At 64.9% G+C, this 57,671-nt stretch carries 47 protein-coding genes and 1 tRNA gene; 15 read left to right on the top strand and 33 right to left on the bottom strand.

Annotation, left to right across the window (positions count from 1 at the left end; genetic code table 11):
* Window positions 1–233: 233 nt before the first annotated feature.
* From RBA41_RS02590 to RBA41_RS02495, 20 genes are all read right to left on the bottom strand, one after another.
* Window positions 234–686, bottom strand: coding sequence for an excinuclease ATPase subunit (locus tag RBA41_RS02590; RefSeq protein ID WP_306620746.1), 453 nt, complete (start codon window positions 684–686; stop codon window positions 234–236).
* Window positions 687–704: 18 nt separating this feature from the next.
* Complete coding sequence (locus RBA41_RS02585; RefSeq protein ID WP_306620744.1) at window positions 705–1,934, bottom strand: beta-ketoacyl-ACP synthase; 1,230 nt, start codon at window positions 1,932–1,934, stop codon at window positions 705–707.
* Window positions 1,931–2,674, bottom strand: a complete 744-nt coding sequence (locus RBA41_RS02580) for a 3-ketoacyl-ACP reductase FabG2 (RefSeq protein WP_306620742.1) — start codon at window positions 2,672–2,674, stop codon at window positions 1,931–1,933. Before RBA41_RS02580 ends, RBA41_RS02585 begins: the two co-directional genes overlap by 4 nt.
* Window positions 2,675–3,151 (bottom strand): hotdog family protein, encoded by a 477-nt coding sequence (locus RBA41_RS02575; RefSeq protein WP_306620740.1) that lies wholly within the window; start codon window positions 3,149–3,151, stop codon window positions 2,675–2,677.
* Window positions 3,148–4,329 (bottom strand): beta-ketoacyl-ACP synthase, encoded by a 1,182-nt coding sequence (locus RBA41_RS02570; RefSeq protein WP_306620738.1) that lies wholly within the window; start codon window positions 4,327–4,329, stop codon window positions 3,148–3,150. Before RBA41_RS02570 ends, RBA41_RS02575 begins: the two co-directional genes overlap by 4 nt.
* Before the next feature lie 4 nt (window positions 4,330–4,333).
* A complete protein-coding gene (locus RBA41_RS02565) occupies window positions 4,334–4,882 on the bottom strand; it encodes a DUF3261 domain-containing protein (RefSeq protein WP_306620736.1) in 549 nt (182 codons plus the stop codon).
* On the bottom strand, window positions 4,875–7,238 hold the full coding sequence (locus RBA41_RS02560) for an MMPL family transporter (RefSeq protein WP_306620734.1): 2,364 nt from the start codon (window positions 7,236–7,238) through the stop codon (window positions 4,875–4,877). Before RBA41_RS02560 ends, RBA41_RS02565 begins: the two co-directional genes overlap by 8 nt.
* Entirely contained in the window at window positions 7,235–7,837 is a 603-nt protein-coding gene (locus RBA41_RS02555; protein WP_306620732.1) for an outer membrane lipoprotein carrier protein LolA, read from the bottom strand. The genes RBA41_RS02560 and RBA41_RS02555 overlap by 4 nt, the downstream gene beginning before the upstream one ends.
* Window positions 7,834–8,268 carry an acyl-CoA thioesterase gene (locus RBA41_RS02550; RefSeq protein WP_306620729.1) on the bottom strand — a complete coding sequence of 145 codons (435 nt, stop codon included), beginning with the start codon at window positions 8,266–8,268 and terminating at the stop codon, window positions 7,834–7,836. Before RBA41_RS02550 ends, RBA41_RS02555 begins: the two co-directional genes overlap by 4 nt.
* On the bottom strand, window positions 8,261–9,817 hold the full coding sequence (locus RBA41_RS02545) for an HAL/PAL/TAL family ammonia-lyase (protein WP_306620727.1): 1,557 nt from the start codon (window positions 9,815–9,817) through the stop codon (window positions 8,261–8,263). Before RBA41_RS02545 ends, RBA41_RS02550 begins: the two co-directional genes overlap by 8 nt.
* Window positions 9,804–10,751: a lysophospholipid acyltransferase family protein gene (locus tag RBA41_RS02540; RefSeq protein WP_306620725.1), complete on the bottom strand. Its 948-nt coding sequence runs from the start codon at window positions 10,749–10,751 to the stop codon at window positions 9,804–9,806. Before RBA41_RS02540 ends, RBA41_RS02545 begins: the two co-directional genes overlap by 14 nt.
* Entirely contained in the window at window positions 10,748–11,491 is a 744-nt protein-coding gene (locus RBA41_RS02535) for a glycosyltransferase family 2 protein (RefSeq protein ID WP_306620723.1), read from the bottom strand. Before RBA41_RS02535 ends, RBA41_RS02540 begins: the two co-directional genes overlap by 4 nt.
* Before the next feature lie 3 nt (window positions 11,492–11,494).
* Window positions 11,495–12,571, bottom strand: a complete 1,077-nt coding sequence (locus RBA41_RS02530; protein WP_306620721.1) for a class I SAM-dependent methyltransferase — start codon at window positions 12,569–12,571, stop codon at window positions 11,495–11,497.
* Window positions 12,572–12,584: 13 nt separating this feature from the next.
* Complete coding sequence (locus tag RBA41_RS02525) at window positions 12,585–14,318, bottom strand: ApeI family dehydratase (RefSeq protein ID WP_306620719.1); 1,734 nt, start codon at window positions 14,316–14,318, stop codon at window positions 12,585–12,587.
* Window positions 14,311–14,871: a COG4648 family protein gene (locus RBA41_RS02520; RefSeq protein WP_306620717.1), complete on the bottom strand. Its 561-nt coding sequence runs from the start codon at window positions 14,869–14,871 to the stop codon at window positions 14,311–14,313. Before RBA41_RS02520 ends, RBA41_RS02525 begins: the two co-directional genes overlap by 8 nt.
* 2 nt (window positions 14,872–14,873) lie before the next feature.
* On the bottom strand, window positions 14,874–15,146 hold the full coding sequence (locus RBA41_RS02515; protein WP_306620715.1) for an acyl carrier protein: 273 nt from the start codon (window positions 15,144–15,146) through the stop codon (window positions 14,874–14,876).
* Window positions 15,147–15,155: 9 nt separating this feature from the next.
* Window positions 15,156–15,410, bottom strand: a complete 255-nt coding sequence (locus tag RBA41_RS02510) for a phosphopantetheine-binding protein (protein ID WP_099877909.1) — start codon at window positions 15,408–15,410, stop codon at window positions 15,156–15,158.
* Entirely contained in the window at window positions 15,403–16,176 is a 774-nt protein-coding gene (locus RBA41_RS02505) for a lysophospholipid acyltransferase family protein (RefSeq protein WP_306620712.1), read from the bottom strand. The genes RBA41_RS02510 and RBA41_RS02505 overlap by 8 nt, the downstream gene beginning before the upstream one ends.
* The gene (locus tag RBA41_RS02500) at window positions 16,169–16,927 is read right to left on the bottom strand and encodes a beta-ketoacyl synthase chain length factor (protein WP_306620710.1); all 759 of its coding nucleotides are present in this window, start codon (window positions 16,925–16,927) and stop codon (window positions 16,169–16,171) included. The genes RBA41_RS02505 and RBA41_RS02500 overlap by 8 nt, the downstream gene beginning before the upstream one ends.
* A gap of 414 nt (window positions 16,928–17,341) precedes the next feature.
* Window positions 17,342–18,118, bottom strand: a complete 777-nt coding sequence (locus RBA41_RS02495) for an SDR family oxidoreductase (RefSeq protein WP_054263022.1) — start codon at window positions 18,116–18,118, stop codon at window positions 17,342–17,344.
* A gap of 162 nt (window positions 18,119–18,280) precedes the next feature.
* On the opposite strand from RBA41_RS02495, the gene RBA41_RS02490 reads away from it, so the two are divergent.
* On the top strand, window positions 18,281–19,957 hold the full coding sequence (locus tag RBA41_RS02490) for an electron transfer flavoprotein-ubiquinone oxidoreductase (RefSeq protein ID WP_306620704.1): 1,677 nt from the start codon (window positions 18,281–18,283) through the stop codon (window positions 19,955–19,957).
* Between the two features lie 59 nt (window positions 19,958–20,016).
* On the opposite strand, the gene RBA41_RS02485 is transcribed toward RBA41_RS02490, so the two are convergent.
* The 4 genes from RBA41_RS02485 to RBA41_RS02470 form a co-directional block, all read right to left on the bottom strand.
* Window positions 20,017–22,254 carry a putative bifunctional diguanylate cyclase/phosphodiesterase gene (locus RBA41_RS02485; protein WP_306620702.1) on the bottom strand — a complete coding sequence of 746 codons (2,238 nt, stop codon included), beginning with the start codon at window positions 22,252–22,254 and terminating at the stop codon, window positions 20,017–20,019.
* Window positions 22,255–22,433: 179 nt separating this feature from the next.
* Window positions 22,434–23,099, bottom strand: coding sequence for an amino acid ABC transporter permease (locus RBA41_RS02480; protein ID WP_208640280.1), 666 nt, complete (start codon window positions 23,097–23,099; stop codon window positions 22,434–22,436).
* Window positions 23,100–23,114: 15 nt separating this feature from the next.
* Window positions 23,115–23,921, bottom strand: coding sequence for a transporter substrate-binding domain-containing protein (locus tag RBA41_RS02475; protein WP_306620700.1), 807 nt, complete (start codon window positions 23,919–23,921; stop codon window positions 23,115–23,117).
* Between the two features lie 33 nt (window positions 23,922–23,954).
* Window positions 23,955–24,377, bottom strand: a complete 423-nt coding sequence (locus RBA41_RS02470) for a hypothetical protein (RefSeq protein ID WP_306620698.1) — start codon at window positions 24,375–24,377, stop codon at window positions 23,955–23,957.
* 111 nt (window positions 24,378–24,488) lie between these two features.
* On the opposite strand from RBA41_RS02470, the gene RBA41_RS02465 reads away from it, so the two are divergent.
* The 4 genes from RBA41_RS02465 (at window position 24,489) to RBA41_RS02450 (ending at window position 26,420) form a co-directional block, all read left to right on the top strand.
* Entirely contained in the window at window positions 24,489–24,701 is a 213-nt protein-coding gene (locus RBA41_RS02465; RefSeq protein WP_306620696.1) for a DUF3460 family protein, read from the top strand.
* Between the two features lie 63 nt (window positions 24,702–24,764).
* A tRNA-OTHER gene (locus RBA41_RS02460) sits at window positions 24,765–24,849 on the top strand.
* 416 nt (window positions 24,850–25,265) lie between these two features.
* Complete coding sequence (locus RBA41_RS02455; protein WP_306620694.1) at window positions 25,266–25,844, top strand: RHS repeat domain-containing protein; 579 nt, start codon at window positions 25,266–25,268, stop codon at window positions 25,842–25,844.
* 141 nt (window positions 25,845–25,985) lie between these two features.
* Window positions 25,986–26,420 (top strand): TrmO family methyltransferase domain-containing protein, encoded by a 435-nt coding sequence (locus RBA41_RS02450; RefSeq protein WP_306620692.1) that lies wholly within the window; start codon window positions 25,986–25,988, stop codon window positions 26,418–26,420.
* 99 nt (window positions 26,421–26,519) lie between these two features.
* On the opposite strand, the gene RBA41_RS02445 is transcribed toward RBA41_RS02450, so the two are convergent.
* Together RBA41_RS02445 and RBA41_RS02440 are read right to left on the bottom strand one after the other, a co-directional pair.
* Window positions 26,520–27,194 (bottom strand): YcbK family protein, encoded by a 675-nt coding sequence (locus tag RBA41_RS02445; protein WP_306620690.1) that lies wholly within the window; start codon window positions 27,192–27,194, stop codon window positions 26,520–26,522.
* Between the two features lie 122 nt (window positions 27,195–27,316).
* Window positions 27,317–27,844, bottom strand: coding sequence for a GNAT family N-acetyltransferase (locus RBA41_RS02440; protein ID WP_306620688.1), 528 nt, complete (start codon window positions 27,842–27,844; stop codon window positions 27,317–27,319).
* 282 nt (window positions 27,845–28,126) lie between these two features.
* Here RBA41_RS02440 and RBA41_RS02435 point away from each other — a divergent pair, with 282 nt between their 5' ends.
* Both RBA41_RS02435 and RBA41_RS02430 read left to right on the top strand, forming a co-directional pair.
* On the top strand, window positions 28,127–29,143 hold the full coding sequence (locus RBA41_RS02435; RefSeq protein WP_374709473.1) for a sulfate ABC transporter substrate-binding protein: 1,017 nt from the start codon (window positions 28,127–28,129) through the stop codon (window positions 29,141–29,143).
* Window positions 29,144–29,481: 338 nt separating this feature from the next.
* Entirely contained in the window at window positions 29,482–30,495 is a 1,014-nt protein-coding gene (locus tag RBA41_RS02430) for a serine hydrolase (protein ID WP_306620686.1), read from the top strand.
* 69 nt (window positions 30,496–30,564) lie between these two features.
* Here RBA41_RS02430 and recD read toward each other — a convergent pair whose 3' ends face one another.
* The 4 genes from recD to RBA41_RS02410 form a co-directional block, all read right to left on the bottom strand.
* A complete protein-coding gene (gene recD, locus RBA41_RS02425) occupies window positions 30,565–32,493 on the bottom strand; it encodes an exodeoxyribonuclease V subunit alpha (protein ID WP_306620684.1) in 1,929 nt (642 codons plus the stop codon).
* The gene (gene recB, locus RBA41_RS02420) at window positions 32,490–36,134 is read right to left on the bottom strand and encodes an exodeoxyribonuclease V subunit beta (protein ID WP_306620682.1); all 3,645 of its coding nucleotides are present in this window, start codon (window positions 36,132–36,134) and stop codon (window positions 32,490–32,492) included. The genes recD and recB overlap by 4 nt, the downstream gene beginning before the upstream one ends.
* Entirely contained in the window at window positions 36,131–39,544 is a 3,414-nt protein-coding gene (recC, locus tag RBA41_RS02415) for an exodeoxyribonuclease V subunit gamma (protein WP_306620680.1), read from the bottom strand. The genes recB and recC overlap by 4 nt, the downstream gene beginning before the upstream one ends.
* A gap of 144 nt (window positions 39,545–39,688) precedes the next feature.
* Window positions 39,689–42,733 (bottom strand): CHASE domain-containing hybrid sensor histidine kinase/response regulator family protein, encoded by a 3,045-nt coding sequence (locus RBA41_RS02410; RefSeq protein WP_306620678.1) that lies wholly within the window; start codon window positions 42,731–42,733, stop codon window positions 39,689–39,691.
* A 210-nt stretch (window positions 42,734–42,943) separates the two neighbouring features.
* Between RBA41_RS02410 and RBA41_RS02405 the strand changes: the two genes are divergently transcribed.
* Both RBA41_RS02405 and RBA41_RS02400 read left to right on the top strand, forming a co-directional pair.
* Window positions 42,944–45,019 carry a prolyl oligopeptidase family serine peptidase gene (locus tag RBA41_RS02405; protein WP_306620676.1) on the top strand — a complete coding sequence of 692 codons (2,076 nt, stop codon included), beginning with the start codon at window positions 42,944–42,946 and terminating at the stop codon, window positions 45,017–45,019.
* Window positions 45,020–45,312: 293 nt separating this feature from the next.
* Window positions 45,313–46,335 (top strand): hypothetical protein, encoded by a 1,023-nt coding sequence (locus RBA41_RS02400; protein ID WP_306620674.1) that lies wholly within the window; start codon window positions 45,313–45,315, stop codon window positions 46,333–46,335.
* 15 nt (window positions 46,336–46,350) lie between these two features.
* Here RBA41_RS02400 and RBA41_RS02395 read toward each other — a convergent pair whose 3' ends face one another.
* Complete coding sequence (locus RBA41_RS02395) at window positions 46,351–46,938, bottom strand: acyl-homoserine-lactone synthase (RefSeq protein ID WP_306620672.1); 588 nt, start codon at window positions 46,936–46,938, stop codon at window positions 46,351–46,353.
* A 141-nt stretch (window positions 46,939–47,079) separates the two neighbouring features.
* Here RBA41_RS02395 and RBA41_RS02390 point away from each other — a divergent pair, with 141 nt between their 5' ends.
* Entirely contained in the window at window positions 47,080–47,370 is a 291-nt protein-coding gene (locus tag RBA41_RS02390) for a helix-turn-helix domain-containing protein (RefSeq protein WP_306620670.1), read from the top strand.
* Here the strand turns inward: RBA41_RS02390 and RBA41_RS02385 are convergent.
* On the bottom strand, window positions 47,345–48,061 hold the full coding sequence (locus RBA41_RS02385) for a helix-turn-helix transcriptional regulator (RefSeq protein WP_306620668.1): 717 nt from the start codon (window positions 48,059–48,061) through the stop codon (window positions 47,345–47,347). The two genes, RBA41_RS02390 and RBA41_RS02385, sit on opposite strands and share 26 nt — an antisense overlap.
* 474 nt (window positions 48,062–48,535) lie before the next feature.
* Between RBA41_RS02385 and RBA41_RS02380 the strand changes: the two genes are divergently transcribed.
* From RBA41_RS02380 to RBA41_RS02370, 3 genes are read left to right on the top strand one after another with little or no spacing between them, the layout of a single operon-like run.
* Complete coding sequence (locus RBA41_RS02380) at window positions 48,536–50,437, top strand: putative bifunctional diguanylate cyclase/phosphodiesterase (protein ID WP_306620666.1); 1,902 nt, start codon at window positions 48,536–48,538, stop codon at window positions 50,435–50,437.
* Entirely contained in the window at window positions 50,434–55,335 is a 4,902-nt protein-coding gene (locus tag RBA41_RS02375) for a hybrid sensor histidine kinase/response regulator (protein WP_306620664.1), read from the top strand. Before RBA41_RS02380 ends, RBA41_RS02375 begins: the two co-directional genes overlap by 4 nt.
* A 23-nt stretch (window positions 55,336–55,358) precedes the next feature.
* Window positions 55,359–56,174, top strand: a complete 816-nt coding sequence (locus RBA41_RS02370) for a CheR family methyltransferase (RefSeq protein ID WP_306620662.1) — start codon at window positions 55,359–55,361, stop codon at window positions 56,172–56,174.
* Here RBA41_RS02370 and RBA41_RS02365 read toward each other — a convergent pair.
* On the bottom strand, window positions 56,171–56,776 hold the full coding sequence (locus RBA41_RS02365) for a hypothetical protein (protein ID WP_306620660.1): 606 nt from the start codon (window positions 56,774–56,776) through the stop codon (window positions 56,171–56,173). The genes RBA41_RS02370 and RBA41_RS02365 overlap by 4 nt on opposite strands.
* A gap of 121 nt (window positions 56,777–56,897) precedes the next feature.
* Here RBA41_RS02365 and RBA41_RS02360 point away from each other — a divergent pair, with 121 nt between their 5' ends.
* Both RBA41_RS02360 and RBA41_RS02355 read left to right on the top strand, forming a co-directional pair.
* Complete coding sequence (locus RBA41_RS02360; protein ID WP_306620658.1) at window positions 56,898–57,347, top strand: antitoxin PaaA2 family protein; 450 nt, start codon at window positions 56,898–56,900, stop codon at window positions 57,345–57,347.
* Window positions 57,334–57,618 (top strand): type II toxin-antitoxin system RelE/ParE family toxin, encoded by a 285-nt coding sequence (locus RBA41_RS02355; protein ID WP_306620656.1) that lies wholly within the window; start codon window positions 57,334–57,336, stop codon window positions 57,616–57,618. Before RBA41_RS02360 ends, RBA41_RS02355 begins: the two co-directional genes overlap by 14 nt.
* Window positions 57,619–57,671: the final 53 nt, after the last annotated feature.

Below are 57,671 nucleotides of genomic sequence, written 5' to 3'. Positions count from 1 at the left end.
CGTGATAACGCCCGATTCCCATCATTCTGATTTTCTTGATGTCATGCAAAGTGAGGCCGTTGAAAAGTGGAAAGCACTTCAACAGTTTTTTGCGGATTGTGCCGCCCCAATAGACCAGCTGAGAGGCGCGGAAAGGACAATCACGGAGCTGGTCGACCAGCGGTACCCTAGCGTGGCCGGGTCGTGACGGAAAGCGCGGCCCGCGATCGGGCCGCGCTTGAGGGCTTGACGGCTTACTTCTTGCCGTCGGCCAGGCGCACGAAGTCGCCTTTCAGGGCGACGCCGCCGACGATATTACCGACGTGGCACTCAAAGTCGGTCTCGCTCGAATACGTGACGTTCTTGTAGTTGCTGGTGATATTGATGACCGCATTCGCGCCGACTTCCTGGGCGCGCTTCTGCAGTGCCAGCATGGCCGACAGGAAGGCCCAATGGCACACTGCCGTGTCGGTCTTGCTGAAGGCGTTGGTCTTCTGGCTGGTCTGGTCGGAGCCGCGCTTTTCCAGTACCTTCGGCGTCTTCTGCGCACCATAATAGAATGCGATCGAGTCGCCCAGGCGTTCCTTGGCACCGTTGTCTGCCAGTGCACCGGCGAACGGCAACACCACTTTCTTGTCGGCCGCGTGGGCCGGAACTGCGCTACCGATAACTGCCAGAACTGCCATCGTCGAGAGGATTTTTTTCATTCGTGTATATCTCCAGGTTTAGCCATACTTCTTAAAAATCAGCGACGTGTTAATGCCGCCGAACGCAAAATTGTTGGTCATGATGTAGTCGGTGTCGATTCGCCGGCCCTCGGTGTGGATGTAGTCGAGCGGCGCGCAGCGCGGGTCGACCTGTTCCAGGTTGATGGTCGGCGCAAACCAGCCTTCGCGCATCATCTCGATGCTGATCCACGCTTCCAGCGCGCCGCACGCGCCCAGGGTGTGGCCCATGTAGCTTTTCAGTGAACTGATCGGCACGCGCGCGCCGAACATCGCGGCCGTGGCCTGCGTTTCGGCGATGTCGCCCTGCTCCGTGGCGGTGCCGTGCGCATTCACATAGCCGATGGCTTCGGGCGCCAGCCCGGCGTCGGCCAGGGCCAGTTCCATCGCAATCTTCATCGTCGCCGCATTCGGCTGCGTGACGTGGCAGCCGTCGCTGTTGGTGCCGAAACCGACCAGCTCGGCGTGGATGGTGGCGCCGCGCGCCAGCGCGTGCTCGAGCTCTTCGAGGATCAGGCAACCGGCGCCCTCGCCGATCACCAGGCCGTCGCGCGCGCTGTCGAAGGGCCGCGGCGTGACGGCCGGCGTGTCGTTGCGCGTGCTGGTGGCGAACAGGGTGTCGAACACCGCCGCTTCGGTCGCGCACAGTTCCTCGGCGCCGCCCGCCACCATGGCGGTCTGCTGGCCGTTGCGGATCGCTTCGTACGCGTAGCCGATGCCCTGGCTGCCCGAGGTGCAGGCCGACGACGTCGTGATCACGCGCCCGGTCAGGCCGAAGAACACGCCGATGTTCACCGGCGCGGTGTGCGCCATCATCTTGATGTAGGTGGTGGCGTTGATGCCGCGCGTGCTGCGCTCTTCCATCATGCGGCCAAAGTCGCCGATCGCGCTCGGCGTGCCGGCCGAGGAACCGAAGGACACGCCCATGCGCCCGCTCTTGAGCAGCGGATGCTCCAGCAGGCCGGCATGGGCCAGCGCCATTTCGCTGGCGCGCGTGGCCATCAGCGCCACCCGTCCCATGCTGCGCATCGCCTTGCGGTGAAAGCGCTCGCCCAGCTCGAAGGGCGCGGCCGGCGCGCCCAGTTTGGTGTTCAGGCCTTCGTAATCGGCCCACTCCTGCATCGGCACGATGGCGTTGCGGTACTCGCCCAGGCGCGTGCGGATCGCGGCCCAGTCGTTGCCCAGGGGGCTGATGCCGGCCATGCCGGTGACGACGACGCGGTGCTTCATACCATGCCTCCGTTGACAGAAATAACCTGACGCGTGATGTACGAAGCATCGGCGCCGATCAGGAAGCTGACCGCGGCGGCCACTTCCTCGGGTTTGCCGACCCGCTTGGCCGGAATCATCTTGAGCGCTTCTTCCATCGGCACGTCGCTGATCATGTCGGTTTCGATCAGGCCCGGCGCGACGCAATTGACGGTGATGGCGCGCTTGGCCAGCTCGATCGCCAGCGCCTTGGTGGCGCCGATGATGCCGGCCTTGGCGGCGCTGTAATTGACCTGCCCGCGATTGCCCGCCAGCCCGGAGACCGAAGCCATGGTGACGATGCGTCCGGCCTTGCGGCGCTGGACCATCGGCATCACGAGGGGATTGAGCACGTTATAAAAACCGTCGAGATTGGTCTTGAGGACGATATCCCAGTCCTCGCCGCTCATTGCCGGAAACGCATTGTCGCGCGCCACGCCGGCGTTGCACACCACGCCGTAATAGCAGCCATGCTGCTCGATGTCGGCCAGCAGGGCCGCGGCCGCGACGTCGCGCTCGCCGATGTCGAACTGCAGCACGCGCGCGCGGCGGCCCATCGCCTCGATTTCGCGCGCGACCGCGTCCGCCTCGGCGCGCTGGCTGCGGCAATGAACGACGATATCGTAGCCGTCGCGCGCCAGGCGCAGCGCAACCGCCTTGCCGATGCCGCGCGACGAACCCGTCACCAATACTGTCTCGTTGATACTGCTCTGGCTACTCATTTAAAAACTCCGCTGCAAAAATTCGTTAACGTTATCGGGCTGGAAGACCGTGATGGTGGCATTGGCCAGATTGGCCGCGCTGGCGCCATCGTCGATGCGGCAGTCGAACGCGCCCAGGCCGTTCTCGCCCTGCAGCACGTGCTGCACGTGCACGTGCAGCACGCTGCCCAGCGCGAACAGGGGCACGCTGGTCTGGTAGCGCCGCGCGCCGAGCAGAAAGCCCACGCGCACCGCGTCGCCGCGCAGGCGCGCCAAAAATCCGGCGTGGGCGGCGATCGCCTGCGCCATGTACTCGATGCCGACCCAGGAACCGACGCCCGCCTCTACTCCTGTTGCGTCGAAAAACACGCTGTGCTGGCCGATCGTCACTTCCGCGCACAGGGTGCTGGTGCCGGCCGTGAGCACGCGGTCGAGAAACACCATCTCGCCTTCATGCGGGACCAGCGCGCGGATATCGGGGTAGCTGTCACTGTTCATCGGGTCCGTCCCAACACCAGGGTGGCGTTCGAGCCGCCGAACGCAAACGAGTTACTCAACGCCCAGTCGAGCGGGCGCCCGAGGCGCGCACCCGGTGCGGCCACGTTCAGCGCCGGCAGCGCCGGATCGGGCACGCCATCCCACAGGTGCGGGGGCAGCAGCCCTTGCGGATTATCGTCCTGCATGGCCAGCCAGATCAGCGCCGCCTCCAGCGCCGCCGCCGCGCCCAGCGCGTGGCCGGTAAAGCCCTTGGTCGAGCTGACCGGCACCGCTGGCCCGAACAGGTCGTGCACCACGCGCGACTCCATCGCATCGTTCTGGATGGTCGCCGTGCCGTGCAGGTTGATATAGTCTATCTGCGCCGCGTCAATACCGGCGCGCGCGAGCGCTTCGGTAATCGCCAGGCGTGCGCCGCTGCCGGCCGGATCGGGCGCCGACATGTGGTGCCCGTCGGACGCCTCGCCCCAGCCGCACAGGGCGACCGCGGCCGGCTCGCGCGTCATCAGGAACAGTGCCGCGCCCTCGCCGATGTTGATGCCCTCGCGGTTGGCGCTCAATGGATTGCAGCGCGCCGCGCTGACCGATTCGAGTGCCGAAAACCCCGCAACCGTAAATCCGCACAGGGTGTCCACGCCACCAGTGATGACGGCGTCGCACAGGCCCATGCGAATCAGGCGCGCGGCGCTGGCCAGGGCCTTGGCGCCGGATGCGCAAGCGCTCGAATGGGCGTAGGCCGGGCCGGTGACCTTCAATTCATGGGCCAGCATGGCGGCGGGCGAACCCATCTCCTGCTGCGCGTAATGAAAATCGTCCGGCAGCGGCGCACCCGTGAAGTGTGCCTGCAGGGCCGCTTCGGTTTCGGCGATGCCCGAGGTGCTGGTGCCGATCACGATGCCGATCCGGTTGGACCCGTAGCGCAGCACGGCCGCGTCGACCGCGGCGCGAATCTGCGCCAGCGCGGCCAGGGCCAGCCGGTTGTTTCGGCTGCGCTGGCCGAGCGGCAGCGCCGCATCGTCGGGCAGCGCGGTGAGCACGCGCCCAAGGGGCAGCACGCGGCCGGGCGACCAGGCGTCGGTCGGCGCGATGCCGCTCTGGCCGGCGAACAGGGCGCGTTTGACTTGTTCGTGCGAGTCGCCCAGCGCGCAGACGATCCCGCATTCGTTTAGATACAGCTTCATATTCTTATGGCGCCGACTCGATGGTCAGGCGGTAATCGTAACGCAGGTTGTCGAGGGTCACAGTGCCAGTCCAGCGCGGCATCTGCGTGTAGGTAATCGTGGCCACCACCGCGCCATCGAGGGTCAGGGTGCGGCGCAGGCCGGCGTCTTCGATGCGCCAGCCCTGCGGCAGGCTGCGCGCGATCGCGTCGGCCGGCCACAAGGTGAGCTGCAGGTCTTCGAGCACGTCTTCGGCGCGCACCTGCTTGGGCAGCATCATGTGGCGCCACGACGTCAGTTCCTTGCCATCATAGCTCAGGCTCAGGACGCGCTGGCCGAAAGCCAGGCCAACCATCTGTACCTGCTGCGGGTCGATTTCGACCGCGGCATCGAGTTCGTCGATGCGGCCCTTGCGCTCGACCTTGAGGTGCTGCTGCACGCTGATGGTCGACTCCAGCGCCTGCGGCGCCAGCTTGATGCCGAGCCGCGCGATGGGCGCCGGCGGCGTGGCGCAGGCGGCCAGCAGCACTGCGGCCAGCAGCGGCGCAGCCAGGTGGAGGCGGGAATCACGCATGTTCATTTTCCTTGGTATTCGCAAAATAAGGGACCAGCAGCCACGCCAGCGTGGTCCCGATCAGCATCGTCAGCCCGAACGCCTGCAGCGCAGGGGTTCGGCTCAGGCCAAGCAAGCCGAAAGCCAGAATCGTATTGGCCGCCGACAGGCCGACGGCCAGCCATGGGGTGGTATCGCGCCGGCCCGGGTGCTCCTGCATGAAGATGCCGTAGTCGACAACGACGCCGAGCAGCAGCATCAGTGCCAGCACGTGGAACAGTTGCAGCGCCTGGCCGGTGAGGCCGAGCACCGCCAGGGTAGCGATGCTCGCTACCGCTGTCGGCGCCAGCACACGCCAGGCGTTGCCGCGATAGCGCGGGTAGAGCAGCGCGAACACTACCGCGTACGCCCCCAGGACCACCCAGCCCATGTACTGGCGGTAGCGCCCCAGCACCGATGAAATCTCGGCCACCTTGTCGACCCACTGCACACCTTCCATGCCCTCGCCGGCGCGGCGCAACTCCGGCAGCGCGGCCATGCTCATGCCGCGCAGCGCGACGATGCTGGCGTGGACGCCGTCGATGTCGCCCAGCCACAGGTGGCGCCAAGGTTCGCTCGGCGGGGTTTTCAGGAATTCCGCGGGCGTGAGGGGCGCGCGCGGCGCCATCAGGTGCGCGCGCGTGGCGGCGCTCCAGGCGCTGTCTTCTTCAATCGCCTTGGCCACGGCGTCGAGCGGACCGCCCGGTGCCAGCAGCTTGCTGTCGACCAGGGCGCGCCGTTCGAGCTGGGTGCGCACCGACGGTACCCAGTTCGACATCGCCTGGTAGCCGCCGATGCGTTTGGCGGCGATCAGCGGGTCGAGGCGGCGCTTGAGTTCCTCTTCACGCTGCAGCACGATTTCGGCGCTGGCGCCGCGCACCAGGAAGTACTGGACGGGCGTCGGCGCATCCAACAACTTGCCCAATTTGATCTGGTCGTCGATCAGATGCTTGGGCGGGGTTTGCAGCGAACGGATGTCATCGTTGACGCCAAGGCGCGACCAGCCGAAACCCGCCACCAACAAGAACAACGCCGCGATGACGAGCGTTGGCGCATTCATGCGCGCGCGCGGCCAGTGGGCCAGCGTGGCGCCGTAACGCTGCGCCAATGCACCGGTTGTCAAAGTGCCGCCGGAAACGAGCAGCGGGAACCAGCAAGTTACCGTCAACCAGGCGAACACCAGCCCGACGGCGGAAAACACGGCCATGTGACGCAGGCCGGGAAACGGCGTGAAGCCGAGGCCCATGTAGCCGATCACCGCGGCCAGCAGCGTCAGGCACAGTCCCGGCAGCAGGCGCTTGAGCAGGCGCACCGAACCCTCGGCCGGATCGGCGCTCAGGCGGTTGCACAGGAAATAGATGCCGTAATCCTGGGCCACGCCGATCAGGCTTGCCCCGAATACGAGCGTGAGCAGGTGAATGCGGCCGAACAGCAGCCAGCACACCGACAGCGAACCGAGAAAGCCGATCCCGATCGACAGCAGCACCAGCGCGATCGGCCGCAGCGAGCGGAAGGTGAACCATGTCAGCAGCACGATGCCGGCCAGCGAGCCGAGGCCGATGGTGGACATTTCGCCTTCGGCCTGGCTGCTGGCGGCCGACGCATGCAGCACCACGCCGGCGGTGATCACCTTCGCCTGCGGGGCGGCCTTGAGCGCGGCCTGTTTGGCCCGTTCGAGCAGCGGCACCACGGTTTGCTGGGCCGTCATCGAGAACGCCGGCGCGCGCATGGTCAGCGGCATGAGCACGTACTGGCGCTCGCCGTCGGCCACGAACAGCTTGTCGTCGCGCGGACGCACCGGGGTTTCCTGCGCGCGTTCCTGGACCCAGCCGGAAAACAGGCCGAACGGATCGTCGCGGAAGGCGCCCAGTTTCGGACCGGAGAATGCGGAGTACAGCTTGGCCAGGGCGGCGTCGGTCCAGAATTGCGGGCTCTCGCTGCGCAGCTGCGCTTCCTGCTGCGCGGTGAGCAAAGCCACGCTGTGCTTCTGGAATGGCGCCAGCCAGTCGCCCTGGGTTTCGTCGGACAGCTTGACCGCTTCGAGCACGCCCGGCTGGCTGGCCAGTACCGCATTGTAGGCGTCGGCGGCGCGCCTGGCGTCATCCCACTCGGCGGCGCCGACCAGCACGATCACGCGCTGCTGCGCCGCGTCGACCATGTGGGCGAACGACTCCTGCAGAACGCGGTCGCGCTCCTGCACCGGCAGCAAGGCCATGATGTCGGTGTCCGGCACGATGCGCTGGACCACCCACAGATAGGCGTTATGTCCCAGCAGGGCGCAGACCACCAGCGCCCAGAGCCAGGCCAGCCACTTGTGCCGTTTTACCTCGGGATTCACAGCAGCGCCGCCTCCTCAAGGGTAATCGCGCCCTCGCCTGTCTTGATCTCGGAGAAGACGATGAAGGTTTTATCTCCGCTGGCCTCGACGATCTGGATATTCTTCACGTACGCGCCGCCGTCGAGCGAAATGGCGCCGATGGCCTTGGCCAGCGCCGGCTGGCGCGCCTTGAGCGCGACGTTCCAGGTGCTGCCGTCGACATTGCCGTCGACCTCGAACAGGGTCTCGAGCTGGCCCAGGTCGCCCGACAGCAGCGAGAACAGTACGCTGTTAATCATGCGCACCGTCGGTTCCTGCTTCGCTTCGAGGCGCATCGCCACGCGCTCGCCCTGGAAGCTGACGATTTCGTCGCGCGTCAGGCGCAGGGTGTTCGGGAACGGTTTCAGGGTACGCCACAACACGCCCTTGCCCGCCACGACGCAAAAACGGCCATTCGAGGCGAGTGGTTTTTTCATGCCGGCCAGGTGCTTGGTCTGGTCGAAGCGGCCGCACAGGACCGTCGGCTTGGCCAGCAAAGCCTGGATTTTGGCGATCGGCGCGCTGGCGCCGGCAACAGCGCAGGCGGCGCCGATGGCGAGGGCGAAGATCAGACGTTTCATGCGGGGCTTACTCCTAATTTTTCGAACAGCACGGGCGGCGACATGAAACACATTTCGCCACTGGCGATATCGACGGCCACCTGGGTGGTGCTGGCGCGGTTCAGGCGCTTGCCGCTGGCCGCATCGCTGATCAGGTAATCGATCTTCAGGCGGTTTTCGTATTCGACAATTTCAGCGCGCAGGGTCAGGCGCTGGCCGAACACGGCCGGCCCGATATAGCGCAGGTTCATGTCGATCACCGGCCAGGCGAAGCCGGACGCCTTCATCTGCTCGTAGTTGTAGTCGATCTTGTCGAGCAGCGTACAGCGCGCCACTTCGAGGTATTTGACGTAGTTGCCGTGCCAGACGATCTGCATCGGGTCCAGGTCGAAGAACTGGACCTGCATCTCGGTCTCGGCGAACCAGCGGCTCGGCAGCGCGCCCCTACGCATACAGGGTCCAGGCTTGCTCGCGCAGGCGCGCGATCAGCACGCGCAGCTCGGGCTCCAGGCGCCGGTCTTCGGCCACCGGAGCCACGTCTTCGCCCAGCTTGTCCATCATGTCCTGCAGCGCTTGCGGCGCCGGGTTTTCCGGATTGACGCGCAGGCGCAGCCACACGCCCTGGCGCACCGTGATCAAGAGCGCGGCGACAACCTGCTCGGTCAGTTCCAGCACGCGCAGGCAGTCGCGCGCGGCGATGGTGCCCATGCTGACCTTGTCCTGGTTGTGGCACTCGGTCGAACGCGAGAACACCGACGCTGGCATGGTCAGTTTCAGCGCTTCCGCAGTCCACGCCGAAGAACTGATCTGCAAGGCCTTCAGGCCGTGGTTGATGGCCGCGCGCGGCCCTTCGGCGCCCGACAGGTTGGCCGGCAGGCCGTGGTTGTAGCGGCTGTCGACCAGCAGCGCCATCTGGCGGTCCAGCAGGTCGGCCAGGTTGGCCACCGCGTTCTTCATGCCATCCATCGCAAAGGCGATATGGCCGCCGTAGAAATGCCCGCCGTGCAGCACGCGTTCGCCTTCGGCATCGATGATCGGATTGTCGTTGGCGCTATTGAGTTCATTTTCGATCGACTGGCGGAAGAACGGCAGCGCGTCGGCCAGCACGCCGATGACGTGCGGCGCGCAGCGGATCGAGTAGCGGTCCTGCAGGCGCTTGCCGTTGCGTTCCGCCTCGCCGACGTGCAGGTCCTGGCGCAGCCACGCGGCCACGCCCTGCATGCCGGCGTGCGGCTTGACCGAGAACAGGGTTTCGTCGAAGTGGTGCGCGTTGCCGTCCAGCGCGAACGAGGCCATGGCGGTGATGCGGGTGCACATGCGCGTCAGGTACTCGGCGCGGTCGTAGGCCAGGCAGGCCAGCGCGGTCATGACGGCGGTGCCGTTCATGATCGCCAGCCCTTCTTTCGGGCGCAGGCGCAGCGGCGTGATGCCGGCTTCCTTCAAGGCCTGGGCGGCCGGAACCTGCACGCCGTCGCGCCACACTTCACGCTCGCCGCACAGTACCGCCGCCAGGTAGGATAGCGGGGTCAGGTCGCCGCTGGCGCCGACCGAGCCTTCGCTCGGGATCAGCGGCAACAGGCCGGCGTCGAGCAGGCGCGCGATCTGTTCCAGCAGTTCGACGCTCACGCCCGAAAAGCCCTTGGAGAGCGACGCCAGGCGCGTGGCCATCACCGCGCGCGTTTGCGCCGGCGTGAGGTACTCGCCCAGGCCGCAGCCGTGATAGGTATACAGGTGGTGCGGCAGTTCGGCCACCAGGTCGGGCGGAATCGATACCGTGCACGAGTCGCCGTAACCGGTGGTGACGCCGTAAATGGTGCCGTCCTCGCGCAGCAGGCGGTCGAGGAAGTCGGCGCCGCGCGCGATGGCCGCGCGGAACACCGGATCGGGCGAGAGCACGGCGCTGGCGGTGCCGCGCGCGATATCGACGATATCTTCGATCGTCAGACGTTCGCGGTCGAATTGGACGGCGCGGCGGGTAGTGGTCAGGTCAGGGTGCATCATTCTTGTCCAGATGGGGTAAATGCCAAAAATCGTAAAAGTTGAACCACTCGAGCGGGGAACGGACGCAGTGGTGCTGCAGGCGCGCCGCGAAGTCGCCGGCCACCTGGGCCAGTACTTCGTCGCGGCCCTTGCGCGGCAGGCGCACCGATTCGCGCAGCAGTTCGAAGTTCACTTGGTAGCCGCGTCCGACGCGGGTCGAGAACATCATGTAGAGCGGGCATTGCAGGATCGAGGCCAGTACGTACGGCCCGACCGGAAAAGGCGCATCAACGCCCAGGAAGGGCGCCAGCGCCACGCGCGGGTCGGGCGAGACCGGCACGCGGTCGCCGGCGATGACGACGAACTCGCCCCGCCCTACCCGCTCCGACAGCATCATCGCGGTGGCCGGATTCATCTCGGTCACCTGCAGCAGGTTGGTCTGGCTGCGCGGGTCGAGCGAGGCAAGCATATTGTTAAAGGCTTGTGCGTGGCGCGTGTGCACCAGCACCGTCAGCGTCAGGCCGGGCACGTCGTTCGACAGCACGCGGCACAAATCGGCGTTGCCCAGGTGCGTGCAGACCAGCACCGCGCCGCGTTTTTCGTCCAGCAGGCGCCGCATCGGCTCCATGCCGAGGTGGCTGACCAGGTTCTTGTCGAACAGGCCGCCCCACAGCAGCATCTTGTCGAGAATGGCTTCGGCAAAGCTGCCGAAGTGGCGCAGCACGCCGTACCAGCCGCCCGGCACCGGCGCGAAGGCGCGCACGCGGTCGAGATAATTCATCGAAGCGCGGCGCGCGGCCGGCTTGGTCAGCACGTACCAGGCCAGCACGGGATACAGCACCACCCGGAACGGCCAGCGGCCGAACACGCGGCACACCCAGAACAGCAGGCGCATGCCGCCCACGAAGCTCGATTCCGAGATCGCGGCCCAGTGGCTGGCGTGCAGCTTGGTCATGCGGCCCGCCATTTGCGCGCCAGCAGCTTGGGCAGGCGGATCAGCATGCCGAAGAACAGCACCGTATGCATGCGCGAAATGAGCACGTTGTCGCGAAAGGCCATGAAGTGCGACACGCCGTCGCTCGGGTAGGTCACGCGCGTGGGCAGGTTCACCACCTGCACTTCGTCCCAGAACAGGCGCACCAGGATTTCGGAGTCGAAGTTCATGCGCTTGCCCAGCGAGCAGCGCGACGCCAGCGCCACCACCGGCGCCACCGGATACATGCGAAAGCCGCACATCGAATCGCGGATCGCGAACGACAAGGTGTTAATCCAGATCCAGACGTGGGTCAGGTAGCGCGCGTACAGGCGCAGCTTTGGTACCGATTGGTCGTACACCGGGCAGCCGGCGATGACGGCGTGCGGATGCAGGCGCGAGAGCGCCACGAAGCGCGGAATGTCGTCGGTGTTGTGCTGGCCATCGGCGTCGACCTGCAGCAAATGCGTGTAGCCCGCCTGCGCGGCGCTGTGAAAACCGGTCATTACTGCCGCGCCCTTGCCCTGGTTGACGGCGTGGCGCACCAGCACGACCGTGCCGGGATGCGCCGCCGCCAGCTGGTCGAGCACGCGCGCGCACGACGGCTTGCTGCCGTCGTCCACCAGCATGCACGGCAGGCCGTGAGCGAGCACCGCGTCGACCACGGCGCCGATGGCGTGTTCGTGGTCGTACACTGGGATCATCACGCAGGGCTTGAACATGATTTACTCCGCCCGGCCGAAGCGCAGCAGCGAATGGCAGTAGCCGATGCCGTCGCGCGCGGTGAGCAGCTTGAGGCCGGCCGCTTCGGCCAGGCGCACGTAGTCGCCGCTCTCGTAGATCTTGCTGTTCCCGCTGGCCATGGCCGTGAAGTACGGCGAGGTGTTGATCAGGCAGTAGGAAGCGATGTCGTAGCGCTGGCGGTCCCAGAAGGTGTCCATCACCAGCAGCTGGCCCTGCGGCGCCAGCGCGGCGGCGGCGCGCTGAAGGATGGTGGCAATGGCCGGCTCGGAGAAGCAGCTCAGGAATTGGCTCATCCAGATCACGTCCATCCCCGCCGGCAGCGCCAGGGCCGCGTCGAGCAGGTCGGTCGGGTGCAGCTGCGCGCGCGCACGCACGCCGGCCGTTTCCAGCGTGGTCGCAGCGACCGACAACTGGCGCGGCAAGTCGACCAGGTGCAACTCGACGTCGGCGTTGTAGGCCAGCGCGGCGCAGCTGAATTTGCCCGTGTTGGCGCCCACGTCCATCACCTTGCGCGGCGCGGTCGCGAACACGTCCGGCATGATCGAGGGGAAGGAGGTGTCCGAATAATAGTGGTCGAACGCGAACCAGCTGGTCTTGGCCGGCTCCGACAGTTCCGACAGGCCCTGGTACAGCGTGGGCCACTCGCCCAGCGCTTTCAGGCCAATCGGCTTTTCGGCGTCGAGCGACTCGTCCAGCTTGAACAAGCCCTGGTAGCAGACATCATGGTTGAAGTCGATGTTGATCTGGGTGATGCTGTCGGTGAGGACGCAAAAGCCAGCCTTGTCGAGCGCATAGCGGCCATCGTGCACGAACACCACGCCGGCCGACAGGCAGGTTTCCAGCACCACCTTGAGCGCGTACTCGGTCCAGCGGCCGGTGCCCGCCATGTCGGCGATGGACAGCCCCGTTTCGCCGGCGTCGGCCAGCGTTTGCAGCATCCCGCGCTTCCACGCGTAGCGCACGCACTGGAATACGACCGGGCCGAAGGCGATTTTCTGCGCTTCAAAACGGGCTTCAAAGGCAGTCTGGCGATCAGGGGAGAATTTTTTATCTAACATACGACGCTTTAGGTTAAGTACCAAACAGGATGCGGCCGCCGGCGTGCTGCCCGGCGTCGGAGAAATAACGGAAATGCAGGGTGCCGCTGGCGCCGTCGGCGGCGCTGTCGTACTTGAGCTCAAGGTGGAACGGGGTGTCGGGCCTGACCACCTGCTGGAACTTGAGCGCATGGATGGCGCGAAACGATGGTGCCATCGCAAAGTGCTGGCGGCCGTAGCGGATGGCCCAGTCGACCTGCACCACGCCCGGCAGCACGGCGGCTTGGGTGAAGTGGCCGTCGAAGTAGAACAAGGTCGACGGCACGACCATTTCGAGCAGGGTGCGCTGCGCGTCCTGCTCCAGCAGGCGCACCTGCGGCACGCGCGGACGGGCGTCGCCCACGCCGAGCAGCGCAAGCAGCTGTGCGTGCGTGGTCTTGCCCTGGGCGTTGAGCGGAAATTGATCGAGGTAGCGCCAGCGGCGCGGCAGCGCGACCGCTTCCACCACCCGTCCCAGGTGGGCGCGCAGCAGCGCGTTGAGGGCCTGCTTGCCCTCGGCGTCGAGCAGCGCGCGGCCGCTGGCTGAGGGAATCACGAACCCGGCCAGCACCTGGCGCTCGCCGGCCCGCTCGGGGCAGACGATCACGCGCGCTTCGCTGGCCAGGCCCGATGCCACCAGAGCGGCTTCGATGGCGTCGAGCGAGATGCGTTTTTCTTCGATCTTGACCAGGCGGTCGCCGCGGCCGAGCAGCAGGAAGCGCCCGTCCGGCGCGGGGTTGACGCGGTCTTCCAGCGCCAGCCAGGCATCGTCGCCCAGGTGGGGCGACTGCACTTCGAGGCGGCCGCTGTCGGGCGCGATGCGCCAGGCCACGCCCGGCAGCGCTTCCCATGCGCCGGGCGAGCCGGCGTGGTGGCGGCGCCAGGCCACGCCGCCGGTTTCCGAGCTGCCGTAGATTTCGGTCGGGATCTGGCCGAGCAGGTGGGCGGCCGCCACCGATGCGTCGGGCGCGAGCGGGCCGCCGGACGAAAACACCGCGCGCAGGCAGGCTGCCGCCGCGCTCCAGTCCAGGTGGGCCGGCAAGCGCTTCAGGTGGGCCGGGCTGGCCACCAGCACGCAGGGGCCCTGCCCGAGCATCTGCGCGAGCTGCTCGGGATAGGCCAGGCTGGCCGCGTGAATCGCACGGCCGGCGGCCAGCGGCCACAAGACCTTGAACAGCAGGCCGTAGATATGCTGGTGCGAGACGGTCGAGAAAATGTCGGCCGCGCCGATGGCGGGACCGAACAGCGCCTCGAGCGTGGCCACTTCGCTGGTGAGCTGCGAGAGTTGTTTCGGGATCGCCTGCGGCGCACCGGTGCTGCCGGAGGTATGCACCACCAGGGCCGGGAAGGCGCAATCGGGCCCGCTCCATGGCAGCGCGCAGGCGTCGTCAGGCGATGGCTGCAGCGGATTCCAGCGCGGCGCGAACTCGCCCAGGAAGCAGTCGACCGAGCGCGCCAGCGCGATGCAGCTGGCGTCGAGCGTGTCGGCGGTGAGCCATACGGTTTTACCGGCCTGCCAGGCGCCCAGCAGCGCGGCGGCGAATTCAAGGCTGTCCTCGATGTACAGGGCGGCGTTGGTGCCGGAGGTACGCAGGGCCAGCGCGCGCCATGCTCCCGCGCGCTCGCGCAGCGCGCCGATGGTGACGGGCGTGCGGACGGAAGCGACCTCACGCCAGCCGGCGATGGCGGCGCCATCGCGTGTACCGAGAACAGAAAACAGATCAACCATGATGCAATCGCTTAAAGCGCAGACGTACCAAAAATTCAGCGGCGAACAGTACGCCCATCAGGCCGTACGCAATGACGCCGTTGTACAGCGACCAGACCTCTTGCGTGGCCCACAGTGCGGTGCCCAGCGCAATGGCGCCGTTCACCACGAAAAACCCGCACCATACCTTGGTCACCGTGCGCGTGTACGCCACTGCCGCTGGCGGCAGGTCCGGCTCGCGCATGCGCGCGAAGCGTTCGACCATCGACACCGGCGTGGTAAGGGTGTAGGCAAATGCTCCCAACAGGGCGGCATTGACCAGCACCGGGTACAGTTTCAACGGCAGCATGGCGTTACCCATCACCGTGACGGCGGCAAGCAGCAGGGCGCCGGCGGCCGACCAGCGCGCCACCAGGCTGGCCTTCATGGCAGGCAGGCGCGCCAGGGCGGCCAGCACCAGCAGCAGCGCCAGCCAGCGCGGTTCCACCCTCCCCTGTCCGTACCAGACGGCCAGCGGATAGCACAGCGTGAGCACGACCGAGATCGTGGCCAGCAGCGCGCCCAGCAGGCGCATGCTTATAACGCCTGCTCCTCGACCAGATCGTCAAGCGCGTTGACCACGTCGCCGATGGTGCGGATGGTCTTGAACACTTCCGGCTGCAGGCGCTTGCCGGTCATCTGCTTGAGCTTGACCGCCAGGTCGACTGCGTCGATGCTGTCGATATCGAGATCGGCGTACAGGTTCGAGTCGGCCGTCAACGAGGATTTATCGAGCTCGAACATATCGGCCAGCAGATCGACGACCCACGCATACAGCTCGTCACGGCTCATATTGTTTACGTCTACCATACAAACTCCTTACTTTTTGCGGTGGGTTTCAATCAGGGCCGCCAGCGCGCGCACCGACGCGAAATGGCTGCGGGTGTCTTCCGAATCGGCCGACAGCGAAATGCCGTAACGCTTCTGCAGCGCGACGCCCAGTTCCAGCGCATCGATCGAGTCCAGGCCGAGGCCTTCGACGAACAGCGGCGCGGCGCTATCGATATCGTCGACGCTAATATCTTCCAGTTGCAGGACGTCGATGATCAGTTGTTTGACTTCTGTTTCAAGCATGGCCTTGGTACTCTCCAGTAAAAAATTGTTGCAGGTAGTCCGTCAGATGACGCACCGCCATTACTTCGCTCACGCCGGCGCCAAGAAAGGCACCGACCTCGATATCGTCTTTCACTTCAAGCCGGAACTGCACGAAGCGCTCCGGCACGCGCCACCACTTGTCGCCCTTGCCGAGGGTCGGCGGCTGGCAGTCGATCAGCACCGGGGTCACGGCGCGCGCGCCGCGCACCGCGATGTTGGCGGCGCCGCGTTTCAGGCTGATCGCGCCACCGGCCGGGGTACGCGTTCCTTCCGGGAAGATAATCAGGTTGTTCCCGGCACGCAGGGAGGCGATGCACGCCTCGACCAGCTGCTCGCCGCTGTCGTTGCTGATGTAGCCGGCGGCGCGCACCGGACCACGGGTGAACGGGTTGTTCCACAGGTGACTCTTGACGATGCAGTCGGCGCGCTTGACGAACGCCATCAGGAACACAGTATCGATCAGCGACGGGTGGTTCGCGAGAATCAGCAGGCCACCCCGTTCGAGCTTTTCGAGCCCGATGAATTCATAGCGCAGCACACCGAGGCCGCGCATCAGGCCCACAAACCCGCGAAACGTCAGGCGCAGGATGGCGCGTGCCGCGGTGACGCGCGCGGCGCGCTCCCACACCACCACCTGCAGCAGCGGAAACACCGCGATGCGCAGCAGCAGGCCGCCGATACCGAAGGCGAGAAAACTGATGCCGGTGGCGAGCACGCGCCAGTAGCGGCCGATCCGGTCAAACATCGCGCGTCCAGGTCCAGCGCTGCACGCCCGCCTGGCGCACCAGGCTAGCAGCACCGCTCAACTGGAAATGCAGCACGTCCAGGCCACCGGGCTGGGTCGACCCCGGCGCGCTGGCGTCGGCGGCGTCGGCAGCGTCGCAGGCCAGGCTGATGGCGTGGGCCCCGGGCGCGGTCATCAGCCATGCCCACGCGTGCGGCTGCTCGTCGCAATCCTCGAAATGCGCCAGGGCCGCCGGCAGCGCGCAGTCGTACACCACCAGCAGGACCATGGGCGCGCCGTCGGCCAGCAGGCCGCAGGCTTCGACCACGCCATGTTCGACGGTCGCCGCGCCGGCCGACAGGGCCATGTGATTGGCGCGGTCGGTGCGTGCGATCGAGAACAGGCCGGCGCTGGCGTTATGCACGGCCAGGCCGAAGCCGGTCGGCGACATCGGTTCGCCCTGGGACAGCTCGCCCAGCAGGTCCACCGCGCGCGAGACTTCGCCATGACGCGAACAGAACACCGCCGCGATATCGGTGCGGCCGTCCAGGCAGCGGTAGGCCACCTCGAGCGCCATCTTGCCGAGGAAGCCGGCGCGCCGGCGCAGCATGGCAGGCATCGCGGACACGGCCGGATCGGGACCCACGCCTCCGCCGGCCGCACCGATCCTGACCGGCGCCTGTGCCCATCCGGCCCAGGCCTCGGCCGTTGCCAGTCCAGGCGCCCACGCCGAATGCGCAGCAATGGAAAACTTCAGGCCGTCTACTCGCATTTTGTTACTTATTTCTCTAAGGTACGTACAGCCTAAATTATAAACTGCCGGTAATGCTGGCTCCTAGAGGAATACTTCCATTCGAGAAACTAAAGTAGCGGCAAGCAACAGAAGGTCCGAATTGTCCCACTGTTACGGGATTTTATGCAAATAAATATCTGATAAACAACAGAAGAGGCGCATTAGAGGGGATGGGGGAGCAATAAACGCGATGCCGGCTGGTGCGCCGATAGCGCAAAACTGCAGGACTGCGAGTCGGGAACAAACGGAGAGGCGCGAATAATACCGGAAATCTGGCTTTAAATGCAAAACCGGGCTTTGTTCCCGGTTTTGCATTTGTTTGTTAATGGAGGCAGGGCCCAGGCTGGGCAGGCGATCCACGTGCGCGGCGTTGCGCCGCGACGAACTTTTACTTTACTGCGCTGTCATACCATCATCGGCGGTGATGATCGCACCGTTGATGAAGTGGCTTTCCTCGGCCGCCAGCAACAGCAGCAAGCCGTCCAGGTCTTCCGGCTTGCCTGGACGCTTGCGCGGAAGCATGTCGATCAGTTTTTGGCCTTGTTCGGTGGCGAAATATTCTTCGTTGATTTCAGTGGATATATAACCAGGGCAAATCGCATTGACGTTAATGCCATATTTACCCCACTCCACCGCCATTGCCTTGGTCATTTGCACCACACCAGCCTTGCTCATGCAATACACCCCGATTTGCGGCAGGACGCGCAGGCCGGCGACGGAAGCAATGTTGATAATACGATGCTGTTTTTTCGGGTCGCCCTTGGCGCGCTGGATCATGCGCTTGGCCGCTTGCTGGGCCACGAAAAAGGCGCCGCGCAAATTGGTGTCCATAACGTAGGAGTAATCTTCCGGCGTCACGTCGATCAGGCGCTGGGTGGTCGAGACACCCGAGTTGTTAACCAGTATGTCGATCGGGCCGGCTTCGGTTTCGGCGTGCGCAATGGCCGACTTGATGCTGGCCAGATCGGTCACGTCGAGCGAGACCACGTGCGCGGCGCCGCCGTCGGCTTCGATTTCGGCACGCAGCTCCTTGAGGCGGTCGGTACGGCGCGAAGCCAGCACGACCTGGGCACCGGCGCCCGCGAGGGCCTTGGCGAAACGCGCGCCCAGGCCGCTCGATGCGCCGGTAATCAGTGCGATTTTTCCTTCGAAATTTACTTCAATACCCACGATCGGCTCCTGTGCGGTGGTCTTGCGAAAGCATAATGATGTCACAAATTGCCAGTATTAGATGGCAGCGTCTAATATTGTCCGTAAAATGGCGCCAAAGTTGCAATCCTCGACAAAAAGCCGCACACTCGTGCTTAAATTTTTCTATCCCATGATGAGACCATGACAGAGCCTATCAACATCCTCGAACAATACGGTCCGCGCGAAGCAATGGAGTACGACGTTGTCGTCGTCGGCGGGGGGCCTGCCGGCCTGTCCGCCGCCATCCGCCTGAAACAAATGGCGGCCGACAAGGGCCAGGAAGTGTCCGTTTGCGTGCTGGAAAAAGGCGGCGAAATTGGCGCACATATCCTGTCCGGCGCCGTGATGGACCCGCGCGCACTGACTGAACTGATTCCGAACTGGAAGGAACTCGGCGCACCGCTCAATACGGCCGTGACCGAAGACCGCATCCTGTTCCTGACCGAAAACAAGGCCTACCAGACCCCCGCCTTCATCACCCCGGCCTGCTTTGAAAACCACGGCAATTACGTGATTTCGCTGGGCAATGTGGTGCGCTGGATGGGCCAGCAGGCCGAAGCGCTCGGCGTGGAAATCTTCCCCGGCTTCGCTGCCGCGGAAATTCTTTACAACGACAATGGCTCGGTCAAGGGCGTAGCGACCGGCAATATGGGCGTGGACCGCCACGGCAAGCCGACGTCAGCCTTTCAGCTCGGCATGGAACTCCATGCCAGGTACACCTTGTTCGCCGAAGGTTCGCGCGGCCACCTCGGCAAGCAGCTGATGGTCAAGTACGACCTGAACAAGGGCAAGGACCCGCAGTCGTACAGCATCGGCATCAAGGAATTGTGGGAAATCGATCCGGCCAAGCACAAGCCGGGCCTGGTCATCCACACCACCGGCTGGCCGCTCAAGTCGGATACCTATGGCGGTTCTTTCCTGTACCACATGGAAAACAACCAGGTCATGGTCGGCTATGTGATCGGTCTGTCGTATGAAAATCCGTATCTGTCGCCGTACGAAGAATTCCAGCGCTACAAGACGCACCCGGAAATCCGCACCTTCTTCGAAGGCGGCAAGCGCATTTCCTACGGCGCGCGCGCGATCACGGCCGGCGGCCTGCAAGCCTTGCCGAAGCTGGTGTTCCCGGGCGGCGCACTGATCGGCTGCGAGGCGGGCTTTTTGAACATGAGCCGCATCAAGGGCAGCCATGCGGCGATCAAGACCGGCATGCTGGCGGCCGAATCGGCCTTCGCGGCGCTGGGCGAGCAGCGCCAGCACGACGAGCTGTCGAGCTTCCCGACCGCGTTCGAGCAATCCTGGCTGCACGAGGAATTGCACGTGGCGCGCAACGTCAAGCCGTGGCTGTCGAAAGGCCTGTACCTGGGCTCGATCATGACCGGCATCGACCAGCTGATTTTGCGTGGCAAGGCGCCATGGACCCTGCACCGCGATTACGGCGACCACGAGTGCCTGAAACCGGCGGCAAACTATGCGCCGATCGCCTATCCGAAGCCGGATGGCAAGCTGACCTTCGACCGGCTGTCGTCGGTGTTCATTTCGAACACCAACCATGCCGAAGACCAGCCGATTCACCTCACGCTCAAGAACGACAGCATTCCGGTGTCGGTCAACCTGGCGCAGTATGCCGGGCCGGAGTCGCGCTACTGCCCGGCGGGCGTGTATGAGTACGTGAAGACCGACGAAGGCAAGGACCGCTTGCAGATCAATGCGCAGAACTGCGTGCACTGCAAGACCTGCGATATCAAGGACCCGACCCAGAATATCGTGTGGGTGACGCCGGAAGGCGGCGGCGGGCCGAATTACCCGGGGATGTAAGCCCGGGCCACTGCGTCAGCTCCGTCGTTCCCGGCATTGCCGGAAACGACGGATTGGCTTCAATGCGGCAAACGCGGTATCCCCGCGACCGCCATCGCTTCAAATTCCTCCGCCGGCATTGGCCGCGCAAACACATAGCCCTGCGCGAAGTCGCAGCCGGCATCGACCAGCAGCGCGCGCTGCACCTTGGTCTCCACCCCTTCCGCCACCACTTTCAGCCCCAGCTTGTGCGCCATGACAATAATGGCTTCGCACAGCGCCAGGTCGCCCACGTCGTTTTCCAGGGTGGCCACGAAGGAGTGGTCGATCTTCACGTAATCGATGTCGAAGCGCTTGAGGTGCGACAGCGAGGAATAGCCGGTGCCGAAGTCGTCCAGCGCCACCTGCAGCCCCATCGCGCGGAACTGGCGCAGGCGTTCGATGACCTGGGTCGCCCCTTCGAACAGCACCCCCTCGGTGATTTCGATGACGATGCTGTGCGCCGGCAGGCCCAGCTCGTTCAGGTAGTCCAGCCAGTTCAGGTACAGGTCGGCATCGCGCCGGAACTGGACCGGCGACTTGTTGACGCTGACCTGGAACGATGGATCGATGCTGTGCTGCCAGCGCTGCACCTGCTGCGCCACTTCGCGAAACACCCAGTCGCCGATCTCGACAATCAGCCCGTTGGACTCGGCGAACGGGATGAATTCGGCCGGCCCCAGCAGCCCGCGGGTCGGATGGCGCCAGCGCAGCAGCGCCTCGGCCTTGTGCACGGCGCCCGTCTGCAGCGACACGATGGGCTGGTACACGATCTCGAACTGGCGCAGCGCAATGGCCGCGCGCAGGTCGTCGGCAATGCCCTGGCGCGCCTGGGCGGCGTGCTGCAGGGCGGGCGTGACATAGCTGAACTGGTGGCCGCCCGCGTTCCTGGCGGCGTACATGGCGCGGTCGGCGCGCTCGACCAGCTGGTCGATATCGCGCGCGTCCGGCGGGTACAGGGCAATGCCGATGCTGGCCGACACAAAGGCTTTCTCGCCGCCCAGCTCGAACGGCAGGGCCAGCGCCGCGATCATGGCGTGGGCGATGCGCTCGACGCTGCCGATATGGTCGAGCCCCGACAGGATGACCGTGAACTCGTCGCCGCCCTGGCGCGCCAGGGTGTCGCTCGAGCGCACGCAGTTGGCGATGCGGCGGCTCGCTTCGATCAGCACCAGGTCGCCGCGCGCATGGCCGAGGCGGTCGTTGACCTCCTTGAAGTGGTCGAGGTCGATGAACAGCAGCGCCAGGAAATCGGCGCCGCGGTCGGCCTTGCGCGTTTCGTGGCGCAGCCGGTCCATGAACATGTGGCGGTTGGGCAGCCCGGTGAGGGTGTCGTAGTTGGCCTGGTGCCAGATCAGCTCGGTTGACTGCTTTTGCACGGTGATGTCGGTCACCAGCGCCAGCGCGCCGAGGCAGGCGCCGTCGGCGTCGAGGATGGGGCTGGTCGACATGGACGTCCAGACCACCCTGCCATCCTTGCCGATGAAGCGGTATTCGCGCGCGGCGGGCAGGCCCGGGGTGTGCTCGGCGATGCAGTGTTCGAGCATGGCGATGCCCTCGTCATCCATGAACGAGATCAGCGGGCGGGCCAGCATGTCTTCGATGCTGTAGCCGAGGATGTGCGCCATGCGCGGGTTGACGAAGGTGGTGTGGGCAGCGGCGTCGATTTCCCAGATGCCTTCGCCGGCGCAGTGGACGATGCGGCGCAAGCGCTCCTCGCTGCGTTCGAGCGCCGCCAGCCTGCCTTCGGCGCGCTCGACAATCAGGCGGCAGGCCTGGCCGCTGCCGTCGGCGCTGCCGTGCAAGGTGACGTCGACGCCGCCGTCGTTCGGCGTTCGCAGCCGCACGCGGCAGGTTTCGCCGGTGTGGCTGTTCAGGGCGCGGGCGAAAAAGCCGTCGAAATCGGGCAGGAAGGCGGGCACCACGAAGGCGCGGAAATGGTGCAGTCCGGGATTGGCGCGCGCCACGCCGAGCATGGTGGCGCCAACCAGGTTCACCTTCAGCACGGTGGTGTCGAAGGCCAGCAGGCAATAGCCGACCGGGGCGAGCAGATACAGGTCGCCCGAGCGCGCCAGGTCTTCTTCGTGGCGCAAACGCTCGATGGTGACGCCGCTGCTGTCGGTGGGAGGCGCCTGCGGTGCGCCGCGCGCCGGGATGGGCAAGGCGGCCGGATCGCCAGGGTCGTAGGCGAAGGCGCTGCCGGGCAAGGCGCGGTCGGCGCGGCGGGCGCGCGCCTGCGCGGAGCCCCCCTGCGCTGCCGGATCGTGATCGTTGTCCATCTCACCTCGCACACATTGCACACGCCAGCGGACACCTGCCACGCACCGGCGCGAAGCGGCGCAATACGGATCGTGGAAGCACTGTGGACTAGACTAGCATGGGCGTGGGCGCCATGTCGAGCGCCACCACCGATCGCGCCGCAGATTCGCCCGGGACGAGGCGAACGCGGTCCACGATCCTAGCGGTGCGCGCGGTTCAGGCGCCGTTCGAGATAGCGCTGCAGCGCCTCGAACAGCAGGCTCAGGCACCAGTAAATCAGGGCCGCGGTCATATACAGCGGCAAGGGATTGGCGCTGCCGGCGACCGCTTCCTTGGTCGCAAGCATGAGCTCGCTAATGGTGACGACCGAGACCAGCGAGGTATCCTTGATCAGGCTGATGAGGGTATTGCTCATCGACGGCACCGCCACGCGCAGCGCTTGCGGCAGCACCACGTGGTACAGGGTGGCCCAGTAGCCCAGCCCCAGGCTGAAGCTGGCGCGCCACTGGCCCTGGCTCACGCCCAGCACGGCGCCGCGCAGGCTCTCCGACAGGAAGGCGCCGGCATTGAGCGACAGCGCCAGCACGCCGGCCACCACCGGCGGAAAGTCGATGCCGATGCTGGGCAGCCAGTAATAGATCACGTACAGCTGCACCAGCAGGGGCGTGCCGCGCATCGCGCTCACGTACAGTTCGGCCGGCGCGCGCACCAGCTTCCAGCGCGACAGGCGCATCAGCGCCGTGGGAAAGCCCAGCGCCAGCCCGCCGACCATCGAGGCCAGCGCAAAGATCACCGTGTAGCCGGTGCCCTTGAGCATCGAGGGCGCGGCGTCGCGCAAGAGTTCGGCCAGCGCGGCCCAATCCATCAACCCAGGCCCCGATCAGGGCTGCGCGGCCGGGCGGCTGACGTCGCTGCCGAACCACTTGAGCGACAGTTTCGCGAGGCTGCCGTCGGCCTGGGCCTCGGCCAGCGCCTTGTTCAGGGCGGCCTTGAGAAGAGGATTGCCTTTGCGGACAGGAATGCCCATGCGCTCGACGTTGCCGACGCGCGCGCCGGCCTGGATCGGCAGCTTGGAATGTTTGAGCAGGTAAGCGACCATCAGGCTGTCGTTGAGGGCGGCGTCGATGCGGCCGAACGCCAGGTCCTGCAAGGTTTCCGGCGCGGCCGGATAGCTGCGCACCTCGATGCCGGGCACGGCCTTGGCTTGCTGCTCATACACGCTGCCCTGCCCCACGCCCAGTTTCTTGCCCTTGAGGTCGGCCAGGGTGGCGTAGGTCGCCTTCTCGTTCTTGCGCACGATCAGTTGCGGGTTCGAATAGGTGTACGGCTCGGAAAAATCGAAGGTTTGCTCGCGCTTGGGATTGATGCCCACCTGGCTGACCGCCACATCGAACTTGCCGGCGGCCAGGCCGGCCAGGATGGCGCTCCACTCGGTGGTGATGAACTCGGGTTTGAGACCCAGGCGCGCCGCCAGCAAGGTGGCGACGTCGACGTCGTAGCCGGCCAGCCGGTTGGTTTTCAAGTCCTTGAAATTGAACGGCGGATAGGTGCCTTCCATGGCGATCTTCAGCGTGCCGCGCGCCTTGGCGCTGGTGAGCAGGTCGGCGGCGGCCACCGGCATGGCCAGGGCGGCGCCGATCAGTCCAAGGGTCAAGGTCAGGCTGCGGCGACGGAAATGAATAGGCATGAAGGCGGCAATATGATGGAAAAGAAATGCAGTTTAGCGCGAATAGCTGGCCTTACGGTGGCGCCCGCCAAAATTGTGGCCGACCACCAGGGTGGTGCTGGCGACCAGGGTCGACAGTCCAATGATGAGCTGCACCAGTTTATCGTCCGGCAGTACCCACAATTGGCCCTGCGGCGCCTCGACCCCGGTGGCGGCCATGATCAGGGGCGCGATCCAGGCGGCATCGTCGTCGACGTCGAGAATGACGGCGTCGGCGCTGGTCTGCATATAGATATTGCCGCCCTCGGCCAGGGTGAAGCAGACGCCGTAGCCGGTTTCGTGCGGGGCGATGTGTTCGGTCAGGCTTTGATTGTGCTCGTCGATCCACAGTTCGACATCTTGCGGGGTTTCGAGTGCGGTCCAGGGGCGCGGGCGAAAGCGCGGCGCCGGCGCTGGCTCGGGTGTTTCTGAGTTCATTGCGTCCTGAGAGTGAGCGTTTAACGGCGCGTATCGTACGGTATTTTCCGCCGCGCGTACATGGAACCAGTGCGCGCGCCGGTGGTCATAGTAGCGTTAACGGGAGGATTGATGATGAAGCATACCGGGAAATATCAGCGGCCGGGCGGCGGGTATGTGTCCGAATTCGAGGAATTCATGCACGGTTTCCTGGCGCAGCATCCGGAAGTGGAAGAAGACCGCCGGCGCGGCTGGGACATCTGGTGGGACCACCGCATCGATCTCGATGAGCTCGACAAGCAGCGCGAGAACGCGTTGGGGGTCAAGCCGTACGTGTACGACTAGACCGAGTCATTGGCCGATTAAAATATTTGTTGCAATTCAGAATTTTTTAAGTAAGATGTAGGTGCGGGGTTCGCTTATATGGTAAAGCCCAGTCAGGAGCGTCTCAGACCGAATGACTGATAACCAGGTTCGAGTCCTGGACCACGCACTGCATGCGAGCCCGCCAGCACTTTTCAACGTGGTCACATGACGCGTTGGAAATGTTGGCGGCGCCGCCAGCACGACAAACGCCTCGAAGCACTTGCCATTCCCCTTGCCCAGCCCTCCAGCTGTCATCGGTTGCCGGCATACCCAGCCTGATCCCGGTGATAAGCGCTGCCATGCTCGCATTACCAGCCAGGCGCTGAGTCTTTCGCCTTTCAAAAATACGAAATCCCGACAGGATGTGCAACCGACATGCCATCGCCTGGCATATCAGGCGTCGCCGATATCGTGCAACCGTAAAAGTTCGCGTGATTATTTTGATCCGGACCAGATACCACTTCGTTCGTTTTACTAGGATAGAAATTCGTGCCCGACGTAGTCATGATTGGTATAGGGCATAACGATCAAAGTGGAGTCCGTATGCATGAGAAATTGGCGTCGAAAATGATGGCGGCTTTCATGGCGTTTGGATGGGCAAGCGCCGAAGCCGCCCTGGCAAATCCTGGTGACCACCGGCAGCCTGCCACAACCAGCACACAGAAGGGCTCAGCTGAAGAGGATGCAATCTTTGCGACAATGGCCAAGCTCGCCATTCAGTTGGCCACATTAACGAAATACACTTCCGCCAATGGAAAAATTCAGTCGGAGACAAGACCGGACGGGACTGTTGGAACGTATCTGTATGATCGAACCGGGCGATTCCAGGCGGTCACGTATTCTGATGGCCGGGCGATCACCGCCATCTACGATGCAAGCGGGGATATTCAAGCAATGTTAGAAAATGGCACTGGCCGAAAGCTTGTTTTTGAAAAGAATAAGACCAATAATTCCGACAAAAAAGATAAAGCGCTCAGATCGAATTTCGCCATTCAAATGGGAATTTCAGCGCTCGTGGAACCGCATCGGAAAAGAATTCAAGGCGGCGACCCAGTCTGCGCCGGCTCCAGCCCAATTCCTTGCATCATAGAAGCGCCCGCGGGAAATGGCGCAGGGCACTGAAGAGGGAGCGGACTCCAGCGCGACCCATCAGGCGGCGGTAGGACCTTTGCGGATTGCTACAAAATTCCTTGCTGTGCGAGACAGATCGTGGCCCGGCTCCGATTGATCGGTGGTCGTCCACATAACAGTGTCGAATGAATATTGTTTCTGTTCACATCAGGATGCAAACCATTTTTGAATCACACCTATTTCAAAAAGCGGGGAGCCGATAGACCATGCCCGTCATTCCGATGTTCCATCAAACCGCATGGGACAAGGTGGCACCACACATATCACCTTCATCGCGTCCCGCTGGAAGAAATAGAAAGAGGAGCCCGGCATCCGCGCGGGCGCGCCGACTGGCCGAACGTCGGGATACTGGCGCAACGCGCCAAGGCGCGCCCGAACCTGATTGGCCTGGCTCGTTGTCAGCTATTGTCCGTCGATGGTCGTACATTGCGCGTACGCGGGCTCGACGCTGTGGATGGGAGCCCGGTGCCCGATATCAAACCGTACTTGGCGGAATTCGGCCCGATCGGGGAAGTAAGGCAGCCAGTCTGGAGCCATGAGGTCATGAAAGACTATTACCGTGAGTGAATGAGCGAGCCGACGCGCGCCCGCTCACTCACAATTTCTTTTGCATCCGCACGCCGGGCAGCGGCATCAACGCGAGCGCTTGGAAATACCGTGCGGCGATCAGCCCTTCCAGGTGCGCTTGAGCCCGGTATCGGCATGAATCCAGCCGCCGCGCGGTCCGGAACGGTAGTAATACCCTACCCCGCCCTGGCGGAAGCTGCGCACCAGCCCGCCGAGCACGTCGGCATTCAGATTGGCGATGCGGATATCGGCCGCCTTGCCGTCGATGTGCAGCGACTGGCGCGCCGCCGGCACGCCCGCTTCGCGCAGCTTGTCGTTCGATTTGGAAGTCCGAAAGCCCGACAGGATTTCCAGCGGTTCCTCGATGCCGTAGCGGGCGATGAAGGCCTGCGTGCCCCACAGCGTTTCAAACAGCTTGGGATCGATCGGCGCGGTTTCCTTGCCGTTGACGTCACGCATCAAGTGACACAGTTCCTGATAGGCCGAATCGATGACCTGGCCATCCTTCCAGTACAGCACCTTGGCCTTTTCGCCACTTTGCGGACGCGTCAGCGTCAACACGCGCGGCTTGAGCCAGAAATCCAGATCCAGCGCTTGCGCATCGAAAATATCGGGAGGAGGCGCCAGTTCGGTGTCCGGGACCGGCGCGGATCGTGCCGGCGTCCGGGCGGCCGGCGCCGGCTTGCCTGCTTTGGCGACCTGGACCGGCCGCCTGGCCTTGTCCGCCGGCGCGGCGCTCGCACTGCCGCAGCCGATCAGCGGAACCGAAATCATGCCCATGGTGGACAGGCATAAGCCTTGATGTAGGAAATCTCTGCGCGTGGCCATGACGAATACTCAGTAAACAAGGCGCACACTATAGCGCAAGCTTGCCGCGCGCACAGGGCGCACGTACATTATTGCCCGGTACAGTTGCAAAAACGCTTGCGTGGGCTGGGATCGTTCGTCTCGCAGGCGTTCAATTTCTTCCAGAAGAAGTCGCACTCCAGCCCGTAGCAGCTCTTTTCCTTGCCCGCGAGGATGTAGCCGTTACGTTCATAAAACTTGCTGGCGGTGACAGTGCTGTTCAGGCGCAACACGCTCACGCCCCACGTCCGCGCTTGGGCTTCCACGCCCTGCAGGAGCGCCTTGCCGACGCCGCTGTACAGCGCTTCGGGCAACACGTAGCACAGCGACAACTTGCCTGCCTGGGTCAACAAGGCCACGCCCACCACGGCGCCGTCGCGCTCCGCCACCAGGGCATGGTTGGCCGGCGATACGAACCAGCTCGCCACATTCTGCGGTGTCTTGTTGCCCAGCCACGCCGTCAGCGCGTCCGGATTGTGCTGGTGATCGGCCACGCAGCACTCGGTAATCGAGCGGCGCAAGACGTCACACGCGGCGAACGCGTCTTCTGGCACAGCAATGCGAATCTCAATACCCATGTGTAATCACGATAACCAATAACAAAAGAGTAAAAGGTGTTGCCGCAGTCCAAGTGCAACCCAACTATACCAAAAACAGGCGCGCGCGCCTGTTGCGAATTTGCCCAACCCGACCAGCCTACGCCGCCCGGCAGCCCGTGCCAACGAAGAAAATCAAGAAAGCTTATGCGACACTACCAGCATTGCCCCATCTAAGCATATGACAAAACAATCCTTCCGTTTTGGCTGCGGATTTTAGACCATGCGTCTCAGTTCCTACAATAGAAAGCCCAAGAGAACACCATGAAAACAACATGCAATATGCGTACCCGCCGGGCGATTCTGTCCCTGGCAGCCGGCATGGCCATCCTGCCACTCGGCGCCAGCGCCGCCGATGCGCAGCTGCTCAACGTCTCGTACGACGTGGCGCGCGAGCTGTACAAGGAGATCAATCCGGCATTTATTGCAGAATGGAAGAAGACCACGGGCGAAACCATCACCATCAACCAGTCGCACGGCGGATCGAGCAAGCAGGCGCGCTCGGTCGCGGACGGCCTGGAGGCATCGGTGGTGACCATGAACCAGGCCAACGACATCGACATGCTGGCCGACCGCGGCGTGGTGGCGGCCGACTGGGCCAAGAAGTTTCCCCACAATGCGGCGCCCTTCTATTCCACCATGATTTTTTTGGTGCGCAAAGGCAACCCTAAACAGATCAAGACCTGGGACGACCTGGCCAAGCCCGGCACCAAGGTGGTCATCCCCAACCCGAAAACAGCCGGCAATGGCCGCTACACCTACCTGGCCGCGTGGGGCTCCGTGATCAAGAAAGGCGGCACCGAAGTCCAGGCGCGCGAGCTGGTCAAGCGCATCTTCAAGAACGTGCCGGTGCTCGACGGCGGCGGCCGCGCGGCCACCACCACCTTCACCCAGCGCGACATCGGCGACGCCCTGGTGACCTTCGAGAGCGAAGTGCAGATGGTGCGCACCGAGTTCGGCGACAATTTCGAGGTCGTCTACCCGGCCGTATCGATCCTGGCCGAGTCGCCCGTGGCGGTCGTCGACAAGGTGGTCGACAAGCGCGGCGTGCGCAAGCAGGCCACCGCCTACCTGAACTTCCTGTACTCCGAGGTCGGCCAGACCATCGGCGCCAAGCACTTCCTGCGCCCGCGCTCGGAAGCGGTGGCCAAGAAGTTTGCCGCCAACTACAAGCCGATCTCGCTGTTCACGGTCGACGAGGTCTTCGGCGGCTGGAAACAGGCGCAGAAAAAACACTTCGACGACGGTGGTGAATTCGACAAGATCTACCAGGTCAAATAAGCCTTCCCCCGCCGCTTGCGCCATCGACGCGCAAGCGGCTTTTCCGCCCGTCTCCCCCCTCCCTTTTCCTGCCCCCACGGCATCGCCCAATAGCATTTCCGCCACCCGAATAGCATGCGAGAAACTTTGCTTTCTTGAAATAATTCAGGTACTTACGCGACTTTATTAAGGTGTTTCTTGCGCTTGAGCTCGTTTTGCTTAGCGCACGCTAGACATAGCCGCGCCTTTGATGCTATCGTGCCCCTTATTAAGTAGTTGCCGTATAGAATTACCCCGTTCAGCAGCTGCCGCGCTCCCCGCGCCGCCATTGACCCAGCCCTACTGCAAAGACCAACCACATGATCAAGAAATTGCTTGTCACCCTATTGATGTCGCTGTCTGCCGCGGCCGCTGTTGCCGTGCCGTTCGGATCGCATTCAGTGCTGGTGATCGAGGACGACACCGGCAAGATCCTCCTCGAAAAGAACGCCAACCAGGTCGTCTCGATCGCATCGCTGACCAAACTGATGACCGCCATGGTCGTGCTCGACGCCAAGCAAGACATGAACGAGCTGATCGCCATCGACCAGCGCGACGTCGACATCCTCAAGCACAGCACCTCGCGCGTGCCGGTCGGCGCGGTGATCAGCCGCGGCGATGTGCTCTCGCTGGCATTGATGAGCTCCGACAACCGCGCCGCGGCGTCCCTGGGCCGCACCTTTCCGGGCGGCGTGGTCGCGTTCAAGTCGGCCGTGCGTGCCAAGGTGGCGGCGCTGGGCATGACCCAGACCGTGATCGAAGAGCCGACCGGACTGTCGCCGAACAACAAGTCGACCGCCCTGGACCTGGTCAAGATGGCCAAGGCGGCGTCGGCATATCCGGAAATTACGCGCATGACGACCGAGTCGCGCGAGACGATCAATATCAGCGGCCGCGAGGTCGAGTACCGCAACACCAACCGCCTGGTCGGCGCCAAGGGCTGGGAAATCGGCCTGTCGAAGACCGGGTACACGGAAGAAGCGGGCCGTTGCCTGATCATGAAGATCAAATCGGCTGGCAAGAATGCGACCCTGGTGCTGCTCAACGCCAAAGCCAGTTCGACCCGGATTGTCGATGCGCTCAGCATCCGCCGCTTCATTGCCGGCGATGAAGCCCCTGTGATCGCCCGTGCACCGACACGCCAGCGCGCGCGGCCGGTGATCATGGCGTCGGCGGCGCGCGCGCCGGTGATCAAAACCAGCTTGCGTGGCCGTGGACGTAACCAGCCGGTGATCGTCACCGTGGCCCGTGGTCCGGTGGTCAAGGCGGGGCTGCACAGCCGCGTGAAGTTAAAGCAGAACAAACCGGTCATTCACCGCCACCGCCGCGCGTAACAACGCAGCCCGTCGTTTCCACCATTGGCGGAAACGACCTTCCACCATTGGCGGAAACGACAGTTTGCCTCACCCCGCAATCATCTCCCGCAATCCGCTCGCCCTCTGGGTGCGCTGCGCAATCGATTCGCCCAGAATCGCCGCCAGCGGCGACACCAGCGTGAACTGCGCGCTGGCCCGCGTAATGCCCGTATAAATCAGTTCGCGCGCGATCATCGCCCCGCGTTCGCGCGGCAGCACCAGCACCGTGTGCGCAAACTCCGATCCCTGCGATTTGTGCACCGTCATCGCAAATGCCGTCTCCACATGCCGCAAACGCGTGGCCAGCACGCTGCGCACCTTGTCGCCCTCCAGGAAATACACGCGCAATGACCCCGGACGGGCCGGATCGCCCAGGGTCAAGCCGATATCGCCATTGAACACGCCCGTGCCGTAGTCGTTCCGGGTGATCATCACCGGCCGCCCCACATACCATTCGCCGCGGCGCCGGATCAGGCCCGCCCCGTCCAGCCGCTGCTCGATCGCTTCATTCAAGCCGCCCACGCCCCACTCGCCCTCGCGCACCGCGCACAGCACGCGAAACGCCTCGAAGCGATGCAGCACCGCGCGCACCCAGGTTTCGTGCGCCTGGCCGCCATCGCCCTCGCCCAGGAGCGACAGATACGGCGCGTAGCCGTCAAACGCCAGCTGCACCACATGCTGCTGGTGCCCATGCTCGATCCAGCGCACCGTGCCGTCGCCAGCGCGCAGCACTTCCTCGGCGCGCCCGACGTCCCCCGCGTTCACCGCCAGCGCCAGTTGCCCGATCGGGCCACTGAAGCGGCGGCTGCTGCGCAGCATCACGGTCTGCTGCGCCAGCGCCCCGCCGGCGCCGCCAAATTCGGCCGGAATGGTCTCGCCGCTGGCCGCCAGCGCATACGCCATCGTCGCTGCCGAATACCCGCCCGCCTGCGCATCGCGGCACAGATCGCCCAGCACCGCCCCCGCCTCCACCGACGCCAGCTGGTCCTTGTCGCCCAGCAGGATCAGGGTCGCGCCCACAGGCAGCGCATCGAGCAGGGAGGCCATCATCTCCAGGTGCACCATCGACGCTTCGTCGACAATGAGCACGTCGATGTCGAGCGGATTGCCCTTGTGATGGGCAAAGGTGCGGGTGTCGGGACGCGCTCCCAGCAAACTATGCAAGGTGCGCGCCGCCCCCATGCGCGCCGTCAGGTCGCGCAGCGGCAGCGTGGTGCCGACCTTGTCGGCCAGTTCGGTCAGCGCCTTGTCGATCGATTGCTTCAGGCGCGCCGCCGCCTTGCCGGTCGGCGCGGCCAGCGCGATGCGCTGCCGTCCCGCGTCCGGCGCCACCGCGAACAGCAGCGCAAGCAGGCGCGCCACCGTGTAGGTCTTTCCGGTCCCCGGGCCACCGGTGATGATCGCAATCGAGCCGCGCAGCGCGATCGCGCAGGCCAGTTTTTGCCAGTCCGGCCCCTTGGTGCGGCGCTCCGACGCGAACAGGATGTCGAGCCAGATGCGCACCGACGGCGCATCGACCTCGCGCACCTGCCCGGCGCGCGCGCGGATCGTCTGCGCGACCAGGGTTTCGTCGCGCCAGTAGCGGCGCAGGTACAGGCGCTCGCCGTCAAGCACCAGCGGCTGGTCGAAATCGAGGTCGCCCACGTGCCACACCTGGTCCGAGGCCGTCAGCTGGTCGATCCAGCCCTTGCGGTTCCTGGGCAGCGCGCCGGCCGAGCGGGCCAGCGCATCCCACTGGTCCTTGTCCCAGGCCATCAGCGTGGCCGGATCGAGCGCCAGCTGGTCGAGCATCAGGCAGCTGTGGCCGCGCCCTTCCAGTTCCGACAGCAGCACGCAGGCCAGCATCAGCGCCGGGGTGGCGGTGCCGAGCGAGCCGACAAAGCGCGCAAAGGTGCCGGACAGGCGCCGCAGCTGGCCATCTTCGGTCAGCATGGCGACCTGCGCCCACAGGACGTCGAGCGAAGGGGCGCTCTTCATGCATCCTCCCGCGACGGAGAAACGCCGAGCAGCGCGTCGAGGCCATCGAGCAGCACCAGGTCCGGTTCGAGCAGGTAGCAGCCGCGCGTGGCGGCATTGGCGATCCCGCGCAGGAACAGGAAAATCGCACCTCCCAGCTGGCGCGCCGGATCGTAGGCCTCGCCCAGGCGGCTCTTGAGCAGGCGATGCAGGGCCAGCATGTAGATCGCACCCTGGATATCGTAGCGGTGCACCGCCATCCCGGCCGCCATCGCGGCCTTGCCGTAGGCGGCGTCGCCGGTGCCGAGCGCGTTCGACTTGTAATCGATCACCCAGTAGCGGCCTTCATGCTCGAACACCAGGTCGGCGAAGCCCTTGAGCATGCCGTGCAGGTGGCGCTCGGGCAGCGAGGGACGCGGCGTTTTCCCCAGCAGATGCCTGGTGCACAGGCGGTCGAGCGCTGCGCTGTTCAACTGCTCGCTGGGGAACCAGAACTCCATTTCGGGAATGACGTGCCCGATGGCGGCCAGCGGCGCGCCCAGTTGCGGCAGCGGCGTGGTCGCCACCGCGCGCAGCCACGTCACCGCATCATCCTGGCGATGGCCCCAGCCGGCGCGCTCGCAGCGCTGGCCCAGGCGCGCGGCGAACTGCTCGTCGCCGGCGATGGCAAAGCCCTCCTGCCCCATCCACTCAAGCTGTTCGTGCAAAAAATTTCCCGGCACAGAGCCGCGCGGGAAGCGGTGCCATGGTGCGTCCTCGGTACGCGGGGCTTGCTGTTGCTGTTCTTCGTCGAACAAGGTCTCTTCCTGCGCGCGCATCGGCGCCGCGCTGGTCTGGCGCGTGAGCGAGGTAAACGAACCGACCGCCCAGTTGCGCTCGAAACTGCCGCCGAAGGGCGCAGCATCGACCAGCGCCGGCCTGGCCTCGTCGCGCGCCAGCATGGTGATGCCCTGCGGCGTATCGAGCGAACGCAGGTCGATCGCTTGCGAGCCGCCGCGCAGCTTTTCCCAGTACGGCTGGATGTCGTCCGCGCCGATCGGCTGCCCGCCCGTGAGCAGGTAGCCGAGCGCCGACTCGTGCAGCTTGTTGTCGCCCGCCTTGCGCGCCGTCACCGCGGCCACGCCCAGCCACAAAAAATGGCGCGCGCGCGTCAGCGCCACGTACAGCAATCGCAGGTCTTCCTCGATGCGCGCACGGTCCACGGCGGTCAAGGCTTCGTCCGACAGCGCCAGGTCGATGCGGCGCACGCCATCGCGTCCGACGAATTCGAAGAAGCTGCGGTTGCGCCGGTCGGTGGTGCGCGCCGTCACGGCAAACGGCAGGTACACCAGCGGATACTCCAGCCCCTTGGATTTGTGCACCGTGACGACCTTGACCAGCTCCGCGTCGCTCTCGAGCCGCAGCACCCGCTCGTCGCCGCCCTCGCCCACCCCGGCCAGCTGTTCGGCGAACCAGCGGATCAGGGCTTGCTCGCCTTCGAGCTGGCTGCTGGCGCTTTGCAGCAGTTCGGCCAGATGCAGCAGATTGGTCAGGCGCCGCTCGCCGCCGGCCTGGCGCAGCAGCGCGGACGGCAGGCGCATGTCGTGGATGAAGCGGCGCAGCATGGCCAGCACGCCCTGGCGCTGCCACACGATGTGCAAACCCTTCAACTGTTCGACCCGCACTTCCCACGCCAGTTCGTCCGACGACAGGCGCGCCAGTTCGCCCAAGGAAAGGCCGGACGTGCGGGTGGCAAAGGCCGCGCGCGCGAGCGCCCCGTCGAGCGGATTGGCCACCGCCTGCAGCCAGCGCAGCACGTCGGCCGCCTCCTCGCTTTCGATCACCGAATCCTTGTCGGACAGGTACACGCTGGGCACCTTGCGCTGCGCCAGCGCGCGCCGGATCGCGGTCGCCTCGCGCCGGTCGCGCACCAGGATCGCGATATCGGCCGGCACCAGCCGCGTGAACGTGCCGTTTTCGCTGAAACCCGCATGCGGGTCGTTCAGCAGGCTGACGATATGCTCGGCGCTGTGATGGGCGAAAAACTCCCGGTAATCGTCGGCCTTGAGGTCGTCGCGGCCGGTGCTGCAGATGGCCAGCGCCTGGTACGGCCCGTCCACGCCGACCAGTTGCTGCGCACGGCCCTTGGCGGCAACCGCGTCGAACGGCAGCGGATTGACACCCCCCTTGCGGAAGCGGAACGCCCCGGCCGCAAAGCCGGGATGGCCGTCGCGCCCTTCGGCGTGCAGGAACAGCTGGTTGACCGCTTCCACCAGCGCCGCCGTCGAGCGGTAGTTGGTGCCGAGCTGGTAGTGGCGGCCTTCGGTGGCGCGGCGCGCATCCAGATAGCTGTGAATGTCGGCGCCGCGAAAGCCGTAGATCGACTGTTTCGGGTCGCCGATCAAGAACAGGCCGCGTGACGGGTCGTTGTCGGCCACCCGGTACAGCAGGTTGAAGATCGCATACTGGTCGGGCGAGGTGTCCTGGAATTCGTCGACCATCGCCACCGGGAACTGGTCGACGATGCGCTGGCGCAGGGCTTCGCCGTTGGCGCCTTCGAGCGCGCTTTTCAGGCGCTCGAGCATGTCGGCAAAGCCGAACTGGCGCTTGCGCCGTTTCAGTTCCATCATGCGCCGCGCGATATGAAAGGCGGCGTGGCGGTACAGCGCGTGCGCCAGCGGGTCGATCGCCTTGAGCGCTTCCCACAGGTCGGTGGTGGCGTCGAAGCACGGTGGAATGTCAACGCTGAAGCCCTTGCTGAACGCATCCGTGATGCCGTCCGGGGTGAGGCGGTGCCAGGCGGTGTCGGTCAGCGCGGGCATCAGCATGGCCGGTGCGCGCGCCCAGATACGCAGCGCCTCGAACCACTTGAGCAGCGAATCGGCGCGCAGCTTGTTCCCGTTGAAGCACTTGGGGGCCATCTCGCGCTGGGCGGCGATCCACTGTTCCATGGCGTCGGCGCGCTCGGCCCAACCGGCTTTCAGCTTCGCCAGTTCGGCCGCCTGCGTGCGTTCGACCCGGTCGATGGCTTCTTCCAGCGATTCGTCGGGCGGATCGCCCAGCACCGCAACCCGGCGCACCAGTTCGCGCACTGTATTTTTGAGCGCGCGCACGTCCGGCCAGCAAGCCAGCAGCGCGCCGAGCGCACCGCTGTCGAGCGGGTACACATTCTGGCGCCAGTAATCGTGCGCCGCGTCCTCGAACAGCGCGTGTTCGTCGCTGACCAGTTCTTCGTCGAACAGGCTGCCGCTGTCGAAAGCGTGCTCGCGCAGCATGCGCTGGCACCAGGCGTCGATGGTGAAGATGGCCGCTTCATCCATGGTGTCGGCGGCCAGCATCAGGCGGTGCGCGGCGACCATGCGTTCGCCCTCGCTGCCGCAGGCGTCGGCCAGCTGGTGCAGATAGGGGTCGTCCAGTTCCAGCTCACCCCGGAAAAAGCCGGCCGCTTCAACCAGGCGCTCGCGCACCCGGTTCGACAGCTCGCGCGTGGCGGCGCGGGTAAAGGTCATTACCAGGATTTCGGACGGCAGCAGCGCGCGCGCAAAGCCGTTCTCGCCGCCGTGGCCGAGCACCAGGCGCAGGTACAGGGCGGCGATGGTCCAGGTTTTTCCGGTGCCGGCGCTGGCCTCGATCAGGCGCGTGCCGGACAGCGGAAAATGCAGGGCGTCGAGCAGTTGGCTCATGCCGCGTCCCTGTCCATGGCGGCGATCTCGATGTGCTGGCCGAGCCAGCGCGCCAGCGGTCCGTACAGCGCTTCGGCAACAGCCGGAAACTCGCCGCTGGCATTGAGGGCCGTAAAATCGGGCCACAGGCGCGCCAGGCACTGGTCCAGCACTTCGCCCGACAGCTCGAAGCCGCCGTCGTAGGTGCTGCGCGGTTCGCCCTGCTGAAGCAAGGCCAGCGCCGTCTTGCAGGCCACCGGCAGTGGCTGATCCATGTTGCGGCGCCACAGCGCCACCAACTCGGCCAGCTGCGCGTAGGACTGATCGCGTTCGAGCGGCGCCAGCATGACGATGGCGTCGCGCGCGACCAGGTAGCCGGTGACCGGCTGGCCGACCGCCGCCGCGGCCAGCTGGCGCAGCCACGGCGCGATCAATTTGTCGCCGCGCGGCGCGCCTTTTTTATCGAGTACTTTCGACGAGATTTGCAGCAGCCACGCCGTTTCGCTGGCGTTGCTGCGCAATTTGTCGACCCAGTCTTCCAGGTGCACGCCGCCGAAATCGAGGCTCACGGCCAGCTTGGGCGCCACTTCGTCGAAGCGCGCGCCCAGCGTCAGCCAGGCGGTGCGCACCGGCACCAGGCCTTCGACCAGCTGCTCCTGCCACTGCTTGCCGACCAGGCCGATCGGCAGCACGCCTTCGCGCTTGAGGCGTTCGGCGCGCGCACTCAAGCTGTCGCGCACTTCGTGCAGCTCCTCGGGCGTGCTGGCGTCGTCGAGCAGGCTGTCCTCTAAAAAGTAGCGCTCCAGCGCGTCGAGCGAAAACGGTTCCTCGTCTTCCCCGACAGCCTGGGCGTCGCCGAACGCCACGCCCAGGCGGCGCCGGAAAAAATAGCGCGCCGGCTGGCGCAAAAAGTTCGCCAGCTCGCCCAGTTTGAGGCGGTATTCGGGCTCCAGCTCGAATGGCGGCAACACCGCGTCATCTTGGGCGTCGCCGGCGCCGTGCGCGGCGCGCCATTCGGCCGCGTAGGTCAGCATGCCGCCCTGCTCGAAATAGCGCCGGCTGAACGGCTGCAGCGCGTGTTCGGTCGTCATCGCGGCCAGGTCCAGGTCCCAGCCCTCGGCCAGGTAGTCGCGCAGTTGCGATACCAGCACCGAGGCCGGCTGCTCGCTGTTGTCGCGCACATTGCGCCCGACCCAGCTCACATATAGCTTCTCGCGCGCCGCCAGCACGGCTTCGAGCATCAGATAACGGTCGTCGTCGCGGCGCGAACGGTCGCCCGGGCGCGCCATGCCGGGCAGCGCCAGCAGGTCGAAGTCGGCCTGCCGCGTGCGGCGCGGAAAATCGCCATCGTTCATGCCGAGCAGGCACACCACGCGAAACGGCACCGCGCGCATCGGCATCAGGGTGCAGAAGGTCACCCCGCCGGACACGAACTGGTGGTTCAGGGTCGGCTCGTCGAGGGCGCCCAGCCACGCTTCGCGCAGCACCGCCAGCGGCACCTCCTCGTCGAAGCCGGCGCTGTCGCAGGTCTCGAGCCAGCCTTGCAGGGCGTCGTGCAGCTGCGCGAGGGTCAGGCGGTCGCCTTCCTCGGAGGCGGCGAAAAACGCCGCCAGCAGCGCGCGCGCCTGCTCGCCCCACTGCGCCGGCGTGCGCGACTCGGCCAGCGCGGCGCGCCAGGCCAGCAGGGTTTCGATCAGTTGCGCCAGCGAGCCGGCCAGCGCGGCATCGAGCCCGCCCACTTCGGCGTACGGCTCGATCTGGCGGAAGCTGCCGCCGGCGCCGCTGGCGTAACCGAGCAGCATGCGGCGCACGCCGAAAATCCAGGCATTCTGCTCGCCGGCCGAGCCGAGTCCGAGGCCGTCGCGGTGCTGCTGGTCCAGGCCCCAGCGCACGCTGGCGCCTTCGATCCAGTTGCCGAGGATGGGCAATTCGTCTTCCGACAGGCCGAAGCGCGCGGCCAGCGCAGGCACGTCGAGCAGGTCGCGCACTTCGCTTTGGCGGCAGCGCTGCTGCGGCAGGCGAAGCAGCCATTCGAGCGACACCAGCAGCGGATTGACGCTGCGGTCCTTCACATCGCCGATCTCGAACGGGATGAAGCGCGGGTCGCTGCGCTTGTGCTGGTCGAACACGGCGTGGATCGCGGCCGAAAAGGTGTCGATGTCGGGCACCATGACCACCACGTCGCGCGGGCGCGGCCTGGCGCCGGGCGCGCCGAACCACGACAGCAGCTGGTCGTGCAGTACCTCGACTTCGCGCTGCACGCTGTGGGCGACGTGAAATTCGATCGAGCGGTCACGTGGCGCAGGGTTGGCAACCGCGCCGGGTTCCGCCAGGCCCCTGGCGCACGGATGCTCGCGCAGCGGCAGCATGTCGCGCACGGCCGCCTGCACCTGCGCCAAGAGGGTCTCGCCCTCGCCGTCGCTGAACAGGTCGATGCGCAGCTTGTCGGCGCGCTCGCCCGACTCGGTGTCGAATTCGTCGAGCATGCGGATGAAATCGCGCCCTTGCCTGCCCCAGCTGGCCAGCAGCGGATGGCTGTGCGCGTGCAGTTCTTCGAGCGGCACGCCTGACAGGTCGATGCCGCCGCGCTGGCGCTGGCGTTTGTGGGCGGCCTTGAGCAGTTCCCGCCCTTCGATGATGTCGCCCCAATAAAACTGGCACGGGTTCGGCACCGCCAGCAGCACCTGGGTGTGGTGCGAGAGCGAGGCGATGGCCTGCAAGGTCTGGTAAGGCAGCGCCGACATCCCGAACAGCACCACGCGCCGCGGCAGGCGCCCGGCCGGCTCCGCGCCGCTCTCGCTGGCGCGCACGAACTGCTGGTGGATGGTGGCGCGGCCCGAGTCGCGCAGCTGGGGCGGCAGGCTGTCGTTCACGGCGCGCCACAGGCACGCCTGCCAGCGCTGGTCCGGCGTGAGCGGGGTCACCTCGCCGCGCGCCGTGCGCAGGCGGTCGCGCCCCGCGCTCCAGTCGTCGAGCCAGTCGGCGCGGTACACCTGGTACTGGTCGTACAGGTCGGCCAGGCGTTCGGCCAGTTGCAGGCGCCGTTCCGGGTCGCCGTCGCCCAGGAAATGGCGCAGCGGGGCGAAGGCGCCGTCGGCCAGCAGGTGCGGCAGGAGGCGCATCAGGCGCCAGGTGAGCGGGCCCTTGTCGTACGGGGAGCGGGTCGGGACCCGTTCACGTCCCAGCATGCCGCGGTAGGCTTCCCACAAAAAGCGCGCGGGCAGCGCCACGCGCGTAGCCGCGCACACGCCCATTTCTTCGGCCAGCGCGATCTTGAGCCACTCGGCCACGCCGTTCGACTGCACCAGGATGATTTCGGTTTCGAGCGGGTCGAGCGGGTGGCTGCGCAGCCAGGCAAAGAGCGCGGCACGCAGTTGCTCCATCTGGTTGCCATGAAGGATAAGGAGGCCGGGCGTGACGGGAGAAGACATGGCGCACAGCATACTAGCTTTGGGCTGGGCGCGGTAGGGTGATACGTGCCGTCAACGGGTCATAGCGGGCTCATCTTTAGCGATCGGGGATACGGAACGGACGGAGGTACCAATACTGCAAGCATGCATGATCGACAAGCGCTCTCAGCTTGCGGATTCGGTCAATTCCTGCGCGATGTGCTCATTCAACTGGTCGAGCAGCGCGTACATGCTGGCCACCAGCGTGCGCGCCTGGTCCACCGTGGCACCCTCGCGCAGGCGTTCCAGGTCCTGGCACAGGTCGGCGAAACGCATCGCGCCCACGGCCTTGGCCGATGCCTTGATGCGGTGCCCCAGGTCGGCCATGCGTTCCAGGTCGGCGCGGTCGAGCGCTTCGCTCACGTCGGCCAGGCCGTCGCGCGCCGAGTCGAGGAACATGAATGCGTACTTGCGCATCTTGACCGGATTGGCGCCGAAGGTCAGCGACAGCGCCGACATATCGAGCATGCCGGCGTCGCTCGAGGCCACCGGCGCGGCCGACATGCGGGTCGGCGCCTGGTCGGCCACCGCCGCCACGCGCCGCCGTCCGTTGCGCGCCGGGCGCGTGGCCAGCCACCTGGCGATCACCTCGAACAGCAGCTTGGGCGAAATCGGCTTGGTGACGAATTCGTTCATGCCCGCTTCCAGGCAGCGCGTCTGGTCGTCCTTGCCGGCGTTGGCGGTCATGGCGATCACCAGCGCGTCGCGCAGGCGCGGGTCGGAGCGGATCATGCGGGTCGCTTCGAAACCGTCCATCACCGGCATCTGCACGTCCATCAGCACGCAGTCGAAGCGCTCCTTGAGCATCAGGTCGATCGCTTCCTTGCCGTTGTTGGCCACCACCACCGTGGCCTGGGCTTCTTCGAGCAGTTCCTGCCCCACCTGCTGGCTGAAGATATTGTCTTCCACCAGAAGGATGTAGGCGCCGCGCAGCTGCTCGAGCACCGCAGGATCGACGGCGCTGCGGTCGCCCGGCAGGAAGTTGAGCGCCTTGCCCAGGCGCGCCGTGAACCAGAAGGTGCTGCCCTGGCCCGGGGTGCTGTCGACGCCGACGGTGCCGCCCATCAGCTCCGCAAGCTGCTTGCTGATCACCAGCCCCAGGCCGGTGCCGCCGTATTTACGCGTGGTCGACGGGTCGGCCTGGTGGAAGGACTTGAACAGGTCGGCGATTTCGGCCTCGCTCATGCCGATGCCGGCGTCGATGACCTCGAAGCGCACGACGAAGTCGTTCTCGCCTTCCTCGGCCGCCAGCGCGCGCACCCGGATGCTGCCGTTTTCCGAGAACTTGATGGCGTTCGAGGTGAAGTTGAGCAGCACCTGCTCGAGCCGCAGCGGGTCGCCGCGCAACTGCAGCGCCAGGTGCGGGTCGATCTCGAAGTCGAGATGGAGGTGCTTGTTGGCGGCCGCATCGCCAAGCTGGTTGGAGATGTTCTGCATCAGCGCGCGCAGGCCGAAATCGAGCACTTCGAGTTCGAGCTTGCCCGCTTCGATCTTGGAAAAGTCGAGGATGTCGTTGATGATGCCGAGCAGGTGCTGGCTCGAATGGTAGATTTTTTCGAGGTAGTCGCGCTGCTTCGGATTGGCCACCGTCTTGAGCGCCAGGTGCGACATGCCGATGATGCTGTTCATCGGCGTGCGGATCTCGTGGCTCATATTCGACAGGAAGTTGCTCTTGGCCTGATTCGCGGCGTCGGCCTGCGCCTTGAGCTGGTGCAGTTCGGTCACGTCGGTCGACAGGCCGATCACGGCGCTCACTTCGCCGTCGAGCAGCACCGGCACCTTGACGGTCCACAGCTGGCGCACGGTGCCATCGGGCTCGGTGAATTCCACCTGGCTGGCGTGGCGCGCGCCGTCGGTGAAGATCTTGCTGTCCTGGTTCCAGTAAAAATCAGCCATCTCGGGCGTCATCACTTCGCGATCGAGCTTGCCGATGATCGCTTCGGCCGGCTGGCCCATCGCTTCGGCGGTGCGCGCGTTGATGTAGATGTAGCGGCGCTCGCTGTCCTTCATGTACACGTGCGCGTCGATGCTGTTGAGGACCGAATCGAGCAGCACGCGCTGTTCGATGGCGGCGCGGCGCGAGCGGTACAGGGTGAAGAAGTAGGCGTAGGCCAGCAGCGTGACCAAAAAGCCGGCGCCGAACGTGACCGGCGGCAGCAGCACGTCGAAAGCGCTGTACAGGTCCGCGCGGGCGACCCGGAAATGGGCCTTCCACAGGTTGCCGTTGTAGTCGACCGGCAGCACGGTGTCGAAATGGCTGGCGCGGTCCCGGCCGCCGGCGGCCACCGGGTCGTGATCGTTGTACAGCAGCCGGTCGAGCCGGCCCAGGGCCAGGGTGCGCTGCTCGGGATCGGGGGCGCCGTCGGAATACAAGGCCAGCCTGAGACGGCGCTGCGGCATTTCCTCGAGCGCGCTGCCGACCAGCGCCGGCACCGAAAAGCCGATCCCCACGCTGCCGATGTAGGCGGCGCGGCGCGCCTGCGCGGTGTAGAGCAGCGCGCCGCTGCGGTACACCGGCATGCGCATGCCCAGCGCCACGTGCGGACGCGGTTCGTTGACGATGATCGGCATGCCGGAGGCGCTGATCCTGCCGCTGTCGCGCGCCTGGTCCAGGTGCGCCAGGGCGGCCGCATTGGCGCCGATGTCGAGGCCCATGCGGCTGCCGGCGCGCGCCGCTTGCGGTTCGATATAAGTGAGCACCGTGTAGCCGGCGCGCTCGCCCTCGGGACGGATGCTGAAGTCGGGATAGCCGCCCGCGTCCAGGCTGCGGTCGGCCCGCACCGAGGCGATGAAGTCCTCGCGTTCGGCCGCCGTCACGTAGCGCGCGAAGCTAACCCCTTCGATGGCCGGGTAATGCGTGCCCATGCCGAGCGCCTGCACGTAGCGGTGAAACTGCAGGCGGCTGGGCGCCTCGGCGCTCTGGAACAGGGCCGACATGCCGCGCGCGAGGTCGGAATAGGACTTGATGCGGGTCGACAGGCTCGATTGCGCGCCGCGCGCAAAGGCGTCGAAGCGCTGGCGCGCATCGCTGTCGACCGTCCTGGTCGCGCCCATGTGCAGCAGGGACGCCACCAGCGCCGATAACGACAGCCCCGCGGCCCACCATGCCAGGCGCGCACCCGGGCGGCTGCCGACGGTGCCCGCCATGGTGCGCTTGATCGCTTGCATCATCGTCCAACCCCGTTATTTTCGCTCGGCCGTACTCGGAAACCACCCTGCAGGCAGCATACTATTAGTGAAATGGATGGCGCGCGCGGACCTGCCGACCGACGCACTCCCTCAAGGGTACTTTGCAGCAAGAGAACATGCAATTGATAAATTTTACTGTCGCGCCGGCGCCATAGTGCGGCCGAGAAAGCAGTACAGGACACAGGAGCGACAATGCGACATTTGATTGGCGAAAGCATATCGGAAATGGTGAAACCGGCGCACGCGGCAGACGGCGCGGACGATCCGCATCTGTGGCTGGAAGACGTTACCTCGGCCGCCGCGCTGGACTGGGTACGCGCGCGCAACGCCGTGTGCGAGCGCGAGCTCGAAGGCAAGCCGGATTTTGCCACCCTGCGCGAGCGGCTAGCGACCATCCTCAACGACAAGGCGCGCATTCCCTGGGTCAGCGAACATGCTGGCCATGTTTACAACTTCTGGCGCGACGCCACCCATGTGCGCGGCCTGTGGCGGCGCACCACCCTGGCCGATTACCGCGCCGAAGCGCCCGACTGGCATACGGTGCTCGACCTCGACCTGCTGGCCCACGCCGAGCAGGAGAACTGGGTCTGGGCCGGCGCCTCCTTCCTGCGCCCGGCCGGCGCACGCTGCCTGGTCTTCCTCTCGCGCGGCGGCGGCGACGCCCATGTGGTGCGCGAATTCGACCTTGGCACTCTGACCTTCGTGGCCGATGGCTTTGCCCTGCCCGAATCGAAAGGCAGCGTGCGCTGGCTCGATGCCGGCCGGCTGGCCGTGGCTACCGACTTCGGCCCCGGCAGCATGACGGCGTCGGGCTATCCGCGCATCGTCAAGGAGTGGCGGCGCGGCACGCCCCTGGCCGAGGCCAGCATGCTGTTCGAGGCGCGCGCGGATGACCTGAGCGTGTCGGCCTACAAGGTGTTCACGCCCGGCTTCGAGCACGAGTTCGTGGAGCGCCAGATCGGTTTTTACAGCAGCGAGCTGTTTCTGCGCAGCGGTGCGGCGCTCACCCGCATCGACAAGCCGGACGACGCCAATGCCTACACGGTGCGCGACCAGCTTGTCATCGAACTGCGCTCCGACTGGCAGGTGGGCGGGCGCAGGTATCCGCAAGGGGCGCTGGTGGCGGCCGATTTTGCCCGATTCATGCAGGGGGAGCGCGATTTCGCCGTATTGTTTACCCCGAGCGCCACCAGTTCGCTCGACGGCGTGGCCATGACGGCCAACGCCCTGCTGCTCACGGAACTGGACAAGGTGAAAAACCGCATCGCCGAACTGCGCCATGTGCGCGGCCAGTGGCAGCGGCGCGAGGTGACGGCCCCGGCATTCGGCGCGCTGGAGGTGAGCGCGCTCGATCCGGCGGGGTCGGATCAGTATTTCCTGACCGTAAGCGATTTCTTGACGCCGACCAGTCTTTACCTGTGCCAGGTGGGCAGCGACCGGCGCCAGGCGCTCAAGGCGATGCCGGTCTTTTTCTCGGCCAAGCCGTATATCGTCAGGCAATTCGAGGCGGTCTCGAAAGATGGCACGCGGGTACCGTATTTCGTGGTCATGGACCGCAAGACGCGCATGGATGGCAGGAATCCGACCGTTCTGTACGGATATGGCGGCTTCGAAATTTCGATGAAGCCGTTTTACAGCGGCGTGACCGGGGAAGCGTGGCTGGCGCGCGGCGGCGTGTATGTGCTGGCCAATATCCGCGGCGGCGGCGAATTCGGGCCGCGCTGGCACCAGGCGGCGCTCAAGGACCAGCGCCAGCGCGCCTTCGATGATTTCATCGCCGTTGCGCAAGATTTAATCGAGCGCAAGGTCAGCAGTCCGCCGCACCTGGGCATCATGGGCGGCAGCAATGGGGGCTTGCTGGTGGGGGCGGCGATGACGCAGCGCCCGGATCTGTTCAACGCGGTGGTGTGCCAGGTGCCGCTGCTGGACATGCGGCGCTACCACAAGCTGCTGGCGGGGGCCTCGTGGATGGGCGAATATGGCGATCCGGAGCTGGCGCACGAGTGGGAATATATCCAGCGCTACTCGCCGTATCACAATGTATTTAGCGACAAGCGCTATCCGCGCGTGCTGCTGACCACCTCGACCCGGGATGACCGGGTGCACCCTGGACACGCGCGCAAGATGGTGGCCCTGATGGAAGCGCAGGGGCATGACGTGCTGTATTGGGAAAACCTGGAGGGCGGACACGCCGGCGCGGCCAATAACGACCAGCAGGCGCAGATGTGGGCGCTGACGTATACATTTTTGCTTGAGCAGTTGCGTTAAGGAAAGCGCCCGCCGTCCCCGCCGGTTCCGCCGGTGGCAATACCGGCGGGGAAGATGTCGTATCCCCGCCAAAAAAATCCACCTGGAATATCGAATAGCGCAAACGTTCCCGTAAAAGTTCCTTTCCCTTCGCCATTCCCGGCGCCGCGCCACGCCCTTCCCGCCCCCATTTCCACCCTCCCCGACCTGCTATTTCTGCCAGCTACCCCGGCCCCGTTGTCCGGTTTGTAATAGTTCATCAAGCGAACTCATCTACCTGCCGATCAACCCGAACCATGACTGGAAACATCACCATGGAACACCTCGCCTCACTATCCCCCCAGGTTTCCCCCGCCCAGCCGGCGGTGTTGCGAGAGAGCGCCCCGCGCATCATCGGCGGCGGCAGGTTCTGGAGTCCCGGCATCGGACTCGGCGCGGGCATCATCCTTGAACTGTCCGCCGACATCGACAGCCTCTCGCAGCGCATCGCCCAGTTGCCCGAGCGCGCCGGCGCCGTGCGGCCGATGGTCACCCATTACCTGTTCATGGTCAAAACCCTGGCCGCCGCCTGGGCCACGCGCAGCCGGCCCGGCCTGCACGCCGCGCTCGACGGCCTGCGCTACCTGGGCGAAAGCTTGCTGGCGCAGGACGCCGCGCCGCTGGCCGCGGCGCTGCTGAACATGTTCCACGGCCGACCCTCGGACGGCGGCGCGGGCGCGGTACGCCTGATCGACGGCCTGGCGCGGCGCCTGGCCGCTCCCAGCCAGGCGCTGGACACGATCGACCAGGATGTCGGCAGTTACCTGGCGCAAATGGCACGCGCTTCGGCCGACCTGGAAACGGATACGGTACTGGTCACCCAGCGCCTGCAGGCCGACCACGTGCACGCCTTCATCCTGGCGCAACAGGTCAATACATTGCAGGGAAAACTGGCCGAGGCGCGCGCGCGCCGCCACAGCCACTGGCTGCTCGGGCCGGAGGCGGAGGAAGCGCGCAACGATATCAGCCTGCATAGCGGCGCGCTCGACAGCGTGATGCGCCAGCTCGACCATATCCGGAACGGGCAAAGCGCCATGATGGCCGAGGCCGCCTATCTGCAGGGCTTGCTGCCGACCCTGTCCGCCTATCTGAGCGGCATGGACCGGATCGGCGCCGGCATCCGCACCGTGGCGGCCGGCACCCGCGCCCTGCGCGCCGAGCTCGATGAACTGAAAAACGTGCTGCTGGCCGGCCCCGGCGTGAGCGGCCAGGCCCATGCCCAGCTGCAAGCCGCCCTGCCCGCCTGGCGCACCCTGGCGGCGCGCATCGCCACCTTCCCCCCGGCCCCGGCCGACTGAGCTGGCGGGGGCCGCTCAGGACGCCAGGCGCGACTCGAACATCGCTTCGTAGGTGCCGGCGATGTCGATATACAGGGCCACGGCGCGCTCGACCCCGATCTGCACCGGGTCGCCGAAGCGCGTGGTGAGCACCCCGGCACGGCGCAGCAGGCGCTCGATGGCGGTGGTGGTGACGGTTACGTACTGGTCCAGCCCGGCGTGATGGCCGTGGCTGATGATTTCGCCGATCGATTCCATCGTAATGTCGGAAAAACCGAAATTCTGGTTGCCATCGGTTTCGATGGCAAAGCGCGACAATTCCCAAATGCGTTCATTCTGAGGGGCATCCTGGCCGTGCAGGAGCTGCGCAAATGAATCCTTGAGCATGTACGGGCCTTCGGTCGGCAAAAGGCGCCAGCAGCCGCGCAAGGCCCCTCCGCCCGGTTCACGGATCATCATGTAGAGCGGTTCGAGGGCATCGTAGCCATCGATCTCCATGCCGCTCATGATCGGCACTTCCCAGCCGAGCCGGTCTTTAAAGACCTTGGCGCGCAGTGTATGCATCTCCCACAGGTCACGCGATTTAAATTCGCGCCGTGCAGCGATTCGAATATGCAGAGCCATCTTAGGTACCTCGCTTTATAAAAGTTATGCAACTTGCATGAAGAATCATGCAAAAAAGTCATTGACATAACTAGTAGAGTTGCTAGGTGGCCCGTAAGCACAGTGAATGGAATACTGCCCTTTTGTTTGCGAGGAAACGGTATGGCTCAGGATTTCAATTACCAGACGACGGCCGTGGCAGAACAGCGCGGCGAGGTCGATCACGATAGCGGCGCCGCACAGGCAGGCAGCATGGCCAGCACGCCCCACAGCGAATTAAAACGCTTCAGGATCAGCAAGCGCGAGAGCCAGGAAAAGTTCTGGGGACGCTTCGGCGTCACCCAATCCAGCGGCAGCCGCTTTGAAACCGGCCTGGGCATCCCGGCGCCGGTGGCAATTTTAGTCAAGCTGTATGTCAAGGGCAAGCTCAGCGATGGGGATCTTCCGGGCTGATGATGCCCAGGCTGATGGCCTTGACCAGTGCCTGCTGCCGGGTGTTGACATTGAATTTCACGCGGATGTTGCCGATGTGAAAATTCACGGTCGCCTCGGAGCAGAGCACGATCTTGGAGATTTCCCACGACGATTTGCCAACCATGACCCAGTTGAGCACTTCGAGTTCGCGCTTGGTGAGGCGGGGAATCGGCTCGGCGCCAGGCTTGGGCGCGACGAATTTGAGCGAGGACTCGAAGGCATAGTCGCGGATCAGCGATAACGACGGCATCAGTTGGCTGATGGTGCTGTCGAACTCGCCGTTGGGCGGCGCATCGGACGCAAAACTGACCACGCCGAATTCGCCGCTCGGCCCGTGGATGGGGAAAGTGATGCCGGAACGGATGCCGTAGCCGCAGGCTTCCTCGTACATCTCGCGCTGGCCGGGGGCGTGGAAGGTATCCGGTTCCCACACGATGGGAAGCGAGCTGGTCATGCAATGGGCGACCGTCGGGTCCACGTAGTGGAGCTTGTCGGCGTCGTAGCGGCTGCGCCATGCGGCCGCGTAATTGCTATGCAGGAAAGCCGTCTCCAGTTTCACATGCTTGGAGCCAACGGCGCCATACAGCACCTGGTCGAATCCCTGGTCGTGGGCCAGCGAAAACAGGGCGGAACTCCAGCCATTCTCCTGGTCGCTTTTTAACAGCGTCATCAGTTGTCCCATTTTCACCATTGCCGTCACTCCCTTTTGTTGCCTATTTTACACAAATATCCCGTACTGACACTAGAAGGTATGCTCGCGCAAATTAAAAGTCCTGCAAATGTAACTATTTGTCAGTATTTTAGGCTTTTCCGCACCCTTGTGTTGGACAAGTTGTACGGACAATTCCCTTTGGAAATGAAACTAATAGTTACGTCGGGTTGACTTGCGCGGCAAGGCCAAACCCGTCGCGCAATCACAACATGGACCCTGAGCACAATGAATTGTGCGTCATGGAAATTTATTCTCGGGTAGTCTCTGGCCACTTTCTGTTATGGGGCCATGCGAAACGGGTAAGTTGCACGTTTTTCTCGCCCCTGGCCACGCGCGGCGCCGGTGCTTGCCTGGTTGGCGCACTGGTATACAGTTGCTGTTCCGTAGTAAACAATGTGATCGGCAGCCATTTCCAACCAGACCCACCGCACCGTGCAGATCATTCCGAAAGTCTTACTCGTCAACGATGATGCAGCCAGCCTGCTCGCGCTCGAAAGCCTGCTGACCGGGGCGGCGCTTGCGCAGCATTACAAACTGCTCACCGCCACGTCCGGCCATGATGCGCTGCGCATGGTGCTGACCCACGATTTTGCGGTGATCCTGCTCGACGCCAACATGCCCGGCATGGATGGGTTCGAGACTGCCGAGGCCATCCATTCGCACCCCCGCACCAGCGCGGTGCCGATCATTTTCATCACCGCCCATTACGGCGACGAGCGCCATCGGCTGCAAGCCTACAGCAAGGGCGCGGCCGACTATCTGTTTACACCGGTAATCCCGCAGGTACTGCAAACCAAGGTGGCGGTCTTCGTCGACCTGACCCGCAAGAACCTCGAACTGCAGGCCAAGACGCGCGAACTGTCGCTGCTCAACCAGGATCTGCGCGTGCAGCGCGTGCAGGACCTCGAACGCATCAACCGCGCCCTCGAACAGGAAGTGGCCGAGCGCAAGGTGGCCGAAGAACGCGCGCAGGCACTGTCGATCCGCGACCCGCTGACCAACCTGGTCAACCGCCGCTCGCTGATCGCCCAACTCGAACACGCCGTGGCCACGGCCGACCGCCACCAGGGCGAATTCGCCCTGCTGTTCCTCGACCTGGACCGCTTCAAGCAGATCAACGATTCGCTCGGCCACGAGGTGGGCGACGAATTGCTGCGCCAGGTGGCGGCGCGCCTGCTGGCGGCGGTGCGCGTGTCGGACGTGGTGGCGCGCCTGGGCGGCGACGAATTCGTGGTGCTGCTCGAAGGCCGCGGCGCCCCCGCCAACGCGGCCCGGGTGGCACGCAAGATCGAGCAGGCGCACAGCCGCCCGTTCGAGATCAACGGCCAGCGCATCGCCACCTCGACCAGCATCGGCATCGGCCTGTATCCGCAGGATGCGAACAGCGCCTCGCAGCTGATGAAAAACGCCGACACGGCCATGTACCACGCCAAGCAGCACCGGCGCGGCAGCATCGAATTTTTCCGCGAAGAGCTCAACACGCGCGAGCGCGAGCGCGCCCAGTGGGTGGCCGAGCTGCACGCGGCGCTCGAACGCAAGGAGTTCGAGCTGCTGTTCCAGCCGCGCGCCGCCCTGCCCGACGGCGCCGTGTGCGCACTCGAAGCGCTGCTGTACTGGCGCCATCCGCGCCACGGGCTGATTGCCGCGTCCAGCTTCCTGCCCGACGTGGCCGACCGCCTGCTGCTCGAACAGGTGTGCGAATGGATGCTGGGCGCCGCCTGCAGCCAGGCCGCCGCCTGGCGCGCGCAGCCGGCGCCGCCGCCGGAGGTGGTCATGGCGGTCGACCTGGCACTGCTGCAAATCCGTCCCGAGCTGGCCGCGCGCGTGCTGGCGCATCTGCGCACCTGCAAGCTGCCGCCCGGCTGGCTGGAGCTGGAAATTCCCGAGCACCTGCTGCTCAACACGCGCGACAATGTCGCCGTGCTGCGCCAGTTGAAAGCGGCCGGCGTGCGCCTGACGGTCGACGACTTCGGCAGCGCCGGCGCGGCCCTGGCCATGCTGCGCGAACTGCCGCTCGATGCCATGAAAATCGACCGTGCCTTTGTACGCGCCATTGGCGTGGACGGCGGCACCGACATGGCCGCCGCCATCGTCCACCTGGGGCGCGCGCTCGGCCTGCGCGTGCTGGCCCAAGGCGTGCATACGGAAGAACAGCTGTCCGTCCTGCAGTCGCTCGGCTGCGACGAATTCCAGGGCGAACTGCTGAGCCCTCCCCTGCACGCGCCGGCCATGCTGGCGCTGCTGCGGGACCAATGCAAGACCGACCAGACAACGAGCCCGAATCCGAATCGGGCCGCTCCTTCAACTCCCAAAAAACGAGGACTAAGCCGATGAACAACATGACCGACCTGGCCGAGGAACTGGACATCAAGCTCCTGCTATCGACCCTGATGGCGCTCAAGAAAGGCGACTTCACGGCGCGCATGCCATCCGACTGGAGCGGCATGTCGGGCAAGATCGCCGACACGCTCAACGAGATCATCGAGACCAAGGAAAAAATGGTGCAGGCGGTGACCGACGTCTCGCGCGTGGTGGGCCGCGAAGGCCGCCTGACCCAGCGCGCCTCGGTCCCCAACGTGGTGGGCGGCTGGGCCACCATCATCAGCTCCGTCAACACCCTGATCGACGACCTGGTGCGCCCGACCACCGAAATGGCGCGCGTCATCGGCGCGGTGGCCAAGGGCGACCTGTCGCAGACCATGGCGCTGGAAGTGGACGGCCATCCGCTCAAGGGCCAGTACCTGCGCGCGGCCACCACCGCCAACACCATGGTCGAGCAGCTGTCCTCGTTTTCGTCGGAAGTCACGCGCGTGGCGCGCGAAGTGGGTACCGAGGGTAAGCTCGGCGGCCAGGCGCAGGTAAAAGGCGTGGCCGGCACCTGGAAGGACTTGACCGACTCGGTCAACTCGATGGCGGGTAACCTGACCTCGCAGGTGCGCAACATCGCCGAGGTGACCACCGCGGTGGCCAACGGCGACTTGTCCAAGAAAATCACGGTGGACGTGCGCGGCGAGATCCTGCAGCTGAAGGACACCATCAACGTCATGGTGGACCAGCTGCGCTCCTTCGCCTCGGAAGTGACACGCGTGGCGCGCGAAGTGGGGACCGAAGGAAAACTGGGCGGCCAGGCGTACGTGCCGGGGGTGGGCGGCACCTGGAAGGACTTGACCGATAACGTGAACTTCATGGCGTCCAACCTGACCGGCCAGGTGAGGAACATCGCGGCGGTGACGACCGCGGTGGCGAATGGCGACCTGTCCAAGAAGATCACTGTGGACGTGAAGGGGGAAATTCTCGAACTTAAAAACACGATTAACGTGATGGTGGACCAGTTGTCCTCCTTCGCCTCGGAAGTCACGCGGGTGGCGCGCGAAGTGGGTACCGAAGGCAAGCTGGGCGGCCAGGCGCAGGTGAAAGGCGTGGCCGGTACCTGGAAGGACTTGACCGACTCGGTCAACTCGATGGCGGGTAACCTCACCGGCCAGGTGCGCAACATCGCCGACGTGACGACCGCGGTGGCGAACGGCGACTTGTCCAAGAAGATCACGGTGGACGTCAAGGGCGAGATCCTGGAGCTGAAAAACACCATCAACGTGATGGTCGACCAGCTGAACTCCTTTGCCTCGGAAGTGACGCGCGTGGCGCGCGAGGTGGGTACCGAAGGTAAGCTGGGCGGCCAGGCCAACGTGCCCGGCGTGGCGGGCACGTGGAAAGACTTGACCGACGGCGTGAACTCGATGGCGGGTAACCTCACCGGCCAGGTGCGCAACATCGCCGACGTGACGACCGCGGTGGCGAACGGCGACCTGTCCAAGAAGATCACGGTGGACGTCAAGGGCGAAATTCTCGAACTGAAAAACACGATTAACGTGATGGTGGACCAATTGTCTTCCTTCGCATCGGAAGTCACGCGCGTGGCGCGCGAGGTGGGTACCGAAGGTAAGCTGGGCGGCCAGGCGTACGTGCCGGGCGTGGGCGGCACCTGGAAGGACTTGACCGATAACGTGAACTTCATGGCGTCCAATCTGACCGGCCAGGTGAGGAACATCGCGGCGGTGACCACCGCCGTGGCGCGCGGCGACCTGTCCAAGAAGATCACGGTGGACGTGAAGGGCGAGATCCTGGAACTGAAAGACACCATCAACGTGATGGTGGATCAATTGTCCTCGTTCGCGTCGGAAGTGACGCGGGTGGCGCGCGAAGTGGGTACGGAGGGCAAGCTGGGCGGCCAGGCCAATGTGTCCGGCGTGGCCGGCACGTGGAAGGATTTGACCGAGAACGTCAACCAGCTGGCGGCAAACCTCACCAACCAGGTGCGCGCGATTGCCGAGGTGGCGACCGCCGTGACGCGCGGCGACTTGTCGCGTTCGATTCAGGTGGAAGCGCGCGGCGAGGTGTCCTACCTGAAGGACAACATCAACGAGATGATCCGCAACCTGAAAGAAACCACGCAGAAAAACGCGCAGCAGGATTGGCTCAAGACCAACCTGGCGCGCTTTACGCGCCTGCTGCAAGGCCAGCGCGATTTGCAGGCGGTCACAAAACTGATCCTGTCCGAACTGGCGCCGCTCGTATCGGCCCACCACGGCGTGTTCTACATGATGGATTCGCAGGAGCTCGACGCGCGCCTGCGCATGATCGCCAGCTACGGCTACCGTTCCAGCCGCAAGCTGGCCACCTCCTTCCTGCCGGGCGAAGGCCTGGTCGGCCAGTGCGCGGTGGAGAAAAGCCGCATCTGGCTGACCGACGTACCGCGCGACTATATCGTGGTCTCGTCGGGCCTGGGCGCGGCGCCGCCGACCAATATCGTGGTGCTGCCGATCCTGTTCGAGCAGCAGGTCAAGGCCGTGATCGAAATCGCTTCGCTCGACCGCTTCACCGAAACCCACCTCTCCTTCCTCGACCAGCTGATGGAATCGATCGGCGTGGTGCTCAACACGATCGAAGCGAACAGCCGGACCGAATCGCTGCTGACCCAGTCCCAGTCGCTGGCGCAGGAACTGCAGCAGACCAACCAGGAACTGGCCGAAAAGGCGCGCCTGCTGTCCGAACAGAACATCGAGGTGGAACGCAAGAACCGCGAGGTGGAACAGGCCAAGCTGGCGCTGGAAGAAAAAGCGACCCAGCTGGCACTGTCGTCCAAGTACAAATCCGAGTTCCTCGCGAATATGTCGCACGAGCTGCGCACCCCGCTCAACTCCCTGCTCATTCTGGCGCAGCAGCTGTCGGATAACCCTGAGGGCAACCTCTCGGGAAAGCAAGTAGAGTTCGCAAAGACGATCCACGGTTCCGGATCGGACTTGCTGACTCTGATTAATGACATTCTCGACCTGTCCAAGATCGAATCCGGAACCGTGACACTCGATGTGTCGGAATACCGCTTCTCGAACCTGCGCAACTACGTCGACCGCACCTTCCGCCACATGGCCGAAGCGAAGCACCTGGGCTTCACGGTGCTGCTGGCGGACGCCCTGCCAACCGCCGTGATGACCGACACCACGCGACTGCAGCAGGTGCTCAAAAACCTGCTGTCGAACGCCTTCAAGTTCACCAGCCACGGCGAAGTCGCCCTCGAAATCTCGCTGGTGACGAGCGGCTGGACCAGCGACCATCCGAACCTGGTGCATGCCGACGCGGTGCTGGCGTTCTCGGTGCGCGACACCGGCGTGGGTATCGCGGCCGACAAGCTGCAGCTCATTTTCGAAGCGTTCCAGCAGGCCGACGGCTCGACCGCCCGCAAGTATGGCGGCACCGGCCTTGGCCTGTCGATTTCGCGCGAACTGGCGCGCCTGCTGGGCGGCGAGATCCGGGTCGAATCGGTGGTCAACGCCGGTTCCACCTTTACCCTGTTCCTGCCTTACAACCGGGCCGGCTTCATCAACTACGACCAGGCGCGCCAGCCGCAGCCTGCGCGCCTGGCGCCGCCGCCATCGACCGTGGTGTATGCCAGCACGGTCACGCCATACGACAGCAGCACCATCCACGCCGATCCGGCCGCGTCGCAAGCGCAGCTGGTCGAATACGCGTCGGTGCTGGACGACCGCGGCCTGATCGCCCCGGGCGACCCGTCGGTACTGATCATCGAGGACGACGAAAGCTTCGCCAAGGACGTCATGGAGTTCGCGCGCGAGAAGAACTTCAAGGCGATCGTCACGCACCAGGGCGATTCGGCGCTGTCGCTGGCGCGCGATTACCTGCCGTCGGCGATCATGCTCGACCTCGACCTGCCCGACATCGATGGCTTCACGGTGCTCGACCGCCTGAAACGCGATCCGAGCACGCGCCATATTCCGGTGCACGTGATGTCCAGCCTGCGCGAGCGCGAACGGGCGCTGCGCCAGGGCGCCATTTCGTACATCAGCAAGCCGGTCGAACGTGAGGCGCTGCAGGAAGAATTCACGCGCATCCAGAAGTTCCTGCTGGGCGGCAAACGCAGCCTGCTGGTGGTCGACGACGAGAAGATGCAGCGCGACTCGATCGTCTCGCTGATCGGCGACGCCGACCTGCGCATCGTGGCCGTCGAAACCGGCGAGGCCGCGCTGGAAGCGCTGCGCGGCTCGCACTTCGATTGCATGGTGCTGGACCTGACCCTGCCCGACATCAGCGGTTTCGACCTGCTCGACGTGATCGGCAAGGACCCTGCCCTGCGCGACCTGCCGATCGTGATCTACACCGCCAAGGAATTGAGCCGCAAGGAAGTGACCAAGCTGAAACGCTATGCCAAGACCATCGTCATCAAGGATGCGCGTTCGCCCGAACGCCTGCTCGACGAAACGGCCCTGTTCCTGCACCGCTCGCACGCCTCGCTGCCGGAACTGCAGCGGCGCATGCTGGAAGAGATCCACGCGGCCGATGGCGGCCTGGCCGGACGCAAGGTACTGATCGTCGACGATGATTTGCGCAACATCTTTGCCCTGTCGTCGCTGCTGGAGCGCCAGCAGATGCAGGTGTCGTTCGCCGAAAACGGCCGCGACGGCATCGAGGTGCTGGAAAAAGACCCGACCATCGAGATCGTCCTGATGGACATCATGATGCCGGAAATGGACGGCTACGACACCATGCGCGCCATCCGCCGCATACCGAAGTTCAAGTCGCTGCCGATCATCACGCTCACGGCCAAGGCGATGAAGGGCGACCGCGACAAGTGCATCGCCGCCGGTGCGTCGGACTACATCACCAAGCCGGTCGACGTGGCCCAGCTGCTGTCGCTGATGCGGGTGTGGCTGCATTGAACGGCCCAATCAGGCAGGCCGGCATGCAGTCAACCGAGGAGCTGGAAATCGACCTGCTGCTGGAGGGCGTTTTCCAGCACTACGGCTTCGACTTCCGCGCCTACGACCGTCCGGGCCTGAAGCGCCGGCTGCTGGCGTTGATGAAAGAGCGCGATCTGGCCACGGTGTCGCTGCTGCAGGACCGCGTGCTGCACGATGCCGCTGCCGCGGCGGCGCTGCTGCGCGCGCTGAGCGTGCGGCCGGCCTGCCTGTTCGACGATCCGGAACAGGTGCGCCAGACGCGCGAGGTGCTGGGCGCCTGCCTGCGCGCGTCGGCCGTGCCGAAGGTGTGGCTGGCCGAGTGCGCGCACGCGGAGGAAGCGTGGTCGCTGGCGATTTTATTGGCCGAGCAGCAGATGGATCATCGGACCGAGATCTTCGCCACCGTCGCCAACGAGGAATTGCTGGCCGAAGCGCGCGAGGCCAGCATCCCGATGGAGCGCATGGAGCAGTATCAGGAGAACTACCTGAAAAGCGGCGGGACGTCCAACCTGGCCGATTACTTCGAGGTGCGCGGCAAGCGCGCGGTGCTGCTGCCGGCGCTGCGCAGCCGCATCACGTGGGCGCAATACAACCTGGTGACGGATGCGTCGTTCAACGAGTTCCAGCTGATCTTATGCCGGCGCGCGCTGGCCGATTTTGGCCCCCTGCTGCGCCAGCGCGCCCTGCGCCTGTTCCACGACAGCCTGGCGCTGTTCGGGGTGCTGGGGATCGACCGGGAACTGTCGCCGGGCGACACGCTGGCGTCGAGCTACCGGCCGGTGCTTGCACACCAGCCGTGGTACAAGCGCGTCGCCTAGTCGATGTTGAGGCGCGCTTCGTCGTCGCGGTCGATCAGGCGGTCAATCACCACATCCATTTGTTCCGACATGAGCGCATCGAGGCTCCCGGTGCCTGTCAGTTTCCCCTTGAGCATGGCCTTCACTTGCGGGGCCATCCTGTTCCAGTTGTTCTGGTCGTACGTGACACTACCGAAGCGTCCTTCGCGGTCGAAGAACAGGTGCGTGTAACTGTTTTCGCTATTCTTTACATGGCCGAAGATGAAAACATTCGCATCGAGAAAAGCAATCTCGGCGTCCGTGAAATACTCGCCGAACTCCCAGCGGCCGCCCCACAGGTTGACAATCATGTCAACGAAGCCGCCGAACAGGATCAGGTTGCGGTGGTTCGCAGGGTAGAGCCGCAGCGAGCCTGATTGTTCCGGGTCCTGTACCTCGACGCTACCCTGTTCAAGATACAGCCCACGCAAGGCGGCAGGGCAGCATCGGCAAAGGCAAGGCTGACGGCGTAGTCTTTCTTGCGCAACTGGACGCCCGCTTTGCGCAACAATCCGGTCAAGGCGGTGAGGTTTTTTTTCATCGTCGGGTATGCGTGTTATCAGGGATGACGGGAAACTGCGCAAATACGGATGCCAGGCGTATGACCGGGCGCAATCAAATAAAAGATTTTTGCACTTAGCTGCTATTTGCGAAGAGAATAGCAGCTAACGGCTGCGCCATTCTATACGTAAAAGGAGATTCAGCATGCCAACCGAAACGATTGATCACGCCACGCTGACCAAGCTGGCAGAAGCTGGCGCAGTGTACAGCGCTCACGTCATGGCCCAACCTGGCGGCTGGGCCATTCTGGTCAAATATGGCACGACCGAACGTGCTCTTGCGACGCAGCGCAGTCAACAGATCCGCGTGTTTCGCAAGTTTGAAACGCTCGTGGGCTACCTGAAGGGCTTAGGGATCGTACGCTTTGAAGTGGACGCGATGAACTGGCAAGTTGACAGTCTCCCTGTCCGAAGGCGGCCGGATACGTCCGCAGCAATGAAGCAGGTGCACGAAGCGGCCGCTTACGATAAGTGGCTCAAGGCGGAAGTGCAGGAAGCGATTGACGACACCAGTCCAACAATCCCGCATGACGAGGTGGCGCGCAACGTGCGTGCGGCAATCAAGGGCGTAAGGACTAAGCGTGTTCCAGCTTGAATGGAAAAAGCAAGCGAATAACGACCTGATCAATATCGTGATGCATATTGCGGAAGATAGCCAGCTTGCCGCTAATCACCTGGCTGACCTGATCCTGGAAAAGGTCGCTCAGTTACGTGAGCGTCCGGAACTCTACCGGGCCGGGCGTAAGCGTGGCACACGGGAAATGGTCGTACACCCGCATTATATTGTGATCTACCGGGTGCGAAAAGCGACCGTCGAAATCTTGCGGGTGAAACACACTGCCCAACGCTGGCCGACTAAGGGATAACCATGTTGCCGGTCGCCGCAAAAGAACCGGCGGCCCAGCTCCCAGGCGGCGCC

Origin of the sequence: Massilia scottii (assembly GCF_030846495.1) — a bacterium.
Lineage (GTDB): Bacteria > Pseudomonadota > Gammaproteobacteria > Burkholderiales > Burkholderiaceae_D > Telluria_A > Telluria_A violaceinigra.
Note: the sequence above shows the minus strand (reverse complement) of the source record. Positions and strands in the feature narration are given on the sequence as shown.

Coding starts and splice junctions, on each gene's coding strand:
- RBA41_RS02590 (WP_306620746.1), bottom strand. CDS start 686: ATGAAAAAAATCCTCTCGACGATGGCAGTTCTGGCAGTTATCGGTAGC.
- RBA41_RS02585 (WP_306620744.1), bottom strand. CDS start 1,934: ATGAAGCACCGCGTCGTCGTCACCGGCATGGCCGGCATCAGCCCCCTG.
- RBA41_RS02580 (WP_306620742.1), bottom strand. CDS start 2,674: ATGAGTAGCCAGAGCAGTATCAACGAGACAGTATTGGTGACGGGTTCG.
- RBA41_RS02575 (WP_306620740.1), bottom strand. CDS start 3,151: ATGAACAGTGACAGCTACCCCGATATCCGCGCGCTGGTCCCGCATGAA.
- RBA41_RS02570 (WP_306620738.1), bottom strand. CDS start 4,329: ATGAAGCTGTATCTAAACGAATGCGGGATCGTCTGCGCGCTGGGCGAC.
- RBA41_RS02565 (WP_306620736.1), bottom strand. CDS start 4,882: ATGCGTGATTCCCGCCTCCACCTGGCTGCGCCGCTGCTGGCCGCAGTG.
- RBA41_RS02555 (WP_306620732.1), bottom strand. CDS start 7,837: ATGAAACGTCTGATCTTCGCCCTCGCCATCGGCGCCGCCTGCGCTGTT.
- RBA41_RS02550 (WP_306620729.1), bottom strand. CDS start 8,268: ATGCGTAGGGGCGCGCTGCCGAGCCGCTGGTTCGCCGAGACCGAGATG.
- RBA41_RS02545 (WP_306620727.1), bottom strand. CDS start 9,817: ATGATGCACCCTGACCTGACCACTACCCGCCGCGCCGTCCAATTCGAC.
- RBA41_RS02540 (WP_306620725.1), bottom strand. CDS start 10,751: ATGACCAAGCTGCACGCCAGCCACTGGGCCGCGATCTCGGAATCGAGC.
- RBA41_RS02535 (WP_306620723.1), bottom strand. CDS start 11,491: ATGTTCAAGCCCTGCGTGATGATCCCAGTGTACGACCACGAACACGCC.
- RBA41_RS02530 (WP_306620721.1), bottom strand. CDS start 12,571: ATGTTAGATAAAAAATTCTCCCCTGATCGCCAGACTGCCTTTGAAGCC.
- RBA41_RS02525 (WP_306620719.1), bottom strand. CDS start 14,318: ATGGTTGATCTGTTTTCTGTTCTCGGTACACGCGATGGCGCCGCCATC.
- RBA41_RS02520 (WP_306620717.1), bottom strand. CDS start 14,871: ATGCGCCTGCTGGGCGCGCTGCTGGCCACGATCTCGGTCGTGCTCACG.
- RBA41_RS02515 (WP_306620715.1), bottom strand. CDS start 15,146: ATGGTAGACGTAAACAATATGAGCCGTGACGAGCTGTATGCGTGGGTC.
- RBA41_RS02510 (WP_099877909.1), bottom strand. CDS start 15,410: ATGCTTGAAACAGAAGTCAAACAACTGATCATCGACGTCCTGCAACTG.
- RBA41_RS02505 (WP_306620712.1), bottom strand. CDS start 16,176: ATGTTTGACCGGATCGGCCGCTACTGGCGCGTGCTCGCCACCGGCATC.
- RBA41_RS02500 (WP_306620710.1), bottom strand. CDS start 16,927: ATGCGAGTAGACGGCCTGAAGTTTTCCATTGCTGCGCATTCGGCGTGG.
- RBA41_RS02490 (WP_306620704.1), top strand. CDS start 18,281: ATGACAGAGCCTATCAACATCCTCGAACAATACGGTCCGCGCGAAGCA.
- RBA41_RS02485 (WP_306620702.1), bottom strand. CDS start 22,254: ATGGACAACGATCACGATCCGGCAGCGCAGGGGGGCTCCGCGCAGGCG.
- RBA41_RS02480 (WP_208640280.1), bottom strand. CDS start 23,099: ATGGATTGGGCCGCGCTGGCCGAACTCTTGCGCGACGCCGCGCCCTCG.
- RBA41_RS02475 (WP_306620700.1), bottom strand. CDS start 23,921: ATGCCTATTCATTTCCGTCGCCGCAGCCTGACCTTGACCCTTGGACTG.
- RBA41_RS02470 (WP_306620698.1), bottom strand. CDS start 24,377: ATGAACTCAGAAACACCCGAGCCAGCGCCGGCGCCGCGCTTTCGCCCG.
- RBA41_RS02465 (WP_306620696.1), top strand. CDS start 24,489: ATGATGAAGCATACCGGGAAATATCAGCGGCCGGGCGGCGGGTATGTG.
- RBA41_RS02455 (WP_306620694.1), top strand. CDS start 25,266: ATGCATGAGAAATTGGCGTCGAAAATGATGGCGGCTTTCATGGCGTTT.
- RBA41_RS02445 (WP_306620690.1), bottom strand. CDS start 27,194: ATGATTTCGGTTCCGCTGATCGGCTGCGGCAGTGCGAGCGCCGCGCCG.
- RBA41_RS02440 (WP_306620688.1), bottom strand. CDS start 27,844: ATGGGTATTGAGATTCGCATTGCTGTGCCAGAAGACGCGTTCGCCGCG.
- RBA41_RS02435 (WP_374709473.1), top strand. CDS start 28,127: ATGAAAACAACATGCAATATGCGTACCCGCCGGGCGATTCTGTCCCTG.
- RBA41_RS02430 (WP_306620686.1), top strand. CDS start 29,482: ATGATCAAGAAATTGCTTGTCACCCTATTGATGTCGCTGTCTGCCGCG.
- recD (WP_306620684.1), bottom strand. CDS start 32,493: ATGAAGAGCGCCCCTTCGCTCGACGTCCTGTGGGCGCAGGTCGCCATG.
- recB (WP_306620682.1), bottom strand. CDS start 36,134: ATGAGCCAACTGCTCGACGCCCTGCATTTTCCGCTGTCCGGCACGCGC.
- recC (WP_306620680.1), bottom strand. CDS start 39,544: ATGTCTTCTCCCGTCACGCCCGGCCTCCTTATCCTTCATGGCAACCAG.
- RBA41_RS02410 (WP_306620678.1), bottom strand. CDS start 42,733: ATGATGCAAGCGATCAAGCGCACCATGGCGGGCACCGTCGGCAGCCGC.
- RBA41_RS02405 (WP_306620676.1), top strand. CDS start 42,944: ATGCGACATTTGATTGGCGAAAGCATATCGGAAATGGTGAAACCGGCG.
- RBA41_RS02400 (WP_306620674.1), top strand. CDS start 45,313: ATGGAACACCTCGCCTCACTATCCCCCCAGGTTTCCCCCGCCCAGCCG.
- RBA41_RS02395 (WP_306620672.1), bottom strand. CDS start 46,938: ATGGCTCTGCATATTCGAATCGCTGCACGGCGCGAATTTAAATCGCGT.
- RBA41_RS02390 (WP_306620670.1), top strand. CDS start 47,080: ATGGCTCAGGATTTCAATTACCAGACGACGGCCGTGGCAGAACAGCGC.
- RBA41_RS02385 (WP_306620668.1), bottom strand. CDS start 48,061: ATGACGCTGTTAAAAAGCGACCAGGAGAATGGCTGGAGTTCCGCCCTG.
- RBA41_RS02375 (WP_306620664.1), top strand. CDS start 50,434: ATGAACAACATGACCGACCTGGCCGAGGAACTGGACATCAAGCTCCTG.
- RBA41_RS02370 (WP_306620662.1), top strand. CDS start 55,359: ATGCAGTCAACCGAGGAGCTGGAAATCGACCTGCTGCTGGAGGGCGTT.
- RBA41_RS02360 (WP_306620658.1), top strand. CDS start 56,898: ATGCCAACCGAAACGATTGATCACGCCACGCTGACCAAGCTGGCAGAA.